The organism is Methylobacterium sp. ME121 (genome assembly GCF_000974725.1).
In the GTDB taxonomy this organism is placed as follows: Bacteria; Pseudomonadota; Alphaproteobacteria; order Rhizobiales; family Beijerinckiaceae; genus Methylobacterium; species Methylobacterium radiotolerans.
Genome location: NZ_BBUX01000020.1, coordinates 1 through 57671, shown reverse-complemented (window position 1 = coordinate 57671; position 57671 = coordinate 1). Strand labels below are relative to the sequence as shown.

The 57671-nt window shown below is 70.4% G+C and carries 41 protein-coding genes and 4 pseudogenes (2 of these 45 only partly in view); 24 read left to right on the top strand and 21 right to left on the bottom strand.

Annotated elements, in window-relative coordinates; translation table 11 throughout:
* On the bottom strand, positions 1 to 18 hold the start of the coding sequence (locus ME121_RS15020; RefSeq protein ID WP_206406690.1) for an RNA-guided endonuclease InsQ/TnpB family protein. The gene continues 1134 nt to the left of window position 1, outside the view; only the first 18 of its 1152 coding nucleotides appear in the window; the start codon lies at positions 16 to 18; its stop codon lies beyond the left edge, outside the window.
* Between ME121_RS15020 and tnpA the strand changes: the two genes are divergently transcribed.
* Positions 1 to 391: the 3' portion of an IS200/IS605 family transposase gene (gene tnpA / locus ME121_RS15015; protein ID WP_059409099.1), read on the top strand. It extends 17 nt beyond the left edge of the window; the window shows 391 of its 408 coding nt (coding positions 18-408); the start codon falls outside the window, past its left edge; the stop codon is at positions 389 to 391. The two genes, ME121_RS15020 and tnpA, sit on opposite strands and share 35 nt — an antisense overlap.
* 929 nt (positions 392 to 1320) lie before the next feature.
* Complete coding sequence (locus tag ME121_RS15010) at positions 1321 to 3432, top strand: carbohydrate porin (protein ID WP_059409098.1); 2112 nt, start codon at positions 1321 to 1323, stop codon at positions 3430 to 3432.
* Positions 3433 to 3531: 99 nt separating this feature from the next.
* Here the strand turns inward: ME121_RS15010 and ME121_RS15005 are convergent, their stop codons facing one another.
* Positions 3532 to 3831 (bottom strand): hypothetical protein, encoded by a 300-nt coding sequence (locus ME121_RS15005; RefSeq protein WP_059409097.1) that lies wholly within the window; start codon positions 3829 to 3831, stop codon positions 3532 to 3534.
* A gap of 181 nt (positions 3832 to 4012) precedes the next feature.
* On the opposite strand from ME121_RS15005, the gene ME121_RS15000 reads away from it, so the two are divergent.
* The gene (locus ME121_RS15000; RefSeq protein ID WP_143739306.1) at positions 4013 to 4693 is read left to right on the top strand and encodes a hypothetical protein; all 681 of its coding nucleotides are present in this window, start codon (positions 4013 to 4015) and stop codon (positions 4691 to 4693) included.
* A gap of 171 nt (positions 4694 to 4864) precedes the next feature.
* Here the strand turns inward: ME121_RS15000 and ME121_RS14995 are convergent, their stop codons facing one another.
* Positions 4865 to 5434, bottom strand: a complete 570-nt coding sequence (locus tag ME121_RS14995; RefSeq protein WP_089231640.1) for a TniQ family protein — start codon at positions 5432 to 5434, stop codon at positions 4865 to 4867.
* 239 nt (positions 5435 to 5673) lie between these two features.
* Here ME121_RS14995 and ME121_RS14990 point away from each other — a divergent pair, with 239 nt between their 5' ends.
* A complete protein-coding gene (locus tag ME121_RS14990) occupies positions 5674 to 8046 on the top strand; it encodes a bifunctional diguanylate cyclase/phosphodiesterase (RefSeq protein WP_059409094.1) in 2373 nt (790 codons plus the stop codon).
* A gap of 319 nt (positions 8047 to 8365) precedes the next feature.
* Here ME121_RS14990 and ME121_RS14985 read toward each other — a convergent pair whose 3' ends face one another.
* Positions 8366 to 9448, bottom strand: coding sequence for a catalase family protein (locus ME121_RS14985; protein ID WP_059409093.1), 1083 nt, complete (start codon positions 9446 to 9448; stop codon positions 8366 to 8368).
* A 517-nt stretch (positions 9449 to 9965) separates the two neighbouring features.
* Here ME121_RS14985 and ME121_RS14980 point away from each other — a divergent pair.
* From ME121_RS14980 to ME121_RS14950, 7 genes and pseudogenes are all read left to right on the top strand, one after another.
* Positions 9966 to 11051: an isocitrate/isopropylmalate dehydrogenase family protein gene (locus ME121_RS14980; protein ID WP_043074874.1), complete on the top strand. Its 1086-nt coding sequence runs from the start codon at positions 9966 to 9968 to the stop codon at positions 11049 to 11051.
* A gap of 432 nt (positions 11052 to 11483) precedes the next feature.
* Positions 11484 to 11693 (top strand): annotated as a pseudogene (locus ME121_RS33650) (peptidoglycan-binding domain-containing protein); the annotation flags it as partial.
* A gap of 930 nt (positions 11694 to 12623) precedes the next feature.
* Positions 12624 to 14765 carry a tellurite resistance TerB family protein gene (locus ME121_RS14970; protein WP_059409120.1) on the top strand — a complete coding sequence of 714 codons (2142 nt, stop codon included), beginning with the start codon at positions 12624 to 12626 and terminating at the stop codon, positions 14763 to 14765.
* A complete protein-coding gene (locus ME121_RS14965) occupies positions 14762 to 16102 on the top strand; it encodes an ATP-binding protein (protein WP_059409091.1) in 1341 nt (446 codons plus the stop codon). The genes ME121_RS14970 and ME121_RS14965 overlap by 4 nt, the downstream gene beginning before the upstream one ends.
* Positions 16099 to 18417 (top strand): DEAD/DEAH box helicase, encoded by a 2319-nt coding sequence (locus ME121_RS14960; RefSeq protein ID WP_059409090.1) that lies wholly within the window; start codon positions 16099 to 16101, stop codon positions 18415 to 18417. The genes ME121_RS14965 and ME121_RS14960 overlap by 4 nt, the downstream gene beginning before the upstream one ends.
* A gap of 130 nt (positions 18418 to 18547) precedes the next feature.
* Positions 18548 to 21196, top strand: coding sequence for a PD-(D/E)XK nuclease family protein (locus ME121_RS14955; protein WP_179240030.1), 2649 nt, complete (start codon positions 18548 to 18550; stop codon positions 21194 to 21196).
* Positions 21196 to 24594: a UvrD-helicase domain-containing protein gene (locus ME121_RS14950; RefSeq protein ID WP_059409088.1), complete on the top strand. Its 3399-nt coding sequence runs from the start codon at positions 21196 to 21198 to the stop codon at positions 24592 to 24594. The genes ME121_RS14955 and ME121_RS14950 overlap by 1 nt, the downstream gene beginning before the upstream one ends.
* 144 nt (positions 24595 to 24738) lie before the next feature.
* Here ME121_RS14950 and ME121_RS14945 read toward each other — a convergent pair whose 3' ends face one another.
* From ME121_RS14945 to ME121_RS14930, 4 genes are read right to left on the bottom strand one after another with little or no spacing between them, the layout of a single operon-like run.
* Positions 24739 to 25224, bottom strand: a complete 486-nt coding sequence (locus ME121_RS14945) for a M67 family metallopeptidase (protein ID WP_059409087.1) — start codon at positions 25222 to 25224, stop codon at positions 24739 to 24741.
* Positions 25221 to 26228, bottom strand: a complete 1008-nt coding sequence (locus ME121_RS14940; RefSeq protein ID WP_059409086.1) for a ThiF family adenylyltransferase — start codon at positions 26226 to 26228, stop codon at positions 25221 to 25223. Before ME121_RS14940 ends, ME121_RS14945 begins: the two co-directional genes overlap by 4 nt.
* Entirely contained in the window at positions 26186 to 26935 is a 750-nt protein-coding gene (locus tag ME121_RS14935) for a ubiquitin-conjugating enzyme E2 variant (RefSeq protein WP_491892839.1), read from the bottom strand. Before ME121_RS14935 ends, ME121_RS14940 begins: the two co-directional genes overlap by 43 nt.
* A 2-nt stretch (positions 26936 to 26937) precedes the next feature.
* Positions 26938 to 27300: a hypothetical protein gene (locus tag ME121_RS14930; protein WP_059409084.1), complete on the bottom strand. Its 363-nt coding sequence runs from the start codon at positions 27298 to 27300 to the stop codon at positions 26938 to 26940.
* Between the two features lie 164 nt (positions 27301 to 27464).
* Between ME121_RS14930 and ME121_RS14925 the strand changes: the two genes are divergently transcribed.
* Positions 27465 to 28412 carry a WYL domain-containing transcriptional regulator gene (locus ME121_RS14925; protein WP_089231645.1) on the top strand — a complete coding sequence of 316 codons (948 nt, stop codon included), beginning with the start codon at positions 27465 to 27467 and terminating at the stop codon, positions 28410 to 28412.
* A 39-nt stretch (positions 28413 to 28451) separates the two neighbouring features.
* Positions 28452 to 28844 (top strand): YnfA family protein, encoded by a 393-nt coding sequence (locus tag ME121_RS14920; RefSeq protein WP_245337865.1) that lies wholly within the window; start codon positions 28452 to 28454, stop codon positions 28842 to 28844.
* A gap of 135 nt (positions 28845 to 28979) precedes the next feature.
* On the opposite strand, the pseudogene ME121_RS14915 reads toward ME121_RS14920, so the two are convergent.
* Positions 28980 to 29469: pseudogene (locus ME121_RS14915) on the bottom strand (HAD-IC family P-type ATPase); the annotation flags it as partial.
* 298 nt (positions 29470 to 29767) lie between these two features.
* Here ME121_RS14915 and ME121_RS14910 point away from each other — a divergent pair.
* From ME121_RS14910 to ME121_RS14900, 3 genes are all read left to right on the top strand, one after another.
* On the top strand, positions 29768 to 30793 hold the full coding sequence (locus ME121_RS14910; RefSeq protein ID WP_059409082.1) for an IS110 family RNA-guided transposase: 1026 nt from the start codon (positions 29768 to 29770) through the stop codon (positions 30791 to 30793).
* Between the two features lie 749 nt (positions 30794 to 31542).
* On the top strand, positions 31543 to 34125 hold the full coding sequence (locus tag ME121_RS14905) for a PAS domain S-box protein (RefSeq protein ID WP_059409081.1): 2583 nt from the start codon (positions 31543 to 31545) through the stop codon (positions 34123 to 34125).
* Positions 34122 to 34505 carry a response regulator gene (locus ME121_RS14900; protein WP_059409080.1) on the top strand — a complete coding sequence of 128 codons (384 nt, stop codon included), beginning with the start codon at positions 34122 to 34124 and terminating at the stop codon, positions 34503 to 34505. Before ME121_RS14905 ends, ME121_RS14900 begins: the two co-directional genes overlap by 4 nt.
* A 43-nt stretch (positions 34506 to 34548) precedes the next feature.
* Here ME121_RS14900 and ME121_RS14895 read toward each other — a convergent pair whose 3' ends face one another.
* Complete coding sequence (locus ME121_RS14895; RefSeq protein ID WP_059409079.1) at positions 34549 to 36999, bottom strand: PAS domain-containing protein; 2451 nt, start codon at positions 36997 to 36999, stop codon at positions 34549 to 34551.
* Positions 37000 to 37719: 720 nt separating this feature from the next.
* The gene (locus ME121_RS14890) at positions 37720 to 38526 is read right to left on the bottom strand and encodes an SDR family NAD(P)-dependent oxidoreductase (protein ID WP_059409078.1); all 807 of its coding nucleotides are present in this window, start codon (positions 38524 to 38526) and stop codon (positions 37720 to 37722) included.
* Between the two features lie 292 nt (positions 38527 to 38818).
* Between ME121_RS14890 and dps the strand changes: the two genes are divergently transcribed.
* From dps to ME121_RS14855, 6 genes and pseudogenes are all read left to right on the top strand, one after another.
* Positions 38819 to 39355 carry a DNA starvation/stationary phase protection protein Dps gene (gene dps / locus ME121_RS14885; RefSeq protein WP_043074865.1) on the top strand — a complete coding sequence of 179 codons (537 nt, stop codon included), beginning with the start codon at positions 38819 to 38821 and terminating at the stop codon, positions 39353 to 39355.
* 594 nt (positions 39356 to 39949) lie between these two features.
* Positions 39950 to 41074 carry a sensor histidine kinase gene (locus ME121_RS14875; protein WP_043074863.1) on the top strand — a complete coding sequence of 375 codons (1125 nt, stop codon included), beginning with the start codon at positions 39950 to 39952 and terminating at the stop codon, positions 41072 to 41074.
* A complete protein-coding gene (locus ME121_RS14870) occupies positions 41058 to 41483 on the top strand; it encodes a response regulator (protein WP_059409076.1) in 426 nt (141 codons plus the stop codon). Before ME121_RS14875 ends, ME121_RS14870 begins: the two co-directional genes overlap by 17 nt.
* 7 nt (positions 41484 to 41490) lie before the next feature.
* On the top strand, positions 41491 to 42663 hold the full coding sequence (locus ME121_RS14865) for a hybrid sensor histidine kinase/response regulator (protein ID WP_059409075.1): 1173 nt from the start codon (positions 41491 to 41493) through the stop codon (positions 42661 to 42663).
* 168 nt (positions 42664 to 42831) lie between these two features.
* Positions 42832 to 43431, top strand: coding sequence for a Crp/Fnr family transcriptional regulator (locus tag ME121_RS14860; protein ID WP_179240032.1), 600 nt, complete (start codon positions 42832 to 42834; stop codon positions 43429 to 43431).
* Positions 43432 to 43520: 89 nt separating this feature from the next.
* A pseudogene (locus tag ME121_RS14855) lies at positions 43521 to 44244 on the top strand (ATP-binding protein); the annotation flags it as partial.
* 39 nt (positions 44245 to 44283) lie between these two features.
* Here ME121_RS14855 and ME121_RS14850 read toward each other — a convergent pair.
* From ME121_RS14850 to ME121_RS14840, 3 genes are all read right to left on the bottom strand, one after another.
* Positions 44284 to 45204, bottom strand: coding sequence for a molybdopterin-binding protein (locus ME121_RS14850; RefSeq protein ID WP_059409074.1), 921 nt, complete (start codon positions 45202 to 45204; stop codon positions 44284 to 44286).
* A complete protein-coding gene (locus ME121_RS14845) occupies positions 45201 to 46085 on the bottom strand; it encodes a cytochrome b/b6 domain-containing protein (protein WP_245337899.1) in 885 nt (294 codons plus the stop codon). Before ME121_RS14845 ends, ME121_RS14850 begins: the two co-directional genes overlap by 4 nt.
* A gap of 76 nt (positions 46086 to 46161) precedes the next feature.
* Complete coding sequence (locus ME121_RS14840; RefSeq protein WP_059409073.1) at positions 46162 to 46395, bottom strand: hypothetical protein; 234 nt, start codon at positions 46393 to 46395, stop codon at positions 46162 to 46164.
* Between the two features lie 560 nt (positions 46396 to 46955).
* Between ME121_RS14840 and ME121_RS14835 the strand changes: the two genes are divergently transcribed.
* Positions 46956 to 49040 carry an ATP-binding protein gene (locus ME121_RS14835; protein WP_059409072.1) on the top strand — a complete coding sequence of 695 codons (2085 nt, stop codon included), beginning with the start codon at positions 46956 to 46958 and terminating at the stop codon, positions 49038 to 49040.
* The gene (locus tag ME121_RS14830) at positions 49037 to 49513 is read left to right on the top strand and encodes a VOC family protein (protein ID WP_059409071.1); all 477 of its coding nucleotides are present in this window, start codon (positions 49037 to 49039) and stop codon (positions 49511 to 49513) included. Before ME121_RS14835 ends, ME121_RS14830 begins: the two co-directional genes overlap by 4 nt.
* A 289-nt stretch (positions 49514 to 49802) precedes the next feature.
* Here the strand turns inward: ME121_RS14830 and ME121_RS14825 are convergent, their stop codons facing one another.
* The 7 genes and pseudogenes from ME121_RS14825 to ME121_RS14795 all read right to left on the bottom strand — a co-directional run.
* Entirely contained in the window at positions 49803 to 51500 is a 1698-nt protein-coding gene (locus tag ME121_RS14825; RefSeq protein ID WP_059409070.1) for a GMC family oxidoreductase, read from the bottom strand.
* A gap of 14 nt (positions 51501 to 51514) precedes the next feature.
* Complete coding sequence (locus ME121_RS14820; protein ID WP_059409069.1) at positions 51515 to 52174, bottom strand: gluconate 2-dehydrogenase subunit 3 family protein; 660 nt, start codon at positions 52172 to 52174, stop codon at positions 51515 to 51517.
* A 14-nt stretch (positions 52175 to 52188) separates the two neighbouring features.
* Positions 52189 to 53175 carry a hypothetical protein gene (locus tag ME121_RS14815; RefSeq protein ID WP_246753125.1) on the bottom strand — a complete coding sequence of 329 codons (987 nt, stop codon included), beginning with the start codon at positions 53173 to 53175 and terminating at the stop codon, positions 52189 to 52191.
* 40 nt (positions 53176 to 53215) lie between these two features.
* The gene (locus tag ME121_RS14810; protein ID WP_059409068.1) at positions 53216 to 54310 is read right to left on the bottom strand and encodes an enolase C-terminal domain-like protein; all 1095 of its coding nucleotides are present in this window, start codon (positions 54308 to 54310) and stop codon (positions 53216 to 53218) included.
* Between the two features lie 15 nt (positions 54311 to 54325).
* Positions 54326 to 56113 (bottom strand): thiamine pyrophosphate-requiring protein, encoded by a 1788-nt coding sequence (locus ME121_RS14805; protein ID WP_059409067.1) that lies wholly within the window; start codon positions 56111 to 56113, stop codon positions 54326 to 54328.
* A gap of 181 nt (positions 56114 to 56294) precedes the next feature.
* Positions 56295 to 57239, bottom strand: coding sequence for an SMP-30/gluconolactonase/LRE family protein (locus tag ME121_RS14800; RefSeq protein ID WP_059409066.1), 945 nt, complete (start codon positions 57237 to 57239; stop codon positions 56295 to 56297).
* Between the two features lie 198 nt (positions 57240 to 57437).
* A pseudogene (locus ME121_RS14795) lies at positions 57438 to 57671 on the bottom strand (IS630 family transposase); the annotation flags it as partial.

Here is a 57671-nt window from a genome sequence, read left to right as displayed (position 1 = left end):
GCGGCATGTCGTCTTCACCCTGCACGCCCACCTCGTGTTCACGACCAAGCGGCGCGGCAAGGTGCTGACGCGAGCGCACCTCGGCCGACTGCAAGAGATCTTCGCCAGCGTGTGCGCGAACTTCGAGGTAGAACTACGCGAGTTCAACGGCGAGGGGGATCACGTCCACCTGCTGGTATTCTATCCGCCGAAGGTTCGGCTCTCGGAACTGGTCAACAGCCTGAAGGGCGTGTCGAGCCGCTTGTTGAAGAAAGAGTTCCCCGAGATCGCTTCGTTCTGGTCCGTCAAGAAGAGCCGGGGCGTTCTCTGGACCCCGAGCTACTTCGCCGGATCGGTCGGCGGCGCGCCGCTCTCGATCCTGAAGCAGTACATCGAGAACCAAGGTCGCTGATCGCGGCTGCCGCCGCGAGCGCGCTTACATCCTCTCCCTGAAGGGAGAGGGATTAGCGCGCGTTCCGCTAACAATCACAGTCCGGCCCAAGAAAATGCGGCCTAACTTGCTCATCCGTCAGTCGGATTCATGATTTTTGGGCTTGACCGCCTCGGCCCTTCGTTTACTGGAATGCCGTCGCCGGCGCGCCTGTGCCGCCCGCGTCGCACACCGGAACCCTCTCCACCCCATGCCCAGCGACAGTCACAGTCGATCGACTGTGCCGCGCGCGCCGGCTAGGTCGCACGGACTCGCCCTGGAAGGGTGAACCCGGGACCTGGCCGCACGCGCGGCCCGTCCCAGGAGACCCTCATGTCCATCGTCCATCTCGCGTGGGCCGCGTCCGCGCCCGCCATTCCCCCTCGCGAAGGAACGGCGCCTCCGCGTCTTTCGGCCCACTGGTCGCTGAATCCCGCCACGGGTCGCCTGGAGTGTGCCTGGGTTCGGGCGCCGGGCCCACTGCAGGCGGCCGCGGTTGCTCAGGATTGCCCTAGACGTCTTGCGTTGCCGGAAGCGGCGTGAGACGGGGGCCCGCAAAGCTGCCCTCCCCCGACCCGCGCGGACAGGCGAGGCGTCCTTCGTTGGCGGATCTGCGCCGCGACGTCAGCCGGCCCGCGCGCGGCGGCCGCGGGCGCAAGACATCCGTACGACGCCAGTGACCGAATCGAGGCTGCGGTGGATTCCGGGGTTGCCCGCCAGCCCATCGCCGTCCACGACGGGCCGGAGGGGGCGCCATGGCGCGATCGGGATCCGGCCGTCATCGAGATGTCTTGCGGGTTTGTGACTGACGCCCATGCCTTCGGGGCGACGTTCGCGGGCCTCGCCCCGTCGGAGCGAAAGCCGCCAATCAGACGATTCATCGCCGGCGTGCGACGTTCGGAAGTTTAGCCATGCGTACCCTAGTCAGGCTTGCGATCGCCGCTCCATGGTGCGTCCCGTTGATCCCGGGGGCGGAAGCCGCGGACCTGGGGATCCCCGCGCCGTCCGCGGCCAGCTTCGTCGATTGGTCGGGGCCGTACCTGGCCGGGCAGGCCAGCGGGGGCGCGTCGTACGGGGGCTTCGACCTCGGCGCGCCGCGCGTCGGCGTCCGGACCGTCCCCGATTTCCGGACAGGCGACGGGGCCGGGCGCAACGACGCCGGCCGGCGGGCGACCTCCGCGGTCGGCGGCCTCGCCCTCGGCTGGGGCTGGCAGGCCGGGCAAACGGTGATCGGGCTGGAGGCGGACCTCTCGGCGGCATCGCTCAAGCGGCCGGTCCTCGGCACGACCCCCGGCTTCGGCTACGAGCGCCGCGACGGGCTGGACGGGCTCGACATCGTGCGGGCCAAGACCGGCGCGTACGGCACGCTCCGCGCGCGGCTGGGCTACAGCTTCGACCGCTACCTCGTGTACGGGAGCTTCGGCCTGGCGGCCGCCGACAGCCACGTGCTGTCGACGTTCCCGGGGCAGGACGGGACCGCCCCCGACCGCAGCCGGCGCGAGTTCGGGTCGGTCGGGTTCACGTTGGGCGCGGGCATCCAGTTCGCCATCCTCCCGAACTTCGCGCTCGGCATCGACTACCGCTACCTGGACCTCGGGCGGACCGACCGCCTCGGGCTCGGCTTCGTGCCCGGCGCCGACGGGGGCCCCTTCTCCGCGCGCGTCGGCGCCGCCTCGAACCAGGTGTTGGCCCGCCTTTACTGGTTCCCGGGGGGCCTCGCCCTGCCGCCCGAACCCGACGACGCGGCCCCGCACGATCCGGACACAGGCAATTCCGACCGCATCTCGGTGCACGGGCAGACGACCCTCGTCGCGCAGGGCGTGCCAAACTTCCGTTCGCCCTACGTCGGCCCTCAGAGCCTGGTCCCGAGCCAGACCCAGCAGACCACGACCGCGACCGTGTTCCTCGGCCTGAGGCTGACCGACAGCACCGAGCTCTACTACAACCCGGAGTTCAGCCAGGGCTTCGGCCTCAGCCGGACCACCGGCGTCGCCGGCTTCCTGAACGGCGAGGCGCAGAAGGCCGGCGCCGCGGCGCCCCGGCTGCGGTCGAACCGCTACTACGTGCGCCAGACCTTCGGGCTCGGCGGCGAGACCGAGACCGTGCCCGACGGGCCCAACCAGTTGGCCGGGACGCGCGACGTCGAGCGGGTCACGGTGGTGGCCGGCAAGTTCGCGCTCGGCGACTTCTTCGACGGCAACGCCTACGCGCACGACCCGCGCGTCGACTACTTCAACTGGTCGCTGTGGGCCTCCGGCGCCTACGACTTCCCGGCCAACCTGCCAGGCTACACGCAGGGCGTCATGGTCGAGTACAACCGGAGCGCTTTCGCCGTCCGCGGTGCCTACACGCAGGTCCCGAAGGAGCCGTCCAGCGACGTCCTGGACCCGAGGGTCCTCCGGCGCGGCGGGGCCACGCTGGAGTTCGAGGAGCGCCATATCCTTCCGCTCCTCCACCAGCCGGGCAAGCTGCGCGTCGGCCTGTTCAGCAACGAGGGCGTGACCGCGAACTATCGCGACGTCGTCGCCCTCACGCAGGCGGGCGCGTTCGCCGACGCCAACGAAGCCGCGGCCGCAACGCGCCGCCCGAGGCGCAAGAGCGGCTTCTACGTCAACCTGGAGCAGGCCCTGACGGCCGACCTCGGCTCGTTCCTCCGGTTCAGCGACGGCGACGGCCGGACGGAGAACCTGTCGTTCGCCGACATCGACCGCTCGCTCTCGGGCGGCCTCTCGCTGAAGGGGGCCGGCTGGGGAAGAGCGCAGGACACCGTCGGCGTCGGGGCCGTGATGAACGCCCTGTCGCCCTCGCACCGGGCATACCTCGCGGCGGGCGGCCTCGGCCTGGTCGTCGGCGACGGGCGGCTTCGGTACGCCGCCGAGCGCGCGTTCGAGGCGTACTACGCCGTCGGCGTCAGCAGGGCCGTGACGGTGACGTTCGACTACCAGCACGTCGACAGCCCGGGATACAACCGCGACCGGGGGCCAGTGGACGCCTTCGCCACGCGCCTGCACGTCGACTTCTGACGGCATCGAGACCAGGGAGACGAGCCGACGGGCTCGACGGCAAGCCGTCGTGGCGGATGCGGCAGCGCCGGATCGGACCTGACGCCAGGGCCGTCTGGGTCAGCGCAGTCGCAGGGGGGATCCCGCGAAGGGCGGGAGTGCGATCCATGCGTCGGTTTCGGTCTGGCCCGATGCTGCATAAGCCTCGGACAGCCTCTCGAAGGCGATCTCGTCCCATGCATAGCAGTCGACTGGCCGAAATCCGATCGGTTGGCTGCGGCCGGTCCTGATCGCGTCGAGAAATCGGGGATTGGCGACGTACAAGACGCCCGGCCCCGTCGCGAGGATGACGCGTTTCAGGGGCTCCCCGTCGTAGGCTCGTACCAGGGCGAGATGCGCGTGATCCATCGAGGCCTCCATGGCCTGTTCGTGCCACCGATCCCCGTTTGATCAACCCTCTGGTTCCGCAGCGATTCGGGTGGTTGACCTTAGCGAAACAATAAGGCGCCTTTGGCGAAACAGAGGGGCTTTGACGATGCCGCGACTTGCTGAGGGGGTGCGAATTCCGCCGGCCCCCGTTTATGTTTCGCTGAGCGCCGTCTTGGCTGTAATCGCTGTCCTGCACGATCACGGCACGCCAAATCCCATCGACGAAGTGGCGTTGCAGCACGTGTCTCAGAGTATGCGACGGCAGGTCCTCTCGGGCCTGAGGTTTCTGCGGCTGATCGATGCCCGTGGCCGTGCGCTGCCGAGGCTGAAATCCCTGGTTGTGGCGTACGAGACTCCGGCATGGCCGACCGTGCTGACGGGCGTGCTCAAGGCGGCTTACGAGCCGCTGTTCCAGCATGAGCTCGGCACGATGTCGCCGACTGTGTTTCAGCGCCTGTTTCGCTCGCAGTATCCCTCGACGGATGGCGTAACGCGGAAGGCCCTGACGTTTTTCATTAGCGCGGCGCGGTCGGCCGAAATCCCGTTGAATGGGGATCTCTTCGAGGGCCGCCGCGTGCGACGGGGTGGGCAGCGGCGGGAGGCTTTGGGCCGCGAGAATGGCGGCCGTGTCGAGCCCATCGACGACGCACAGGATGAGACCCCGAGCCTTGGCGAATCGGGGGGCGAGGAATCCCCAGGAAAGGTGATCGCGGCCGATGACGGGCACGCGGCGCTCGCCTTTCTGACGGACCTTCTCGACGAGGCCCGTATGACGGGGCAGGAGCAGGAGGCCGTGTGGACCCTGGTGAAGTATGTCCGCCGCTGCCGCGACCACGCGCATCGCGCTGCGTGACGACTCTTGATCCGGTTCGTGCCTGACTGCGTCTGGTCTCATGGCGTCGTCAATTTGACCGGTCTCGGCCAGGGGACGCCCCGCGCCGCCGGAGCTTGGGGCCCGTCGCGCGCAGGATCCGCGCCGCACGGATGCGCCGGTAGCGTGGTTTGTCGATCCGCCGCAGGCGCTTCAGGCGTTTGTCTTGAAGGACGGGGAGGAAGATCCGGTCGCGGCAAAAACCTTCGGGCAGGCGGAGGATCTGGCGCGCGAGATCGCCGGGCCGGGCGACTTTTCGGAACATCCGCTGAGTGAGCCCGGCTTCGCCGGCGGCAGTGAAGCGGCAGTGAAGAAGCGGCGCGGCCAGTCTTCGATCCACGTTGCGACGGTCTTGACGATGACGGCACAGTCGCCGGCACTGAGACACCGCGGGCAGATCTGAAGCGCGTGCCGGATCCGTGTGCGGCGATAGATCCCGGCCGACAGGATCAGGGACGCATCGCCCGATCCCCGCCCGAACCGACGGCGAGGGGCATCCAAGGTCATCGCGCGGACCCGGTCGAGCGTCAGGCCGGCGCGACCCGCGAGATCGGCGAGCCATGCAGTGTCCGCGACCTGGTCGAGATCGCGGTTCCACACCGGTCGGTCCGGCCACCACAGTGCGGCGAACGGCTTCACGACCTCCAGGGTGATGCCGTGATCGGCGGCCGCTTCCGCCGCGCGCTCACGTGTAGAGCCGCGCATGTCGGGGCCGGTGAGCACCGTATCGATCTCGCGTCTTGGCCGGCAACGTTGACGAGCCGTGGTCCCATGCCGCGCCCCTCGCCGACACCGTCCCGACGCCACGACGACGACCGGGAGATTCAGCGGAAGGGGAGCCTGGCCGATCCGCGGCACCCATCGGCGATCGCCTGTGGATCCACGACATGGTCGCGCACGCTTAACTCGTCCGACAGGGACTTGTGCAAGCGTCGGGATTCAACGGGTTTCGAGGCCGCGCCATGCTCAACGTCGTCGGATGCCTCGTCGAAACCCATGATCTCCGTCTCGTCGTCCTGGCGGCCGCCACCTGCGGACTGTCGGCGCTGACGACGGTCTGCCTCGTCGACCACGCCCGCCGGACCGCCGCCTGGGTCCAGGTCGGCTGGCTCGCCGTGGCCGCCTTCGCGGGGGGATCCGGCATCTGGGCGACGCACTTCATCGCCATGCTCGCGTTCGCGCCCGGCGTCCCGGGCGGCTACGATCTCGGTCTCACCGCGCTCTCCCTCGTCCTCGCGATCGCGCTGGTCGGCGCCGGCGTGGCCCTCTCGGTCTCCGTCGGGGGGCGTGCGGCCGCATGGGCCGGCGGTGGCGTCGTCGGGCTCGGCATCGCGGCGATGCACTACACCGGCATGGCCGCCTACGACGTCGCCGGGCACAAGGCGTGGGACCCCGCCGCCGTCGCGGCCTCGCTCGCCCTTTCCGTCCTGCTCGGCGGGGCCGCCCTGTCGGCCCGGCCGGGCGGGCGAGGCCTCGCCCGCCAGCTTCCCGCCGCGCTCCTGCTGCTGCTCGCCATCTGCGGGCACCATTTCACCGCGATGGGCGCCGTCACCGTCACCCCGGACCCGACCATGGCCGTCTCCGAGGCCGCGGTCCCGAACGCGTGGCTGGCCGTCGCCGTCGCGCTGGCGAGCTTCACCATCCTCCTCATGGCCGGCGCCGCGCTCGCGCTGGACCTCCGCGACCGCCGGCATGCCCAATTGGAGGCCGACCGCCTGCACAGCCTCGCCAACGCCGCCGTCGAGGGGCTCGTGGTCTGCACGGGCGACACCGTCGTCAGCGCCAACCGCAGCTTCGCCAAGCTCGCCGGCCGGCCCCAGGCCGGCCTCCCGGGCTCGTCCCTGTCCGCCTACCTTCCCGGGGAAGCGACACGCCTCCTCATGGCCGGCCATCCCGAGCGACCGGTGGAGGTCGAGCTTCGGCGCGCGGACGGCACCTTGATCCCGGTCGAGGTGATCATGCAGCCGGTCGAGCATGCCGGGCGGCCCCACTACGCCGTGGCCGTGCGCGACCTGCGTGCCCGTCGCCAGGCCGAAAGCCGTATCGCGTTCCTCGCCCACCACGACGCCCTCACCGGCCTCGCGAACCGCGCCAGCTTCGGCCAGCGGCTCGACCTTGAGATGCGGGCGGCGGACGTGGGGGGACGCAAGCTCGCCGTGCTCTGCCTCGACCTCGACCGCTTCAAGGAGGTCAACGACCTGTTCGGTCACGCCGCCGGCGACGCGATGCTGGAGGCCGTCGCTCGCATCGTCTCCGCGGAGCTCGACGGCACCCAGACCATGGCGCGCCTCGGCGGCGACGAGTTCGCCGTTCTGATGCCGTGCGAGCATGCGACCGCCGCGGGGGGACTCGCGGAGCGCATCCTGGAGGCGCTCCGCGCCGGCCGGGCTGAGGGGGGCGGCCCCAGCATCGCGACCAGCATCGGCGTCGCCCTTTACCCGGACGACACCCGGGAACGCGCGGCGCTCCTCAACTTCGCGGACACCGCCCTGTATCGGGCCAAGTCGGAGGGCCGCGGCACGTACCGCTTCTTCGAGGCTCGGATGGGCGCGGAGGTGCACGAGCGCCGCTCGCTGGAACATGACCTCCGCCATGCCGTCGCCCGCGGCGAGATGGAGCTCGTCTACCAGCCCCAGACCGAGGTCGGCACCGGCGAGGTCATCGGCTTCGAGGCGCTGCTCCGTTGGAGGCACCCCGAGCGGGGCCACGTCTCGCCGTCCGTGTTCATCCCCATCGCGGAGGAGAGCGACATCATCCTTCGGATCGGCGAGTGGGTCCTGCGCGAGGCCTGCCGCGAGGCCGCGGGCTGGCCGAGGCCGCTGTCCATCGCCGTCAACGTCTCGGCGGTGCAGATCCACTCCCCGGACCTCGTCGGGCTGGTGCACGAGGTGCTCCTCGGGACCGGGTTGGCGCCCGGACGGCTGGAGGTCGAGATCACGGAGACGGCGCTGATCAGCGACCCGAACCGGGCGCTCCTCACCCTGCGGCAACTCAAGGCGGTCGGCGTGCGTGTCGCGATGGACGATTTCGGGACGGGCTACTCGTCGCTCTCCAACCTGCGCTCCTTCCCGTTCGACAAGATCAAGATCGACGGCTCGTTCACGCGCGCCGTCGACACCAACGAGCAGACCGCGGCCATCGTGCGCTCGGTGTTGGGCCTCGGCCGGGGCCTCGGGCTGCCGGTCCTGGCCGAGGGGGTCGAGACCGAGGCCGAACTCGGCTTCCTCGCCGCAGAGCGATGCCATGCGGTGCAGGGCTATCTCCTGGGACGCCCGTCGCCCATCGCGGCGTTCTCCCGCCATACCCATGGGATCGTCAGGCAGGATGCCGCGTGACACCCCCGGCGAGCGAGAGGCACGCCATCACCGAACGGTCGCGCGACGGATCGCCCGAATGGCCAAGCGGGCGGAGGACGCGGTCGCCGCCGACCTGAAGCAGGCCTTCGCCGGAGAGGCAGCGGAGCGACCGCGCCCCGCGACTGAGCGGCGTTCGGCCCGATGACCATCATGCTCGCCCCGGCCTCGAACACCGCCTCGCGCGGCCTGGTGAACGCCGGTCCTCCGTGACGCGCGGCGCAATCAGGGTCGCGGGCCGTCTGCCCTCGGGCTCGTCATCGAATCCTCTCTGACCGACCGGTCCCTGGCGTCGCCGTCCTCAGGCCGGGATGCGGTCGATGCCGCCAGTTTCCTCTTCCGCCACGCCGTTCTCGCGATGGCGGAACGCGCTGAGCGCCCTGTACACCTGCAGCCGCGCCCGCATGACGGAGCCAAGCGGCCGGTGCGCCGCGAGGCTATGCGCGGGACGGAAGGTCATCACCTCGTCGAAGTAGTTCACCCGCTCCGGGGAGTAGGCGTCCTGGGGCGGCAGGCGAACCGTCGCCACCGTGCGGTACGGGCTGACCGAGACCGGCCAGTCGACCGAGGCGTCCTCGATGGGCTGCTTGTCGGCGTCGGCCCAAAGCTGGACCCTCAGCTCGTAGACGACGTCGTGCTCCCGAAAGAAGTCGACCGTGGCGTGCCGGAACCCGTTTTCGTCCTGATGGGGGTCGAGCCGCCATTCGGCGAGCGCGCGCTGGGCGTCGGTCACCGGCACGGCCCCGAGCTTGGCCACGTAGTCCCCGAAGCGGACCGGCGCCTGGCTGAAGTAGCTGTCGGCGAGCGGATGGCTGTAGGGGTGGCCGAAGAAATCGGCCATGGCGCTCTCCGTGCCGAAGGCGTGTAGGACACGGTTGAGGTTACGCGCGGTCGAGGAGACTGCGCTCTTCACCCCCTCCGGCATCCCCGTCGACTTGCCGATGACCGTGCCGTCGCGCAGGAACCCCGCCGCCGTGCCGGACGGGAAGGTCGTGCCGGTGGCGAGGACGAAATCCTGGGTGTCGACCGCGTGGCCGGGCAGCTTCTCGCCGGGCACGTCGAAGACCTTGATCGACATGCCGCGGTGGGTCGAGACGCGGTCCCCCAGCGTTTCGCCGGGGCCTTGCGCGAAGCGCACCGCGACCGGATGCGTCCCCGGAGTGGCGAAAAGGCCCTGAGCCAACTCGGGCGGCAGACCCTCTGCGACCACCAGTTCGCCGGTCACGCAGGCCGAGCTCTTGGCGTGGCTCGCGCGCACCGCATGGTGCTCGCGCGCCTCGACGGCCCGTGACTGCCGGGTCATCCCCTCGATGATGCCGTCGATGGTCTTCTGCTCGTCCGGCGCGGGGGTCTCGATCTCGGCTGCGTAGCGCAGGTAGTCCATGGCCGACCTCCTCAAGGATGTGCCCGTATCGGGCGCCACGCTCGACGCGAGACGATGGCTGCACCGGGCGGACGTGCCGGCTCCCGGGTCGCCCCCGGGACTGCCGCGCGCGTGTGCCATGATCGGGGTACCGGTGGCATCGCCAACCGTACCTCGACAAACGCAGCCCAGGCCCTTCGTTCCCCGAAACTCGGCTACGGACGAGCGAGTCATGCCCAATTCGGAGCGCACGTACGCCCTGGCAATTCGATCCCGGGTGTTCCGCCGACTGCGACCAGCGGCGCCGCACAGCGGAGACCGTGTCGTTCGCGCAGGCAGAAGGCCTCCGGCGGTCGAAATCCGACCCCTCGTACCCACCGCCGGAGGCTGAACGGCGCCCGCGGCGGAGCCGGCCCTCGCTGGAGGGCAAGACGTCGATGCGCCCTCGACCGCACCGCAGTCCGAACGCCTTGCGTTCCGGATGTCGAGGGCTGACTCTATGAGCCCAGCGTACCGGCGCGGTCAGGGAGAAGCGCTCATGCACCTCGTCATGCTACCGGGTGATGGCATTGGACCTGAGATCTCACATGCCACCCGCCGCGTGCTGGAAGTCGTCGACCGGGCGCTCGCCCTGGGGCTCACCTTCGAGGAACACGAGATCGGGCTGTCCCGCCTCGCGAGGGATGGCTCGACGTTCCCGGAGGCGGTGTTGGAGCGCTGCCGGGCGTCGGACGGGGTGATCCTTGGGCCGGTCTCGCACTCGGACTATCCGCCCCGCGAGAAGGGTGGGATCAACGGCTCGGCGCTGCTGCGGCGCGAACTCGACCTCTATGCCAACATCCGGCCGTGCCGCTCGCGTGAAGGGCTGGCCTATTACGGCCGCACGCCCATCGACCTCGTGATCGTCCGCGAGAACACGGAAGGGTTCTACGCCGACCGCACGATGCACATGGGCACCGGGGAGTTCATGCCGACACCCGACGTCGCCATCGCCATGCGCAAGGTGACCGCCAAGGGCTCCGAACGGATCGCCCGCGCCGCTTTCGAGATCGCCCGCACCCGGCGTCGGCGGAAGCTGACCTACGTCCACAAGGTCAACGTGTTGAAGATGTCGGACGCCCTGTTCCTGAAGGAAGGCCGCCGCGTGGCGGAGAGCTATCCGGATATCGCCACCGACGACCAGTTGATCGACTCGATGACCGCGATGCTCGTGCGCGATGCCGCCCGCTTCGACGTGATAGTCACCACCAACATGTTCGGGGACATCCTGTCGGATCTCGCCTCCGAGTTGTCGGGCAGCCTCGGTTTGGGCGCCGCGATCAACGCAGGCGACCAGCACTGCGTGGCGCAAGCTCAGCACGGCTCGGCGCCCGACATCCAGGGGCAGGACAAGGCCAACCCGTGCTCGCTGGTGCTGTCGGCCGCGATGCTGCTCGATTGGTTGGCAGATCGGCTCGACCGTCCCGATCTTCGGCGGGGCGCGGCGGCGATTGACGCGGCCGTCGATCACCTGGTCAAGGACCCAGCGACCCGCACACGCGACCTCGGTGGCCTGCTCGGTACCCAGGCTTTTGCGGAGACCCTCTGCAAGGAAGTCGAAAGCCGGCTTCGTCATACGCGGTAGGTCGTCAGCCAACGACGCGACTGGCCCGCCTTCCCCCGGTGCGGACCTCGCGAGTGGGTGCGCGGCTCGCGTCGTCGACCCTGCGACGAGCGCGACGGCACGGTTCGATTCGACCTGCGAGGAAGCGGGCCGGCCTGTGGCCCGTCTCGACGGGCAGGCGCGGCGCGATGCGAGGCCAACGGCCCGAAACCGCGCGCCCTGTCCGGGCCGGATCGGCCACGATCGGACCGCGCGCATCCGTGCGACCCACACGCCCGGCTATCCTCAACCTAGGATAGCGGACCCGGAACGGCGCGTTCGGTCTTGGATTCGCGGACCAAATCAGAATACGGTCGTGGGCCAGGCGGCGACAACGCGCGGCGGCCCGCGGAGCCAGATCACGTGGCAAGGGTAAGCAGAGCCAAGGGGCGTTGGGCCGCCCTGGTCCTGGTGATGGCGTTCGTTTCCGTCCCCCCGTCGGGTGGGGATGCCTCGGCGCAGGGGGACGATCGGGCCACCCGCGCCGCACAGAACGACCTCAGGGACCTTGGCTTCGACCCTGGCACGATCGACGGCAGGTGGGGCCCGCGGTCGTTGGCTGCCCTCAGACGCTTCCAGCGCGGCGAAGGTCTCCCCGAGAGCGGAAGGGCCGATCCAGACACGCTGGCGCGCTTGCGGCAACGATCCAGGCAGCCGTCTGCGGCTTCGCCGATCGCCAAGGCCCCGGAGCCCGACGCGACCGCGCGCTCCCCGCTGCCATCCGTCGGTGTCGCACAAGTCCCGGATCCCGATGCGCGAGCCAAGGAAAGCCCGGCGCCGACGTCGTCGGCCCAGGAGGCCATCGATAGCGACAGCACCGACGGACACACCGGGGGGGCGAAAACCGCCGCGCCTTCGGTCTCCGGTCAAGCGTCGGGAGAGTCCAGGGCCAACGCGCCGAACCCCGCCGCCGAGCCACGATCGCAAGCGCCGGCGACTTCGAGCCAGTCCCCGGCCCCCGCCTTCCCCCTCGCCACGCTCGCGCTGGTCGGCGCCATCGTACCCGGCGCCCTGCTGGCCGCCTGGGGCGTGCGCCGCAGACGCCGCCAATTGGTCCCGTCCACGCCAGAGACCATCGACGCCGGGCTTCGGGACGGCGAGCCGGCTCCATCGACCGGCCTGCCGCGCGAGGCACCCGTGGGTTTGCGCGCTGCACGGCCGGCGGCCTCGAACCACGTCGCCGTCATTCCCGAACCGAGGACGCCGATGGCCGACCCGAGCCCGATGACGGGGCTCGTCGGCTCGACGGAGGTCCCGGCGCCGGACGCCGTCGCCGATCCGCCGGCGGATGATCCCATTGAAGCGACGGATCGATCCGGCGCGATCGATCCCGGACAGGGATCCGGAGAGCCGCCGCGCGCCGGTCCGGCGCCTGCCTCGAACCATTTCGTCGCGCGATCGCCGGAGACGGCCGACGACCGCTCGTGCCACCCGCCGGCCATCGCCCCGCGTTCCCCGGATGCGGCCGCGCCACCCCGGGCATCCGAACCCGCGACGCGTCCATCGAAGCACAGGCTTGCCGGCGACCGGACGTGGGTCCCCGCCGGCGTCGGCGTGGCCGTCGCGGGCCTGACCCTTCCCGGGCTCGTCTACGTCGGCAGGACCTTGCCGCCGGCCAAGGGGGGCGAACAGAACGACAACTGCCTGGTCGACCCCGGGCTCGCCGTCCCCAGGACCACCTCCGACACCGCCGGCCGGCACCTGGAATACTGCCCGTCCTACGGGAGCATGAAGCCTTCGTCCCGTCGGGCCTACCTCGAATGGCTGGCCGGCGACCGGGCCGCTCCGGGGACGCCCATCGGCTACGTGTTCCTGTACCTTTACGGGCTCGAACGGCGCGGGGTGCTCGAAGGATCGGCCGAGGACAGGCCCGCCATCCGAGCGGAAGTCGAGCGGCTCCTCTCGGTCTACGGCGACAACGGCTCGTTCCGCCACTACGCGAGCTGCCTGCTGGCGGCGCTGGACGCCCTGTCGCTCGTGCCCGGGACGGATCCGGCGCCGGTCTTCGAGCCCAGCGGCTACGAGCTGCCGCTGTCGGTGCGCTTCGCCGTCGGCTCCCGCATCCGCGACGGCAAGCCGGTCGAGGGCGTCTGGCTGCTGGCATGGACGATGTCCCACCCCGAGACGCGCGTGCGCACGCCGGCGCGCCGCGCCTTCGACCGCGTCAGGGACGAGTTCGTGGCGGAGTTCGAGCGCCGGCATCCGTCCGGCGGCCTGCCGATCAAGTGGCGCAAGGGCGCGCCGTCCCCGGCCTTGTACCGGGCGGCGAGCCGGACCTTCGAGGTCGACCTCGCGCTCTTCGGGTCCGAGCGGATGCCCGACCTCGCGCGTCACGCGGACGCGCTCGCCCTCGGGCGCGAGCTGCTCGACCTGAGCTCCGACCGGTTGGACGCCTACAGCCGACACCTGGGCAAGGAGGCGGGCCGAGCGTCCCCCTTCTCGCTCCAGGCCCTGGCCCTGTTGCCGGCCGGCCAGCGCGAGCGCGCGGCGGACGCGCCGGCCGCCGCCCACCTCTCGTGGCTGCGCGAGCGGGCGGAGGCGTGCGCCCCGGTGCCGCTGGCCGAGCTGGGCAGGCGCGTGGCCGGGCGGTCCGATGCGGGAGCCACCGCCGCCAAGCCGCGGGAGCTGGCCGACGTCCTGTGCCGCTTCGGGATCGGCCTGATCCCCGACCCCCGCTTCCCTGTCCGAGCCCCGGCGGCGGACGTGACGCTGTTCGCGTTGACCGGGCCTCGGGACGCCGTGGACGCCCCGTCCGCGGCTTACGAGGCTGCGTTCCTCACCCTGTCCGTCGGCATGCTGATGGCCCGCGCGGACGGCGTCGTGACCGAGGACGAACGCGCGGTCCTGCGCGACCTGGCTTCCGATGCGCCGGGCCTCGGCCCGGACGAGCGCTTGCGGCTGGGTGCCGACGCATCGTGGCTCGAAGCCCACCCGACCGAGCTCACCTCGATGCGCGCCCGGCTCGCCGGGCTGGACCCGGAGCGGAAGCGGGCCGTCGCCGACACGCTCGTGCGCGTGGCGTCCAGCGACGGCCGCCACCACCGGGCCGAGATCGCGCTGCTGGAGAAGGCGTTCCGTCAGATGGGCCTGGACCTCAACGGCTTGTACTCGGCGCTGCACGGGGCCGCGCCGGCGGCGGCGCCGGACGGGCCCGTGCTCGTCGCGCGCGGCCCGGCGCGCGAGGCGGCCTTCCTCATCCCCGGCGGTCCCGAGGACGGGCGGGAGCCGTCGGGCCGTGCGGCCGCCGACGCGTCCCGACGGGCGGAACGGGGACCGCCCGCGCCGGCGGGACGCGTCGATGCGGAGCGCCTGGCCGCCATCAGGTCGGAAACCGAGGCGGTGAGCTCCGTCCTCGCCGGGGTGTTCGACCTGGACGCCGACCCGATCCGTGAGGCGCAGGGGGCGCCCCCCGAGGCCGAACCGGCCCCGATGGCCGGCCCCGGGGCCCCCGACGGCGGGTTCGATGGCCTCGACGCCCGGCTCGCCGGCCTGATGCGCGCCCTCGCGGGGCGCCCCGAGTGGCCGAGGGACGCGTTCGACCGCCTGGCCCGCGAGCGCGGGCTGATGCCCGGCGCGGCGATGGAGGACCTCAACGCGTGGTCCTTCGACCGATTCGACGAGCCGCTCGTCGAGGAGGGCGACCCGGTCCTCGTGAACGTCGGCCTGATCCCGGCCCACCTTTTGGAAACAGCATGACCGTCACCGTCACCAAGCCCGCGCCGAACATCAGGCCCCGGGACCGCGACACCATCGTCAACGCACTGCGGGCGGGGGTCGTGCCGCGCCTGGGCCTGCAGCACATCCAGGTGGGGCGCCGAAGGGAGATCGAGGCGCTCCTCGCGGACGTCTCGCGGGTCGCCGACGGCGGCGCGGCGTTGCGTTTCGTCGTCGGCGAGTACGGTGCGGGGAAGACGTTCTTCCTCTTCCTGGTGCGCCAGCTCGCGCTGGCCAAGAACCTGGTGGTGATGCAGGCCGACCTCGCCCCGGACCGCCGGCTCCACGCGACGGGGGGCCAGGCGCGGCTGCTGTACGCGGAGCTCGCCCGGAACCTCGCGACCCGCGCGGCGCCCGACGGCGGGGCCATGCGCAACGTCCTCGAACGTTTCGTCGCCAAGGCCGTCGAGGACGGGAAGCGCACCGGGCGCGCGACCGAGGACGCGATCCGGGCCGGCCTCGCCGAGTTGCAGGAACAGGTGGGAGGCTACGACTTCGCCACCGTGGTCGCCGCCTACGCCGCGGCCCACGAGGACGGCGACGAGGCGCGGCAGGCGAACGCGCTGCGCTGGCTGCGGGGCGAGTACGCGACGCGGACCGAGGCGCGCCAGGATCTCGGCGTCCGCGGCATCATCGACGACGGGAACGTCTACGACAGCCTGAAGCTCCTCGCCCGCTTCGTACGCCTCGCCGGCTATGCCGGGCTGTTCGTCTGCCTCGACGAGCTCGTGAACCTCTACAAGCTCCAGAGCCCCCAGGCCCGCAACCAGAACTACGAGCAGATCCTGCGCGTCCTCAACGACGTCCTCCAGGGCACGGTCGAGGGCCTGGGGTTCGTCCTCGGCGGGACGCCGGAGTTCCTGCTGGACACGCGGCGGGGCCTCTACTCGTACGAGGCGCTCCAGTCCCGGCTCGCGGGCAACAGCTTCGCGACGGACGGCCTCGTGGACCTGTCCGGTCCCGTGGTCCGGCTGCAGAACCTGACCCCCGAGGAGGTGCTGGTCCTGCTCGAACGCCTGCGGGACGTGTTCGCGGGCGGCGACCGGGCCCGCCACCTGGTCCCGGACGAGGCGCTGCACGCGTTCCTCGACCATTGCCGGGCCAGGGTGGGCGACGCCTACTTCCGCACGCCCCGCAACACTGTCAAGGCGTTCGTGGACCTCCTGGCCGTGCTGGACCAGAACCCGGGGGCGGACTGGCGCGAACGGCTCGGCGCCGTGGCCATACCCGAGGACGGCGCCGCCGACGCGTCGGCGCCCGCGGACGACGGCGACGGCGAGGCCGCGGGGACCGACGACCTCGCGCGCCTGCGGCTGTGACAGGCGCGCGGGCGCCGGGCGCCCACGTCGTCCCCGACGCGGCCTCGACGGCCTTCGAAGCCCTGGCCGAGCCGGTGCGCCGCTGGATCTGGCGGCAGGGCTGGACCGCGCTGCGCGAGGTCCAGGAGATGGCCGTCCCGGCGATACTGGCGGGCGGCGACGTGATCCTCTCGGCCCGCACGGCCGCGGGCAAGACGGAGGCGGCGTTCCTGCCGTTGCTGACGCGCGTCCTGCCGCGGCTGGACGGCGGGAGGCCCGGGTTCGCCATCCTCTACGTCTGCCCGCTGAAGGCGCTGATCAACGACCAGCACCGGCGCCTCGAAGGCCTGCTGCAGGCCTGCGACGTCCCCCTGCACCGTTGGCACGGCGACGTCCCGGCCGACGCGAAGCGCAAGGCGCGCGAGCGCCCCCAGGGCGTCGTGCTGATCACGCCGGAATCCCTTGAGGCGACGCTGGTCCGCCGCGGACCCGACGCGGCGCGGCTGTTCGGGGCGCTCGACGCGGTGGTGGTGGACGAGCTGCACGCCTTCGTCGGCACGGAGCGGGGCCGCCAGCTCCAGTCCCTCCTGACGCGCGTCGAGGTGGCCTGCGGGCGCGACCACGTCGACCGCGTCGGGCTGTCGGCCACGTTGGGCGACATGCGCCTCGCCCGGGAGGCGTTGCGGCCGGGCGCCCCGGATTCGGTCCGGCTCGTGGAGAGCCGCGAGGGCGGCGCCGACCTGCTGCTGCAGGTCCGCGGCTACGAGCGCCCGCCGCGCAATGGCACCGGGAGCGAAGCCGCGGACGCGCGTCGCGAAGGCGCCCCCGACGCCGACGGTCCGGAGCGCGCGGAACCCGTGAAGCCGGCCCCGGACGCGAACGGGGCCGACGAGCCGATCGCGTCTCACCTGTTCGAGGTGCTCCGCGGCCGCCGCAACCTCCTGTTCGCCGGATCCCGGCAGCGGGTGGAGGTGTATGCGGACCGCCTGCGCGCCCTCGCCGAGGACGCGCGGCTCCCCAACGAGTTCTTCGCCCACCACGGCAACCTCGCCAGGGCCGAGCGCGAGGCGGTCGAGACCCGCCTGCGCGAGGACGGCCGGCCGACGACCGCGGTGGCGACGACGACCCTGGAGCTCGGCATCGACATCGGCGACGTCGAGAGCGTCGCGCAGATCGGTCCGGGCCCATCCGTGTCGTCGCTCCGCCAGCGGCTCGGGCGGTCCGGCCGGCGGCCCGGCATGCCATCGGTCCTGCGCATCTACGTCGCCGAGGAGGCGGCGGGGCCGACGCTCCATCCGGCGGACCGGCTGCGCCTCGACCTCGTGCAGGCCGTGGCGACCGTCGACCTGCTCCTGGAGCGCTGGTGCGAGCCGCCGCGGGTGGGCGGGCTGCATCTCTCGACGCTCACGCACCAGGTGCTCGCGCTCGTCGCCCAGACGGGGGGCCTGCGGCCGGACGCCGCCTGGAGGACGCTCTGCGGGCGCGGGCCGTTTCGAAACGTCTCGCGCGACCTGTTCGTCGAGCTGCTCAGGGCGATCGCGCGTCCCGAGGCGGCCCTGGTCGAGATGTCGCCGGACGGCTTGCTGATGCTGGGGCCGGCCGGCGAGCGTCTCGCGGAGGGCCATCAGTTCTACGCCGTCTTCCAGACGGACGAAGAGTACCGGGTCATGGTCGTCGGCGGGAAGGTCCTGGGCACGGTGCCGCTCGACCTGACGCTGGCGCCCGGGCAGACGATCATCTTCAACGGCCGCCGATGGCGGATCGAGTCCCTGGACGCACGGGCCAAGGTCGTCGTGGTGGCTCCCACGAAGTCGGCGTTGCCGCCGAGGTTCGGCGGCGGATGGTCGGGCGTGCACGACGCCGTCGCCGCGGCGATGCGGCGATGCCTGTCCGGCACCGGGATGCCCGCCTACCTCGACGCCGGGGCCCGCGCGCTGCTCGACCAAGGCAGGGCGGCCTTCCTGGGGTACGGCCTCGACGGGACCTGCATCGTCGAGGTCGGGCGTGACTGCACGGTCCTGCCGTGGGTCGGCGCGGCCAAGCTTGAGACGTTGGCCTTGACGCTCCTGGCCCGCAACCTGCAGGCCACGCCCTACGGCCACGCCGTCGAGGTGCGGGGTTGCTCCGCGGGCGACCTGCGCGCCGTCCTCACCGACATCGCCGGCTCCCCGCCCCCCGACGCCGGCGCCCTTGCCGCCCTGGCGGCGAAGCCCGTCCGCGAGAAGTACGACGGCTACCTGACCGACGCCCTGCTCGCCCGGTCGCTGGCGGTCGAGCGGCTGGAGGCGGACGCCGTCCCCGACGTCGCGCGCCGCATCCTCGAACCCGGCGCCTGACGCGGTCGGCGCGGCCGACCGCGGCATCCGGGACACGGGACGCCCCCCGCACGCGTCGATCGGCGGCGCAAGCTTGACCATAAGGATCGCGTGCTCCGATAATGCCCGCAATCCGAGGTGGGGGTTGGCGATGGGGTTTCGCCGGACGGTTGTGGTCCACGGTCGCCTGGCCGTGGCGGACGAACGGCTGGCGGCGGCTCGCCGGGGCGAGCACGGCGTGCAGGTGCTGACCGTGGAGGCCCTGGCCGCGCGCCTCGCCGGCGGCTTCGCCCGCCCCATCGACGACGAGTCCCTCAGGGGGGCGCTCAAGGAGGCCCTGGACGAGGTCGAGATCGGCGAGCTCGACCCGATCAAGTCGCTCCCGGGCATGGTCGACGCCGCGGCGGAGACGCTGCGGAAGGCCTGGGCTGCCGGGTTCGCCCTGGACGGCGCGGGCCCCGGCCGCGTCGCGTCCCTCGCCAGGCTGGAGGCGGCCGTCGTCGGGAAGCTGCCGCCCGGTATGATGCGCCCCACCGACCTCGCCGCCGCCGCGACGGCCCGCGCCGCCCACGCCGGGCGCGTGCTCGGGCCGACGACCTTCCAGGGTATGGCGGACCTCGCGCCCTGCTGGCGAGGGGTCGCCGCGGCCCTGGCCCGGCACGTGGCGGTTTGCTGGGCCTCGGGGCCGCGCCCGGTTCCCGAATGGGTGCCGGCGGCGGCCCTGCGCGTCGTCGACGGGCCCCGCTCGGCGCCCGCGGTCGAGGTCTGCACCGCGGCGACGCCCCGCCACGAGGTGCTGGAGGCCTTCCGCTGGGCGAGGTGGCTGATGGCGACCGGCCGGGCCCGGCCGTCCGAGATCGCGGTGTCGTCCTGCAGGACGGAGGATTACGACGACGTCGTCCTCGCGCTCCGCGCGGAGGCGAACCTGGACGTGCGGTTCGTCCACGGGGTCCCTGCGACGGCGGTGCGCGAGGGGCAGGCGGCGGCGGCGCTCGCGGACATCCTGGTGAGGGGCGTCACGCAGGATGGCCTGCGCCGCCTCGCCGCGCTGCTGCGGCACGCCCCCGGGCCGTTCGCCGCCCTGCCGGAGGGATGGACGCGGATCCTGCCCCGCGAGGCCCCGCTTTCCGACCTCCCCGCCTGGGAGCGCCTGCTGGGCGGGGAGGGAGTGACCGGCCACCCGGAGGGTCCCGCGCTGGCCGCCGGGCTTCGCGCGATCCTGGCGCTCCTGGCCGCCGGGACCGCGGGGGCCGCCCGGGCGGGGGAGGCCCTGCTATCCGGGCTCGCGCTCCGGATCTGGCGGAAGGCCTTGCTGGAGGGGGCGCCCGCCGTGGTCGACCTGACGCTGTCACGGCAGCGCATCGACGACGACGCCGACGCCGGCACGTCGGTGGTCTGGGTGCCGGCGTCCTCCCTGGCGAGCGCCCCGCGGCGGTTCGTCCGGCTCCTCGGGCTGAGCTCGCGCGGCTGGCCGCAGGTGGCCACGGAGGACCGGCTGCTGTCGGACCATCTGGTCCCCTCGCACGTCCTGGATCCGCAGCCGCGCTCGGCCGTCGACCGGGGCGACTTCGACGCGATCCTCGCCACGAGCGCGGACGCCGTGGTGCTGTCGCGGGCCCGCCGCGGCGCCGACGGCCGGCTCCTCGGCCGCAGCCCTCTTCTGCGCGACCACCCCGACGGCGCGCACCTCGGGAGGAACCGCGTCCCCGAGCATGCCGCCGGCGAGGTCGACCGGCTCACGGCGCGGCCGGAGGAGTTCGCGTCCACGGCCCAGGCCCGGTCCGCCGCTTCCTGCTGGGCGTCGTGGGCCTCCCACTCCCCGACGCCGCACGACGGCCTGGTCCGGCCCGACCACCCCGTCATCCTGTCGGTGCTGGGCCGGGTGCACTCCGCCAACTCCCTGCGCAAGCTGCTGCGCGACCCCCTCGGTTTCGTGTGGCGCTACGGCCTCGGCCTCCAGGCCGCCGATTCCAGCCAGGAGACGCTGACGCTGGACGATCGCGCGTTCGGCAACCTCATGCACGAGGTGCTGGAGCTGGCGGTCGTCGCCCTTGAGGCGGGGGACGGGGCCGCGTCGTCCGAGGCCGCGCGGCGGGCGGCACTGGAGGGCGCGGTCCGGGCCGTGGCCGACGCGTGGGAGCGCGGGCGGGCGATCCCGCCCGCGGTGGTCTGGCGCCGGGTCCTCGACGACGTGTCGGTCGCGTCGTGGAGCGCGCTCACGCACCCCGACGACGCCTACGAGGGGCAGTCCAGCTGGGTCGAGGTGCCGTTCGGCGGCCGGGGCCCCAAGCGGGCCGGGGGCGCCGTCCCGTGGGATCCGGACCTGCCCGTGGAGATCCCGGGGACGGGCTTCCGCATCTCCGGCTACATCGACCGCCTCGACCTCTCGGGGGACCGCGCCTCGGCCCGCGTCCGCGACTACAAGACCGGCAAGCCCCGCGGGTCCGACGACGTGCTGGCCGGAGGCCGGGAGCTGCAGCGCTGCATCTACGGCTACGCCGCCCGGGTCCTGCTCGGCGGCGACGTGGCCATAGACGCCTCGCTTCACTACCCGCGCGAGCGGACCTGCATCGCCCTCGAACGCCCCGACGCGGCGCTGGCCGACCTGGCCCGGCACCTCGCGGCGGCCGGGCGAAGCCTCGGGGCGGGCAACGCCTTGCCCGGACCCGACACCGAGGCCGGGTGGAACGACCTCGCCTTCGCGCTGCCGGCCAACGCCGGCGAGGTGTACTGCCCGCGCAAGCGGGCGTCGGCGACGGCGGCGCTCGGCGACGCCGCCCTCGTTTGGGAAGCGCCCTGATGACCGTGCACGACAGGGCCTTGGCGGACGCGGGGCAGCGCGCCCTGGCCATCGCGCGGCACGACCGCTCCATGCTCGTCGAGGCCGGCGCCGGCTCCGGGAAGACGGCGGTCCTCTCCGGCCGGATCGCCATGATGCTGGCGTCCGGCGTCCCGCCGCGCGAGATCGCGGCGGTGACGTTCACGGAGCTCGCCGCGAGCGAGCTGCTGGAGCGGATCGGCGACGTCGTCCACCGCCTCCTCGCCGGGGAGGTCCCCGAGGAGTTGCGCTGCGTCCTGCCGCATGGCCTGACGCGGGAGCAGGAGGGGAGCCTGGCCGCCGCGCAGGGCCGGATCGACGAACTGGTGTGCACGACCATCCACGGGTTCTGCCAGCGGCTCGTGAAGCCGTACCCGGTCGAGGCCGACATGGACCCCGGGGCGCGCGTCGCCGACGACGCCGAGGCCGACGGCCTGTTCCGCGACATCCTGGACGGCTGGCTGCGCGAGACGCTCGCGGGCGGCCGATGCCTCGTGGCGGAGATGTTCCTCGCGGATCCCGTCGCCGCCGAGAAGGCGGTCGAGCGCGTCGCCGGCTGCCTGCGCGCGGGCCGCGCCGTGGGCCCGCCGCCCCCGGTGCCGTCGTCCCGCCTCGCCGAAGGCTTCGCCGAAAGCGTCGCGGCCTACGCCGCCTTCGTCGCGGCGTCGCCCGCCGAGGCCGAGACCGCGGCCGCCGCCGCGGCCTTCGGCGCGATGGCGTCCCGGACGCCGGCGCACGGCCCGGTCGGGGACGCGGAGCTCCTGGGCGTCCTGACGGCGAAGCCCGACCCGGCGCTCTGCACGTCGAAGGGCGCGTTCGCGGCCTACAAGGGCGGGAAGGGCAAGTGGCAGGCCGCGGTCCGGAGCGCCGGGCTCCCGAAGGTCGAGGCGGACAGGCTCCATGCCGCGGCCAAGACGCTGCACGGGGATTGCTGCGCCGCGTGGGACGGCATGCGGGCGTCCGCGGCGAGCGAGCTCCTGGCCAGGCTCGTGCCCCGGGTCCGGACGGTCCTCGACCGCTACCGGGAGCGCAAGCGGGCCGGCGGCCTGCTCGACTTCGACGACCTCGTCGAGGCCGCGGTGCGCCTGCTCCGGGACCACGAGCCGGTCCGGCAGGCGCTGGGGCAGCGGCACCGGCACGTGCTGGTGGACGAGTTCCAGGACACCGACCCGCAGCAGGCGATGCTGTTCTGGCTGCTGTGCGGGGAACGGCCGGAGGGGGCGCCCGCCGACGACTGGACGGCGCGCGTGCTGCGGCCCGGCGCCCTGTTCCTCGTCGGCGACCCGAAGCAGGCGATCTACCGCTTCCGCGGCGCCGACGTCTCGACCTACGTCCGCGCCCGCGAGCGGATCCTCGCCCGCTCGCCCGACGACGTCGTGCCGATCTCCACGAACTTCCGGTCCTGCCGGTCGATCCTCGCGTTCGTCGACCGGTGCTTCCAGGACATCCTGGCCAAACCCGGCCAGCCCGGGTTCGCCCCCCTCGCGGCGTTCCACGAGGACCACGACCGCGGCCCCTGCGTCGCCGCCCTCGACGTGCCCGGCCCGACGGACGGGACCAAGCGCAAGGCGGGCGCCCTTCGGGACGCCGAGGCGGAGGCGGTCGCCGAACTCTGCGCCCGCCTGATCGGGACGCAGCTGGTCACGTGCAAGACCCACGGCACGCGGCCCCTCCGGCCCGGCGACATCGCCCTGCTGGCGCCGAGCGGGAGCGACCTGTGGCGCTACGAGGAGGCGCTGGAGGCCCGGGGCGTCCCCGTGTCGACGCAGGCCGGCAAGGGCTTCTTCCGTCGCCAGGAGGTCCAGGACCTCATCGCCCTGACCCGCGTCCTCGCCGATCCGCGCGACACCCTGGCGCTCGGCGCCTTCCTGCGCGGGCCGACCGTAGGCCTGACCGACGAGGAACTGCTGGACCTGGTCCACGGCCTGCCGCGCGACCCGGACCGGCCGGACGCCGTGCCGCCCCTGCGCCTCGGGATGGACGTGGCCGACGTCGCGCACCCGGTCGCGCGCCCCGTCCTCGAACGCCTCCAGGCGTTGGCGCGGCAGGCGCTGGGGACCACGCCGCACGACATCCTCAGCCGGGCGGTCGACGCCGTCATGCTGAGGCCGGTCCTGGGCCGGCGTCACGACGGCCACGCCGAGCGCGCCCTGGCCAACGTCGACCTGTACCTTGAGATGTCCCGCCCGTACGCCGTGCGCGGACTGCGCGCGTTCGCCCGCGCGATGCAGGCCGCCTGGGACGGCCGGACCCGCGCGGTCGAGGGGCGTCCTGACGCCCAGGCCGAGGCCGTCTCCCTGTTCACCATGCACGCGTCGAAGGGCCTCGAATGGCCCGTGGTCATCCCGATCAACACCTCGACGCTCACGATCCCGGTGAGCGGCGCCTTGGTCGACCGCGCCTCGAACTGCCTCTACTGCCCGGTCTTCGGGGTGCGGCCGGCCGGCTACGACGCCGTCCTGGCCGCCGAGGACCGCGAGGTCGGGAACGAGCGCGTGCGGCTCTGGTACGTGGCCGCGACCCGCGCGCGCGAGACCCTGGTGATCCCGCGGTTCCCCGACCCGGCCCACGACGACGCCTGGGCCTCGGTCGTCGGCCTGGGGCTGGACCGGCTGGCCGCCATCGACATGGACCGGCTTCCGCCCCCGGGCGCGAGGACCGGCCCCGCGGGTCGCAACGCCCAGACGCGCGAGAGTTTCGCGGAGGAGGCCGCGCGGGTGGCAGGCCACCGCCGGTTGAGATGGGTCGTGCCGAGCCGCCACGAGGGCGACGAGGCCGCAGCCGGCGCGCCCCCCGACATCGAGGCGCCCGTCGCGCCGCCCGGCCCCGCGGCGGCCATCCGCGGGAGCCGCGATCGCGGGCTGATCCTGCACAAGCTCATCGAGGAGCTGCTGACCGGCGAGACCGACGAGGGCGGCGATCTCGCGCTCCGCGCTTCCCAGCTCGCGATGCAGCTCGCCGTCCGGGACGTGGACCCCGACGAGGTGGCGGCCTGCGCGGCCCGGGCCTTGGCCGTGCCCGCCATCGCGGCCCTGCGCGCACGCCTCGTGCCGGAGCTGCCGGTGTACGCCTTGGAGGAACGCGACGGCGAGGACCACGCGACGGCCGGCATCGTCGACGCGATGGCCTACGACGAGTCCGGGCGGCCGGAGGTCGTCGTGGACTGGAAGAGCGACGTCGCGCCGACGGAGTCCGCGGTCGAGGGGTACCGGGGCCAAGTCCGGCGCTACATGGCCGCGACGGGCGCCGGCATCGGCCTGATCGTGTTCGCCACGGACGGGCGGGTCGTTTCGGTAGCTCCCCCGGCGGGGGCCCTGGCCGGGGCCGTACGCGAGGCGTGCCGCACCGAGACTCGGCCGTCACTCGCCGGCGGCGCATGATCCTCCCCGTCGCCTGACGTCGGGAGCCGGCAGCGGAGCCGGCCCGGCCTGCGCGGCCGGCCGAAGATCCGGGCGGCCAAGGCGGACACGGCGTCCCTCACCGCGACCCCGGCCGGCGCGGAGGACCCGGATCGCCATGGCCCGCTACGGCGTCACCTTGTCGACGACCTCGACCCCGACGGGGGCGACGCCCCTTGGCCGCCCGGCGCCGGGTGCCAGCCGCCAGGCTCCGGCGCGCCAACCGTCCGCCCCGCGGAACAGGATCATCATGGCCGGGTCGGGACAACCCAAGGGGGTGAAGCCAGCCAGCTTCGCCAGGGTCGCGACGTCCAACCGGCTCAACGCGGCGTCCGTGGCGTCCGGATGGGAATGCCAGTCCGCCAGGAACGCCGCGTCGCCGCCACGGTCCGCGAGCTCTCGGATCCGGCGATTCTGCCAGTCGTGGTCGACTTCGAGCCAGGTCCGGGCCCGGCGCGCGCCGGGCCCGGACCCGATGACGTGGCGTACGAACCGGTCGCCGCGGCCGTCCCGCGATCCGAGCAGGATCCCGCCCTCTTCGTGCGGCAGGGACGCGTCGGCCGCCGCGACGCAGAGTTCGAGAAGGCGTCGGGGGATGGCGAGACGGGTCAACCGCAGGCGCAGGCCGGATGGCGGTCGAATGGATCGAAGCGCCAGGCGGGCCTCCGGTCCTCGCCGACGAAGGTCAATGTCTCGACGAACGACGTCGCCGCCGCCGCGCGGAGGGTTCGGACCGCGACGCGCACCGCGTGCATCGACAGCTCGCCCAGGTCGTGCGAGGCTCCGGAGAAGGTCGCGTCGGCGCATCCGGGCAATCGAACCGCGTGCGCGTCCCCCCGCTCGCCGGACGGCCGCGCGATGGCGCCGGACCCGTAGTGGTGGAGCAGGCAGTTCGGGCAGCCACCCCCGGGCGCGAAACATGCCACGACGCCGCCCGTGAAGGCCGCCGTGCCGTAGGCGGAGATCAGCGGCGCACCCATGCTCCCGGCATGTCGGGCGAGCAGCCGCTCGACCTCGAACGAGGTGCTGCAGTCGACGACGAGATCGGCCTGGTTGAGGGCGGCGACGAACTCGCCCCCCTCCCCCTCGGCCGTCCGGAAGTCGAGGTTGCCGATCGGCATTCGAGCGACCGCCGTCCGCGTGGCCGCATGGTTGGCCGCGATGAAGTCGGCGAGGGCGTCGACCTTGAAGCGTCCCCATGCCGACTCGCCGAGCGGCCAGCGCACGGCATTGCCCGGCATGACGATGTCAAAGTCGGCCATCGCGATCGAACGCGCCCCGTTGCGCGCCAGGTCGAGGGCGACCGGGGCGCCGACGGCGCCGAGGCCGACGATCGCGATCCGCTTCCCCGCGATGACGCCCGCGGACGGCGAGCGTGAGCGGCGGTCGTCCAACCCCGCCCGCAACGTGCGGGCCGTGCCGGAATGGATCTGGTCAGCGCGGCCGTGCTCGAACGCCCGCCGGCTGCCCGTGCGGACCAGGAGGATCCAGGATAGGCCGCGCTCGCCGTGCGCGATCTCGGTCCTGCACGCCACGGCCGCGATGCGGGCGCGCAGACTGTCGGCGAGCGGGATCAGCCCTGTCGTGCCGGTGCCGGGCGACACGGCGCCGAACACGCGTTCGTATTCGTCCGGATGGGGTTCCTCGTCGAGCAGTCGCCACGGGACACGGATCGAACGCGCTGCGGAGAACTCCAGGGGAAGCGGACCGGCGTTCCGGGCGATCTCGCCGCCGCCGTCCAGGACCCCTTCCACGAACGCTCGCAGCGCGGGGGGCGGCCGGGCACCACCCCGACCCGCAAGGCCAACGTGCCGCCGGCATGGGTGCCCAATTCCCATCCCGACTCGATCACGAAGGCCGAGCCCGGCACGGCCAGCGCCGCCCACCAATCCTCCATGGGCTCGGCCACCGGCTCGCCGTCGGGGGTGCCGTCCAGGATCATCGGCAGCCGATCCTCGATGTAGGATGCGACTGACGTCTCCGGCTGCCAGGCATGCCGGTCGTGCGCCAGGAAACAGAGGTTGCCGTTCACCGGGTTGCAGTGGTTGCGCGGGCGATCCTCGACCCGCAGCATCCGGATCTCGGGTCGCGTCAGGGGAAAGCCGGGCGGGTAGATGATCGCCAGCGGAAGCGTGCGGCCCCGATGGTCCCACTCGTATCGGACGACCAGGAAGCCGGGCGGCGCGGTCTCGCGGCCGGCGCCGGTCACGCGCCCCCGCTCGCGCAGCCGGGCGAGCTCCCAGGTGAAACGGTCCGGCCAGGCCGCCCCGCACGGCGTGTCGCCGCCGACGGGGCCGCCCGACCGGGCCATGGGAACCGGCACGCTCATCCGACGCGACGCGGGGGGACCACCGGCGGGTTCCCGGGGCCGGGCGCGGGGGGAGTGGCCGGCGGCACGGGCTGACCGCCATGGGTGGGCGGGCAATCGCCGCCGTTCAGGGCATCGCGAATGTCGCGGTCGTCCTCGGCGATCCGCCGCTCGTCGGCGGCGATCGCCGCGTGCGCCTTCGTGGCAGCGTCCTCCTGGATGGAGCGACGGCGCGCGAGCTCGGCCATCTCGGCGTCGATCCGCGCCGTCTCCGAACGGGCGTCCAACTCGATCGCACGCTGCCGCTCGATGTCGGTCGCCGCCTCGACGATGTCCGCCGCATCGTGCTGAATCCGATCCTGCTTGTTTCCGTCCTGCATCGCCGCTCCTTTCGCCTCGCCGCCTATGTCACCTATGTCCGGATGACGCCGCCTCGCGCCGGTCGCCGGCATTCGTCCGTCGGTCGCCGCGCGGGAAACGGCGACCCGTCTAGTCCATAGATGGGTATCGTTGCTATACCCGTCAAGTAAGCGGAGGGGTGGACATGGCCGAGCCGGAGCGGCGCGTCTGGGCGAGGAACGTCCGGTACGAGTTCATGGAATGGAAGCTGTTCTGGGAAGGGCAGCTCAACCGCAGCGACCTGGAGGCGGCCTTCGACATCTCGACGCCGCAGGCCTCGGTCGACCTCAAGAATTACCGCGGCCTGGCGGAGGGCAACGTCGAGTACGACTCCACGGCGAAGTCGTTCGTGCCCGGCGCCGCGATCCGGCCCCGGTTCCTCGTGCCGTCGGCGGACAGGCTCCTGCTGCAGCTCCGGGCGCTGATGTCCGGGGCCCTCCCCCGGGACGTCGTGTGGTTCAAGACCTTGCCGGCGATCGACATGGCGCCGGACGTCGCGAGGCACGTCGATCCGGAGTGCCTCAGGCTGATCCTCGGCGCGATGCGGTCGCGCAGCGCCCTGCGGGTCCGCTACCAGTCGCTGACGAACTCGCGTTGGCGGGTCATCGCGCCGCACGCGCTCGCCTTCGACGGCGCGCGGTGGCACGTGCGCGCCTGGGCTTGCGACCACAAGGATTTCCGGGACTTCGTCCTGAGCCGGATCGACGAGTTCGGGGGGGCGGAGGCCGCCAGCTACGAGCCCGCCGACGACGTCGAGTGGCACACGACGATCACCTTGAGGGTTCTGCCGCATCCCGGCCTGACGGACGACCAGCGCCGGGCGATCGAGCGCGACTACGGGATGGTCGACGGCGCCAGGGAGGTGGAGGTGCGTCTGTCGATGGCCTTCTACTTCATCAAGCGCCACAACCTGGACCTGATCGACCTGCCGCCGGAGCGGGTCCAGTTGCGCCTGGAAAACCTCGCCGAGGTCGGCCTGCGGGTCGCCGCGGCAAAGGAGGAGACCCGCAGGCGGGTCATCCCGTCCGGCGGCGGCAGTCCCGCAGACGGTTTGAGCCATGTCGCGGACCCGCGGGATTCAAGCCCGGCATGAACCTTCCGAATGCGTCATGCACTGGGACGCGTCGATTCCGTGGATCCTGCCAACGCCCACGGGCCCCGGGATATGCTTTCGCGCGAAAAATTCCGCGCCACTATGCCAAGAGTTTCCCCAAGCAAGATTTTTGCCTTCAAGCCCTTCCGAGGGTTCGTGTTATCGAGCAAGTCTAAGGCTTCGGCTCGACAAAGCGCCATCGCGGCTCGCGCCCGGGTGATCTCGCTGGCGCTGTTGGCCTACTTGCTCACGCTCGTGGAAGGCGAGGCCGCCGGCCGCGCCGACGCGGCCTACGGCGGCATCTGCATCGTCGCGGCCATCCTCCGGCTCCGGGTCTTCGAGGGCCATCGCCGAGACCGGTGTGACGTTACCCGCGGCTTGGTATGCCTGCCCGGCGGTGCCCTCATCCTGTTCGCTCCGCGCGGTTCGTAGGCCGCCGGGCCGCCGACTCGAAGCGCCGCGGCGGGCGCGACCATGGACAGTCCCCGCCGTTGATGCCGGCGCCTCGTCAGCGAGGCACCATGGTCGCATGAGGGCCATGGATGGCAGCCCCCGGTGGGCCGCCGGTCAGATTCGTGCACGCCGAAGCCGCAGAGCGTTGCCCGTCACAGGAACGGTCGCCCCGGTGTCGGCCAGGATCGCCGGCCGCAGGCCGGTGATGCCGGCGATGGCCGGCACCGGGACAACCAGCTTCAGGCCGATGGCGATGCCCGCCCGGATGTTGCCGAGCGTGGAACGGGCGAGCGCGACCATGCGGGCCACGTCCGCGGCCCGCCCGTGCAGGATCGCGGCATCAGCGGACTCCAACGCGACGTCCGTGCCGCCGCCCATCGCGATCCCGACATCGGCGGCCGCCGGCGCCGGGGCGTCGTTGATGTCATCGCCGACCTTCGCCACGACGGCGCCCGCGCCCTGCAGCTCGCGCACGATGCGCAGCTCGTCCTCCGGCAGGAGCTCGGCCCGGGCCCCGATGCCGGAGCGCGCTGGCGACGGCCTGGGCCGTGCGGGCATTATCGCCGGTCAGCATGATGGCGCCTGCGCCCGCGGCCGCGGCCGCGACGCTGTCGGCTGCATCGACGGCATGAACCTGAAAGATGCTCTTGGCCAGATGGATGCCGACAGTGGTGATCTCCATGGGGATGGCTCCTGCACCTGCGTGGCTGCGGATTCGGTAGCAACCACATCTTGGCACCGACATGCCGTCAGTCGGAGCGGGAGCCATCCACATGGGGTAATCGCGGGAGCGAGTCGCCCTGATGCAGTCACGCTATGGAAGCTGGTGGCTGTTCCCCGATTTGATGGAAGTACGGGCTCACGACCGAACGCCGGGCCCAAGCATCTGACGGAGAACAGCCATGGACGAGTATATCGGCCTCGACGTGTCGATGAAAGAGACGGCGGTTTCCATTCGGCGGAATGGCAAGCGCATCTGGCGCGGCAAGTGCACGTCCGATCCCGCCAGTATTGGCGCCTTGCTGCGCAAGCATGCGCCGTCTACCAAACGCGTGATCTTCGAAACCGGGCCTCTGTCTGTGTGGTTCTATCACGCGCTCTGCGCACAGGGTCTTCCGGCCATTTGCATCGATGCCCGCCATGCCAAGGCCGCGCTCGACATGGCGGCAAACAAGACGGACGCCAATGACGCGGACGGCTTAGCGCATCTGGCGGAGGTCGGCTTCTATCGTGAGGTCCGCGTCAAAGGCTTCGACAGCATGTTGACCCGGACGCTGGTCGCAGCGCGAACCAGGTTGGTCCGGATCTTGACCGAGCTTTCCAATCAGATCCGGGGATTGATGAAAACCTTCGGCCTGGTCGTCCCCGCGGGCAAAGGAAGCCGGTTCGAAGAGCATGTCCGTGAGTTGCTGGTCGATCAGGTGGGCCTCGCTGCCATCGTCCTGCCTGTCCTGGAGGCCTGGAGCAGTATCCGCCTGCGTGCATCTGAGCTCGGACGTCAACTGATCGCCCGGGCACGCCACAGCGAGGCATGCCGGCTTCTGATGTCGATCCCCAGCGTCGGGACGATGACAGCGACCGCCTTCACAACTGCGATTGAGGAGCCGAGCAACTTCAGGAAATCCCGCTCTGTGGGCGCCTGGCTCGGTCTCACGACCCGACGTTACCAGTCAGGTCAGGTCGACTATGATGGCCATATCTCCAGGCGCGGCGATCGCCACGTGCGCAGCCTGCTCTATGAAGCGGCAACGGTGATCCTCACCCGCAGCTCAGCCGAAAGCGGGCTACGGACTTGGGGGCTCGCTCTCAAGGCACGGGTTGGCTTCAAGCGTGCTGCTGTCGCCGTCGCCCGCAAGTTGGCGGTAACGATGCACGCCATGCTGAAGTCTGGCGAGCGATTCGACCCCACCGCCGGAGTGATCGCCTGATCTGACGAGCGGATCGCGTTCGCGCGGCGAGCACACAGGTCTGTCCTTGCCGGGACGTGGGCAGAGCCATTCCGCCTGATGGGGTGCACCCGCTGCCTCAGCGAAGTGCGGCATCCACATTGGAAGGCTCCTCCCGCGAAGCTCCAGCATGCGGCGGCTCCTGCCGACCGCGAAGACGACCCTGCACCCGGCATACGGTCACGATCACCGCAGAAAAAGCTTGCGTTCCGCCCCGCGATTAAACGACTCCATCTGCTTCCGGGAGGCTGCCGGCTTCATCTGACTTCCGGCACTCGGCGCAAAGCCGAACGACAGGTTTCGCGCGCCCGGCGATCCGCTATGGCGTAGTCTCGCCAAAAGCCGTCGGTCTGCTTCGGAGAGGCCACGCCGGACAAGCGGACCGACCTCTATCGACCCAACACGGTGGTGCGGGTGTCCACCGGAGCATCCCAAAAGCAGCCATCCGCGGGCCACATGGCAACTCCGACGTGGATCAGAGAGCCATCGTAAAGCGCTGAACCGAACGCCGCAGTGACGTTGCGATGGCCCTTCGCTATCAGCGCGCTCAAAGGACGACATTATTCGCCGGGGGGCGGGCGTAGTTTCAAATGAACAACGATCTGCATGGCCTCTCGCGCGAGGAACTTGAGGCAGAGGTCCTGCGCCTTCGGGCGGAGCGAGGCGAGCGGACCGCTCACGGCGCAGAAGCGTTCAGCCGGCGTGACCACTCTCCTGTATCTGATGCCGACGTGCTGTTCTCCGCCGTCGACAAGACCGGCCTGCCGATGATCCTCACGGATCCCAACCAGGACGACGACCCCATCGTCTTCACCAACCGCGCCTTCCTCGACCTCACGGGTTACGGGATCGACGAGGTCGTCGGTCGCAACTGCCGGTTCCTCCAGGGTCCGGCCACCGAGCCCAACCACGTCGACGAGATCCGCGCGGCGTTGCGCGACAACCGCGACCTCACCATCGAGATCACCAACCATCGCCGGGACGGCACGCCCTTCGTCAACGCCCTGTTCATCGGACCCGTCTTCGACGGCGAGGGCCGCCTGCGCTACCGCTTCGGCAGCCAGATCGACGTCACCGAGGCGCACCGCAACCGGCGCCGTCTCGCCGAGAGCGAGGCGCGCCAGCGCGCGATCTTCGACAGCGCGAGCGAGATGGCCATCGTCGTCACGGACACCGCGGGCAAGGTGACCGACTGGAACGTCGGGGCCGAGCGCATCCTGGGCTGGTCGGCCGAGGAAATGCGCGGGCAGACCGTCGAGCGGATCTTCACGCCCGAGGACCGGGCCGCCGGCCGCGCGCGGCAAGAGATGGCGCTCGTCCTCGACGAGGGGCATGCCAAGGACGTGCGCTGGCATCTGCGCAAGGACGGCGGCCGGTTCTACGCGGTCGGCGACATGACCTCGTTACGGGGGCTCGACGGGACGCACCAGGGTTTCGTCAAGGCGTTCAGCGACCGCACGCAGGAGCGCAACGCCGCCACGAAGGAACAGGCCGACGCCGAGTTCATGCGCAGCGTCCTGGCATCCTCCGCCGACTGCATCAAGGTGCTCGACCTCGACGGCGGACTGACCTTCATGAGCGAGGGCGGCCAGAAGGTGATGGAGGTCAGCGACTTTAATCACATTAAGGGCTGCCCATGGCCGAGCTTCTGGCAGGGCCAGGGGAATGCCGATGCGCTCGCGGCCCTGGCCACGGCCCGGGACGGCGGGATCGGCCACTTCCAGGGGGGCGCGGACACCTTCCTCGGCAACGCCAAATGGTGGGACGTCCAGGTGACGCCGATCTTCGGCGCCGACGGGCGGCCGGAGCGGATCCTGTCCGTCTCGCGCGACATCACCGAGCGGAAGACGTTCGAGGAACGCCTCGCGGCGAGCGAGGCGCATTGGCGCGACCTGTTCGAGCGCCTGAGCGAGGGCTTCATCGTCGGTGAGGTCGTGCGCGATCCCGCCGGTCGCGTCGCGGATTGGCGCTACGTCGACGTCAACTCCGCCTGGGGCCGGCTCGTCGGCATGGCGTCGGACAGTGTGGTGGGGCGTACGATCCGCGAGGTATTCCCGGGCATCGAGGACGCCTGGGTCGATGAGTTCGCCGACGTGGTCGAGACTGGGGAGCCGGTGACGTTCGTCCGGCAGGTCGGCACTCTGGCGCGGTGGTACGAGGGCCGGGCCTTCCCGCTCGGGAGCGAGCGCTTCGCCGTGATCTTCCTGGAGGTGACGGAGCGGATGCAGGCCGATGCCCGGCGCAGCGGCCTCCTGGAGTTCGGGGAGCGGCTGCGGAGCGCCATCGGCACCGACGCGATCGCGATGGCGGCCGCCGCCATACTCGGGCGCGTGCTCGGCGTTGGCCGGGTGGGCTACGGCACCGTTGGCTCGGACGGCGAGAGCTTCGTGGTCGAGGAGGACTGGACCGCGGCGGGTTTCCCGACGCTGGCCGGCCGCTACCGCATGGACGATTACGGCCTCTACGCCGAGGACCTCCGGCAAGGACGGACGGTCGTCATCGGCGACGTGCGCGAGGACCCGCGTACCGCCGCCTCCGCCGTGACCTTGGAGGCGGTCTACGCGCGCACGCTGGTCAACGTGCCCATCGTCGAGAAGTGTAGGACGGTGGCGGTGCTGTACGTGAACGACGACCGCCCGCGTTCCTGGGGCGAACCGGAGGTCGCGTTCATCCGCCAGATCGCCGAGCTTACTCGCCAGGCCGTCGAGCGGCGGCGCGCGGAGGAGCGCCAGGACCTGCTGAACCACGAACTCTCCCACCGCCTCAAGAACACGATGGCGATGGTCGTGAGCATCGCGCACCAGACGCTGCGCTCCGTGTCGGAACGCGGACCGGTCGAGGCGTTCGAGAAGCGCATCCAGGCGCTGGCCTCGGCCCACGACCTCCTGCTGCGCAAGGACTGGACGGCCGCCGACCTGCGGAGCGTCTGCCGGGAGGTTCTGGGCAACGCGGCCGAGGCGCGGCGCTTCACGCTCGATGGCCCCGACGTGGCGCTCGGCCCCAGTGCCGCGCTGTCGGCGTCGCTGCTGCTCCATGAACTGGCGACCAACGCGGCCAAGTACGGCAGCCTGTCCGGCGAGGAGGGCGAGGTCGAGGTGCGGTGGTGGATCGACGGCGATGCGGGAGAGCCGGGGTTGGTGCTGCGGTGGCGCGAGCACGGCGGCCCTCCCGTGGTGGCCCCGACGCGGCGCGGCTTCGGATCGCGCCTGATCCGGACCGGCCTGGTGGGAACGGGCGAGGTCGACGTGACCTATCATACCGCGGGGCTCGTGGCGGCGATGCGTGCGCCGCTGGTCGAGGTGCAGCGTCTATGACAGCGAGACAGCCGGACGGAGCGAACCCGAAGCCGGTCGTGCTGGTGCTCCAGGACGAGCCGATCCTGGCGGGGATCATGCGGGATTTCGTCGAGGAGGCGGGATGCGACGCGGTCGTGGTGCGCACCGCCGAGGCGGCGGTCCGCACCCTGGAGGGGCGCACGGACATCCGGGTCGTGTTCGCGGACCTCGACGTTCGCGGCTCGACCACGGGGCTGAAGCTGGTGGCGATGATCCGCGACCGGTGGCCCCCCATCGAGCTGGTCCTGACGGGCGCCCTGGCGCCGGACATCGACGCCATCCCGGCGCGGGGCGTGTTCTGCGACAAGCCCTTCCGGGAGAACAAGGTCACCTCCGCCATCCGCGGCTTCGCCGCCTGAGCGCGTAAACCGCGCCCTCCCGGGGTCGTCGCCTCGCCCGGGCCTAGCGCGGGCCGGTCGCCGACCGGCCCGGCACCGCGCGGAAGGCCTCCGCGACCTGCGCGGCCGAGTAGGGCTTACGCACGAGGTCGAAGCCGTGCGTGCCCTCCCGGGCCATCACGTCGCTGTAGCCGGACGTGAGGATGATGGGCAGGTCCGAGAGCATCGCCCTGATGCGGTGGGCCATCGCGATGCCGCCCATTCCCGGCATCACCACGTCGGAGAACACCGCGTCGAACCGGTCCGGGTCGCGCTCGATCTCGGAGAGGCCCTCCTCGCCGTTCCTTGCCCAGACCGTGGAATGCCCGAGCTCCTCCAGGATCTGCGTGCAGGTCCGCCCGACATCGAGGTTGTCCTCGACGACGAGGATACGCAGCGCCCGGCCGTCGGACGCCGCCGTCCCTCCGTGCGGCGCCTCCGCTGCGGGGGCGTCGACCTGGGGAAGGTACAGGGTGAAGGCCGTCCCCCGGCCGGGTTCGCTCGCGACGTCGACGTCGCCGCCGGACTGCTTGGCGAAGCCGATGACCTGGCTGAGTCCGAGGCCGGTCCCCTTGCCGATGCCCTTGGTCGTGAAGAACGGCTCGAAGATGTGGGGGAGCGTCGCCAGGGGAATGCCCGTACCCTGGTCGATGACGGAGACCGCGACGAACGGCCCGCGCGTGCCGGCGTGCCCGCGGATCTCGGGCAGGCCACGGCGGCATTCGAGGCGCAGCGTCAGCGTGCCCTCGCCGTCCATCGCGTCCCGGGCGTTGACCGCCATGTTGATCAGCGCCGTGTCGAACTGGGTCGGGTCGGCGAAGACGTGGCAGGCCGCCGTCGGGACCTCGACGACGACCCGGATGCGGGCGCCCGTGACCGAAGACAGCATGTCCGCGGTCGAGGCGATGCGCGCGCCGACGTCGAACGTCTCGGGCATCAGCGACTGGCGGCGGGCGAAGGCGAGGAGTTGGCCCGTGAGCTTGGCGGCCCGGTCGACCGTATCGGAGACCGCGTCGATGTACCGTCGCCGCCGCTCCTCCGGCAGGTCGGGCTTGCGCAGCAGGTCCATCGACGAGCGGATGATCGTCAGCAGGTTGTTGAAGTCGTGGGCGACGCCGCCGGTCAACTGCCCGACGGCCTCCATCTTCTGGGCTTGGCGCAGGGCTTCCTCCGCCTTGGCGAGCTGCTCCAGGTCGCGCAGCCGCTGGGTCACGTCGGTCGCGTACTGGAAGGCGCCGATGCGTCGGCCGTCCGCATCGCGCAGCGGGGTGAAGGCGAGTTCGTAGTAGGGCCGCTTGCGGTCGGGGTCGCCGAACTCCTCGACCAGCGTGAAGGCATCGTCCGTCAGCGCCCGGGACCAGACGGCCCGCGCCTGGGCCTGCTGGTCGGGGGCGTGCGAGAGCAGGCCGATCAGGTCGTCGCCGACCTGGGGCCGGATGCCGTAGATGGCCTCGAACTCGTCGGCGTAGGCCCGGTTGAGGGCGAGCAGCCGGAACTCCGGGTCGAGGGCGCAGACGAGGGCGTCGGTGATCTCGAATACGTCCGCCCAGAGCTTGCGCTGGGCGAGCGCCTCCTCGATGCGGCGCTCCAGGTGCGCGTTGAGCTCGCGCAGGTCGCGCTCGGCGAGCTTGCGGTCGTGGATGTCCTCTACGACGCCGTACCAGGAGACGATGTTACCGGTCCCGTCCCGGCGCGGCTGGGCGCGGGCGCGCATCCAGCGGTACTCGCCTGTCGAGCCCATGCGCAGGCGGTAATCGACGTCGACCGTGTCGCCCGAGGCGAGGCAGGCCGTGAAGACCGTGACCGTCGACGGGATGTCTTCGGGATGGACCGCCTTGATCCAGCCGGACCCGTAGGGCTCGCGCGGCCCCTGGCCGGTCAGCGTCAGCCACCGGTTCGAGAACGAGGTGACGTTCCCTTCCGGGTCGCAGGTCCAGGGCACCTGCGGGTTCAGCTCGACCGTGTGCCGGTAGTGGTCCTCGCTCTCCCGGAGCGCCGCCTCGCCGACGACGCGGGCGGTCGTCTCCGCGGTGACGCAGAACAGGCCGGCGACCTCTCCGGCCTCGTCGAAGGCGGGCGAGTAGGTGAAGGACCACCAACCCCGCTCCGGCCTGCCGTCGCGCGAGAGGTCGAGCGGCATGTCGGTGACGGTGGTGCCCTCGCCGGCCAGCGTCGTGGCGACGAGCGGGCCGATCTCGTCCCAGATGCTGGCCCAGACCTCCCGGAAAGGACGTCCCAGCGCCGTGTCCCCGCGGTAGCCGAGGATCGGCCGGTACGCGTCGTTGAAGAAGCACAGGAGATCGGGCCCCCAAGCGAGAAACATCGCCGTGGGGCACGCGAGCATCTGCGCCAGCGTGCCCTTGAGCGCCGGCGACCAGGTCCCGGGCAGTCCGAGCGGAGTGCTCGACCAGTCGCGCTTACGGATCTCGGCGCCGGTGACACCGCCGGAGGGGAGGAACTGGAACGGATCGATCACGCCGGGTCGGACCCCGCTATCGCGGCGCGGCGGGCATTCCGGCAAGGGCTCGTTCCTCGGCGGCGGAAGTCGCCGCCGGGAGCGGGCGAGCGGAAGATCGATAGGAGTAGCCACATGCGGCGGCTATCGCCCGTGATGGTGGGCCGGGCAATCGGACGGCCTGTCACGCCTTGCCACCGGCAGTTGGTGCGGGTTCGTCGCCTTCTTGACCCCTCCCGCCCTGGTTCGGATCGGGCGGAGGCAGGTGCGGCGGGGGCAACCGACCGGGGCTGGGAGGCGTCGGCAGGCCGATGTCCTCGGTCACCGGCGGGACTTCGCCGGATTCAATGTCGTTTCCCATCGCCTTGCCCTACGCTCGACAGCGAGGGACAACGCGGAAGTATCCGGAAGGTCGCTGGCCCAATCCTAAACCGAGAAGTCGAGACCGGAACGGCAAACGGCCAGACCGTTCGCACCGGAGAGGTCGTCCGTGCTGCCGCCGGCTGCACAACACCTCGCCGGTGCCGCAGCTTGCCTTCCATACGGACAGGGGCATGTGAAGCAGGTGCTTGCTCTGAGACCAGCCCCAGCCCACCGCACGACGCGTGGGACCTGACTCTACCAGCCGCTTCCCGTAGCCGGCCGCAGGATCGCCGAAAGGCAGTCCTAACCGGGCTGACGGCTCAGGTCGTCTCAGAGCTGCAGCGACTTCGTCCGGTCCGAGACAGGCTTATCAGCGCCTCAAGCTCCCATGGTCATGACCGAGCCACCGTCGACCCGCAGGAACTCACCGGTGATGAAACTGGCGTGTTCCGAACAGAGGAACGTGACTGCGGCGGCGACTTCCTCCGCGCGTCCGCGGCGCTTGGCGACGATGCCGGGGCGCTCCTCGTCCAGCGTCACCTGGACCGCCTCGTCAAAGGAGATGCCCTTCTCCCTCGCCTTCTTCTCCATCTGGGCGTCGGTCATCGGCGTGGCGATGAAGGCCGGCCCGACCGCGTTCACGAGTACGCCGTCAGGCCCGTAGGCCTTGGACAGTCCCTTAGCGAGGTTCAGGACGCCCGCTTTGGCCGCGGCATACGGCAGTTCCTCGACGTAGGGCTGCACGGCGTCCTCGGAGGAGAACAGCACGACCCGGCCCCAGCCGGCCTTGCGCATGTGTGGGATGAACGCCCTGGTCGCGCGCACTCCGGCCATGAGATCAGTTTGAATTGCCTCAAGCCAGTCGTCGTCGGTCAATTCGAGGAAGTCCCCCGACGCCCCGGTGATGCCTGCGGCGCAGACGAGGATGGTGGGCTTGTCGTCGAAGGCCATGTTGGCGAAGGCGGCGAGCACGTCGATCCCCTTGGCCGTGCTCAGGTCGGCCTCGACAGCGCGAACCTGGCCCAACACCACAAGTTCGTTGGCCGTGGCCTGCAGCTCGGGGCCTTCCTTGTCGGTCAGGACGACGTGGGCGCCCTCGCGCAAGAGATGCTCGGCGGTCGAGCGGCCCATGCCCGACTTGGCCCCCGTCACGACCGCGACCCGCCCCCTGATGCCAAGATCCATCTGTTCCCTTCCGTCATCTTTCGAGAGGCCCACCCTGTGTCACGGCGGGACCGATAGTTGGGAAGCCTGCCTTTCGACGTGAGTTCCGTGTCCTGGGTCCTCCCCCGGAGGAGTACAAGCTCGATGTCTGCGAAACCCTGGACCGAACAACCACCTCAACCGGTGCAACGAGCCCGCGTTGGACCAATGCATCCTGGACGATGCGGGCCCGCGAACCCGGCAGGGCTGGCTCCGACCGAGGGAACCTCCTCCACGCCCCGCTATTGCCGCCTCGACACAGTGGAGCACAGGCATGGCCACGAGCAGCACCCCGCGTACTCACCAGACCCGCAACAACACCAATTCCAACGCCAAAAGGGTTTCCATCGAGGCGCTGAACGCACGGCTGGCCGACGGCATCGACCTCGCCCTCGCGATCAAGCAGGCCCATTGGAACCTGAAGGGACCGCAGTTCATCGGCATCCACCTGATGCTGGACGGCTTCCGTGCCGAGATCAGCGACCTCAACGACAAGGTAGCGGAGCGGGCGGTTCAGCTCGGCGGTACGGCCCTGGGAACGGCGCAGGTCGTGGCGGGATCGACCAAGCTCCCCGCCTACCCGACCGGCATCTATGCCATCGCTGACCATATCGCCGCGCTGATAGACAGCTATGCCGTGTACGCCAACGCCGTGCGCGAGAACATCGACGAGACCGATGAGGCGGGAGACCCCGACACCGCCGACCTGTTCACGGAAGTGTCCCGCGCCGTCGACAAGCAACTGTGGTTCCTCGAAGCCCACGTCCAGGAGCCGACAGGCCAGATGCGGGACGGCGACGCCCGCAGCTGAGTTGTGTGCCGCCTCTCCGTGACCGACCGAACGGGGGGCGGCTACGGTGCTCATCGACGAGCGATGCGCTCGGCAGGTCGGTCATCCCCGACACCCAAGCCGCGACCTGCCGAGGCTGCGCGGGAGCTGACCCAGCGTTGCCTGCCCCGCGAGCGACGGGCGTCCCTCAGCCATGACCGGGACTCCGCCGACGCCTCGCGGTCGAAGCAGGGCGGCCGCATTACCGCGCAACTCCATGGCGCGGATGCGCTGGCTGCGAACCAGTACGCACAAGGTTGGAACGTGGATGTCCCCGGGCCTGCATACCGCCAGGTCCACCAGGGCGTCGGCATGAAACTCACGCCCGACGGCCTCGTCCAGCAAGCGGCGCATCAAACCGTATTCCCCGTCGTGCATCCCGATCCACGTCGCTTCGCGGTCCAAGTGAGCCGGGCCCGCTGCCGCGGAGATGTCGACGCGACCACGGCTAGTCAATTCAATCACGCTACGACAGGCCTTGCCGCCACCGCTTTGTCACGGCATGGGGCGTCACGCCTATACCGAAGTGGGCGGGCGTCATCTTCCCCGCCAATCTATCGACCAAGGAGAGCTTGCGTGGAGCGAGCCGCGAACCTGACGGCGGACGACTTCCGCGCGCTCGCCGACGCGCTGCCGCAGATGGCCTGGGTCGCCGAGCCGAACGGCGACATCATCTGGTACAACCGGCGCTGGTACGACTACACCGGCACCACCATCGAGCAGATGCGCGGCTGGGGCTGGCGCGACGTCCACCATCCCGACCATGTCGAGCGCGTCGTTGCACTCATCAGCGAGGCGTTCCGCACCGGCGAGCCGTGGAAGGACACTTTCCCGCTGCGCGGCACCGACGGCGAGTACCGTTGGTTCCTGTCGCTGGCCGCACCCTACCGCGGTCCGGACGGCGCCATCCTGCGCTGGTTCGGCACCAACACCGACATCACCGAGCGCAAGGGCTTGGAGCGCCGCCTCGCCCGTCACGCCATCGACCTGCGCCGCTCGAACGAGGAACTGGAGCAGTTCGCCTACGTCGCCTCCCACGACCTGAAGGCGCCCCTGCGCGGCATCGAGAACCTTGTCGGGTGGATCGAGGAGGACCTGGAAGGCTCGCTGACCGGCGACGTCCAGACAAACATGGAGTTGCTGAAAAGCCGTGTGCGCCGGCTGGACAGCCTGCTTGACGACCTGCTGGCCTACTCACGGGCCGGGCGGGCTGATGCGACGATGGACACGGTGGACACGAAGTCCCTCGTCGATGAGCTCGCCGTGCTGGTAAGCCCTCCAGAAGGCTTCGCCATCACGGCAGATGCGTCCCTCCCGACGTTACAGGCGGCGCGTGCACCGCTGACCCAGGCCTTGCAGAACCTCATCGGCAACGCCATCAAGCACCACGACCGGCCGGCCGAGGGGCACATCCGGGTCGAGGCGAGGCCGGCAGGGGACGTGGTCGAGTTCGTCGTGACAGACGACGGCCCCGGCATTCCCGAACAGTTCCGCGAGCGCGTGTTCGGCATGTTCCAGACGCTCAAGCCCCGCGACGAGGTCGAGGGCAGCGGCATGGGGCTCGCCATCGTGCGCAAGCTGGTAGACCGTCAGGGCGGGAAGGTCTGGCTCGCCGACGGGCCGGACGGGCGCGGGCTGGCGGTGCATTTCACGTGGCCGCTCGACGGCCGGAAGGGACGGGCGGATGGGATCGACGGTTAACATCCTGCTGGTCGACGACGACGAGGTCGACGTGCAGGGGCTGAAGCGGGCGTTCAAAAAGAGTAAGATCGGCAACCCGATCACGGTCGCCCGCGACGGCATCGAGGCGCTGGAGATCCTGCGCGGCCAGAACGGGCGCGAGCGTCTGCCCAAGCCCCACCTGATCCTGCTCGACCTGAACATGCCACGCATGAATGGCATCGAGTTCCTGGAGGCGGTGCGCGCCGACGAGGACCTGCGCTCGGCGGTGGTGTTCATGATCACCACGTCGAAGGCCGACGAGGACCGGATGCGTGCCTACGGCCACAACGTCGCCGGCTACATCGTGAAGCGGGACCCGGCCAACACCTTCATGGAGGCGGTGGCGCTGCTGGAGCACTACTGGAAGGTCGTCGAGTTTCCTGCATAGTCGACCCGTGACGAATCCGACCCGCATCCTGCTGATCGACGACGATGCGGTCGACCGTGCGGCCGTGCGCCGGGCGCTGCGCAAGTCCGGGCTCATGCATACGCTGACCGAGGCGTCGGGTGGCGAGGAAGGCCAGCGCCTCGCCGCCGAGATGGCCTTCGACTGCGTCCTGCTCGACTACCGCCTTCCGGGTATTGATACCTTCGCACTGCTCAAGACCCTGCTCGCGGCGGAAGGCGATGCGCGGGCGGTGCTGATGCTGACCGGCGAGGCCGACCCGGAGCTCGCGACACGGCTGATGCGGGCCGGCGCGCTGGATTACCTCGACAAGGCCGAGGTCACGCCGTCCGGCCTAGCCAGGGCTATCCGCTACGCCGAAGCGAGGCGGGCCTTTCAGGCGGAGCTTGCCGCCGCGCGGCGGGAGGCCGAGGCGAAATCCCTCGAACTCGACACGCTGAACCGGCAGAAGTCCCTCTTGTTCTCGATCATCGCCCACGACCTGCGCAACCCGTTCCAGGCCCTCCTCGGGCTGTCGGAGGTGCTGGGCAAGGCTGTCGCGGCCCGCGACCCCGCCTCCATCGAACGGCGAGCGAAGGGCATCCACGAGGCGGCGACGCAAGCCTACGCCCTTCTGGAAAGCCTGTTCTCCTGGGCGAGCCTGCAGATGGACACGATGGCGGTCACCCTGACCGACGTCGACCTCGACGCCGTGACCAGTGAGGTGGTGCGCGGCGCGGCGGAGGCCGCCTCGGACAAGGGTTTGAAGATCGAGGTTTCCTGTGGCGGGATCATCGTTCGCGCACAGCGGGACATGCTGACCACGGTGTTGCGCAATCTCGTCGGCAATGCCGTCAAGTTCACGCTGCCCGGCGGGACCATTTCCGTCACGGGCCGCCAGGATTGGGACGACGTCGAGATCTCCGTTACGGACACCGGGGTCGGCATGCCGCCAGGCAAGGTCGACGACCTGTTCCGGCTGGACAGGCGGACCACCACGAACGGCACGGCTGGCGAGCGGGGAAGCGGGCTCGGCCTGCTGCTGTGTCGGGACCTGGTCGAGCGACAGGGCGCCGTGCTGACCGTGACGAGCGCCGTCGACCGTGGCACGACCTTCCGGTTCCGTCTGCCTGCACCGCTCATGGCCAGACAGGTCCCCGCCTCCGCCGCATCGACTTCCTGAACTCCTCCAACGCCCCTGGCCTTTCGGAGGTGACGAAACGTCCGTCGCCCCGGGAAAAAGTCGCGCCTCCTTGGACGACTTTGGCTCCACTCGTCAGGTATCGGACTTCTTCGCGCCAGGAAATCCGCTAGTGCGCAACCCAACGACCAGCGCTGCGACCATCCCCCCGTGAACATCCGCCCTTCATCGACCATCGACGGCAACTTGCTGCTCGAAGCCCTCGATGCCGACGACCGCAACCTGCTGGCTCTGCACGCCGAGCGGCGCGAGGTCGAACGGGGCGACGTCCTGTTCCGTGCCGGCGACGACGTCAGCCACGTCGCCTTTCCGGCTCACGGCTGCGTCGTCATCCTGGTTGTGCCGCTCATGGACGGAAAGTCCGTCGAGACCGCCACAGTCGGTCGCGAAGGCGTCATGCGCGGCGTCGTCAGCCATGGATACCTGCCGGCGTTCGGGCAGGCGGTCCAGGTCGGCGGCCCGGTCGTCCGGATCGACGCCGCGCGCCTGTCCGAGGCCAAGCAGGCCTCGAAGGCCATCCGCGACCTGTTCGTGCGCTACGCCGACTGCCTGCTGGCGCAGGTGCTGCAGTCGGTCGCCTGCAACGCCGCCCATACCATCGAGCGACGCTGCCTGCGCTGGCTCCTGACCCGGCAGGACCGCCTCGGCACGCCCGACTTACCGGTGTCCCGTGAGATCCTAGCCGACATGCTCGGGTGCGCCGCGCCTACCTTACGGAAGTGCTCGGGCGCATACATCGGGAGGGTTTGATCGAGATCGGCCACCGGCGCCTGACGCTGCCGGACCGTGCACGCGCGGAAGCCGCGTCCTGCGAGTGCCATGCCGCCGTCCGACATCACCGCATCACCATCGAGACCGCCAACCGTTGGATCGACGAGGCCGGCGGCCGCCAGCACGACCTCGCGCCCGGCCAGTACCTGGGCGTCTGCGTGACCGACACCGGCACCGGCATGGCCCCGGACCTGATCGGCAAGGTGTTCGAGCCGTTCTTCACGACGAAGCCCACCGGCGAGGGCACGGGCCTCGGCCTGTCCATGGTCTACGGCTTCGCCAAGCAGTCCGGCGGGCAGGTGCGCATCTACTCCGAGGTCGGCGAGGGCTCGACCGTCTGCCTGTACCTGCCGCGGCACTACGGCGAGGCCGACGAGGACGAGGTCGCGCGCAGGCTCGCCGAGGTGGAACAGGCGGGCCAGGGCGAGACGGTGCTCATCGTCGACGACGAGCCCTCGGTGCGGATGCTGGTTACCGAGGTGCTGGAGGATCTCGGCTATACCGCCATCGAGGCGGCCGACAGCGTCGCCGGCCTCAAGGTGCTGCAGTCGGACGTGCGCATCGACCTGCTGGTCACCGAGGTCGGTCTGCCAGGGGGTATGAACGGGCGCCAGATGGCCGATGCCGGCTGCGAGCGTCGCCCAGATCTCAAGGTGCTGTTCATCACCGGCTACGCAAAAAAATGCCATGCTCGGGAACGGTTACCTGCGCCCCGGCATGCAGGTCCTGACCAAGCCGTCCGTGCTGGAAACCCTTGCCACCCGCATCAAGGATCTCATCGCCGAGAGTTAGTCTCCCGCGCATGCGCCGACCCCTGATCGCCGCAGCGGGTCAGATTCCCGCGTACCAAGCGTAGCCCTGGTCTTCCCAGTATCCGCCCTTGCCCTCGCCGATGTCGGCGAAGCTTTCCACCACCTCGATGCGCATCACGTACTTGGCTTGCTTGTAGCCGAGGTTGCGTTCGAGGCGCAGCCGCAGGGGAGCGCCGTTCGCCACGGGCAGGGTCTTCCCGTTCAGCTCGTAGGCGAGGATGGTCTGGGGATGGAAGGCGTCCACGAGGTCGATGCTCTCGTAGTAGCGAATGGGCGCGTCATTGCCAGTGGAGCTTCCCTCGGCGGCCTGCTGGCCTCCGGAATCCCGCTTGTCCTCACCCCCGCCCGATTGCTTCGTCATCGCGGGGTTGGCGTTGCCGCCGGACGAGGCGTCCTCCGTCCCGTCCTCCACGACGCCATCGTCCTCGCCCTGGTCCATCGTGTCGGCGCAACGGAACACGACGTAGCGCGCCTGCGGTTTCAGCCGTGCCCGGTCCAGGATCTCGGACAGTGGCACGCCGGTCCACTTGCCGATGCAGCTCCATCCCTCGACGCAGTCATGCCGGGTGATCTGCGTCCGGGAAGGGAGCTTGCGCAACTCGGCCAGGGAAAGCTTCAGCGGGATCTCGACGAGGCCGCCCACCTCCAGCCGGTAGTCCGCGAACTTGCGCCGCTCCAGCGCCTTGTAGGCCCGGTCCGGCGGATCCTCGGTGCCGTTCGGCTTGAACCACGGCGAGATGTCGGCCTCGGCGTACTCGGGCGCGAGCGTTCGCTCCGTGAGGAGCAGCCGCTGCACGAACAGGTTCGCGTCCTCGCCGGTCTTGAGCGTGCGCCGGAACCAGTCGGCCTCGCCGAGGCGGTCGCAGCCTCCGAGCATCGCTGCTCCGGCCGCGGCGGTGGCGCCGAGCAGGAGGGAGCGTCGGCTGGGCTTCCGGGTCACGCCCGGTCTCCCGCGCGGTCCGCCGATGCGGGCTCGACCTTGCGCTCAATCACGAACCAGCCGGTGAGCATGCCGCGCATGTTGTTCCAGAACCCCGAGAGCACGACCAAGGCAACGTGGACGACCACGAACAGAACCAGCAGGGCCGCCACGACGAAATGGACCGTGCGGGCCGACTGCCGCCCGTCGAACAGGGTCAGGAGGAACGGGAACGCCACGTCCATGGCTGGAGACATCGCCAGCCCGGCCAGCACCTGCATCGGCAAGAGCACGAACAGCACGATGGCGTAGGTTAGCTTCTGGATGACGTTGTAGCGCTTGGCCTCGTCGCCTTGCGGGAAACGCAGGGTCACGTGCTCCCACACCGAGGCGGCGAAATGCCGGACCTGGTCGCGCTGCGGGACGACGCGAAAGCGAAGCTGGCCGCTCAGCAGCCCGTACAGGAGGTACAGGGCGCCGTTCAGGACGAAGGCCCAGGCGAAGAAGAGGTGCCAGGAGCGCCCTCCCGTGAGGTCCTGATCGCTGGGAAGCGTCAGCCAGGAGGGGAAGCCGCGGTCGGCCGGCTCGCCATCAGCGCCGGGCGAGGAGCCTAGCCAGCCGGTGGTGTCGAGGCTGTGGCCTAGCAAGGTCGTGACGCCCTTGGGCGGGTCGTCGTCAGTCGAGGTCATCGACAGCAGCGGGTGATCGAAGGTCGAGACCTTGCCCCAGTACAGGGCCGGGTGGGCGTTGAAGATCTGCAGGCCGCTCATCAGCAAGACGAGCAGGCACAGGGCGTTGACCCAGTGGGTGATCCGGATGACGGCGGGGTGCCTGAACATCCAGCGCCGATGCTCGACCTCTCCGGTGTCGGGGGCGGAGCGCGTCAGGTAGGTGCTGGGCACAAGGGCGGCTCGTCCCGAGGACCGAGGGGCGCGGCGACCGGACCGAGGGTCGGGCCGCCGCGTTCGTGATGGCCGCTTACATGCGGTTCATCATCATCTTCCGCTTCATCATCCGGCGCTTCATCATCTTCTTATGCATCATGCGCTTCTTCATCATCATGCGCTCGCTGTGCGTCATGCGGACCTGCGTGATGCCTGCCGGGCCGGCCTGAAGGCCGTTCGGGCCCATCGGGGCGGCCGAGGCGGCGCCAGTTCCGAGCGCGAGGCTTCCGAGGACCGCGGCGGCGAGCGCGAGGGTGGTGATCTTCATTCGGTATCTCCTTTACAGGGTAAAATTCTTCTTCCGCACAGTGGGGCAAGAAGGGAAATACGTCACAAGTTCCTGATTTATCGAATTAATTTCTTTGATTGGTGGCCTATGGGCGCAACTCTCCGGGCGCCGGGGCGAGACCCCGCGCCACGCCCTGGCCGGGCGTACCCCGACCTGTACGGAGGCTCGCCGCGGAAGGTTTCAGGGGGCGGGAATAATCTGGTCCCGGGCATGAATGGGGTTGTTGGCGTTCCACACCCTGTTGGCATCACGGACGGGAGCGGACCGGAAGCTGAGCAGCTTGACCTGCACTGGCCTGTTACTGAATGGAGCGGACTAACCTTCCTTCTGTTGCCTCGCCACCGACAAGGGGACGGCTTCCTCCCCGGCCGGATCTGGGGGATTCGGGCAACCGCGGCACCAAGAAGGCGCGACCGCGAACGTCGCGTGGGCCGGTGCGTTCTCCCAAGGCCAGGCTACGGACGGGAATAGAGTTGGCACAGGGTCCTCGACGAGCGGACGACACGGCTGCGGCGGGTCCCGCGGCAAGGGCAAGGGCCATGTCCCGGGCGCTTGCCTACTTTGGGATTGCGGTCTCGATCACTGTCGCCTCGGGCTGGGCGTTCCGATTGCCTCTCCTGACGACGATCCTACCGGGCGAGGCGCCGATGGTGGCGCTGACCGCCCTCGCGGTGCTGATCCTGTCGGTCTCATTGCTGCTCTCGGCCCAGCCCGAGGGGCGAGAGGTCGACAGGTCTGTGGGCCGCTGGCTCGCCGTCGTCGCCGTCGCGGTGGCCGGCGGCGGAGGCATCCAGTACGCCAGTCCGCACGGTTTCCGGCTCGACGACTGGCTGCAGCGGCTCGTGTCAGGCCCGCTCGGGCCGGACAACGGGATGTCGCTCGCGACCGTGGCCTGCGTCCTGGGGGCCGCGGCCGGTATCATCCTCGGCGACGCGCGAGGCCGGACATTCACCCGCCTCGGCGTGGCGGCGGCTGCCTTCGCCTTCGTCGCCGCCGCCGTCGGCGGCCTGGGCTACGTCTACGGGGTCGGCGCCCTCCACCAGGGCGGCCCGTTCTCGCGCATGTCGCTGCTCAGCGCCCTGGCCCTGGGCCTGCTGTCGGCCGGGGTGTTGCTCTCCAGGCCGCACGGGCCGTGGGTCGCGACCGTACTCCGCGGCGGCGAGGTCGCGCGTGTCCTCCTGCCGGCCGTCGTGGTCGCACCGCTGCTGCTCGGGGCGCTGGAGATCTACGCCGTCCGTTCGAACCTGCTGGAGCCCGAGACCGGGACCGCTCTCCTCGTCACGGTGCTCGCGATCTGCCTCGCCGCGCTCGCCCTCCGCCTCGCGCGTGACGTCGAGCGGCGCATCGTCGGAGAGAGACGGCTCAGGGATGCTCTCCAGGCCATGAACGAGGCGCTTGAACGGCGGGTGGAGGAGCGGACCCGCGACCTCGCCCAGGCGCAGGACGCCCTGATCCAGGCCCAGAAGATGGAGGCCATCGGGCAGCTTACCGGCGGCGTGGCCCACGACTTCAACAACCTCCTGACCATCATCCGGTCGTCGGTCGAGTTCCTCCGCCGGCCGAACCTGCCGGAGGAACGGCGTGTTCGGTACATGGACGCCGTGTCCGACACCGTGGACCGGGCGGCGAAGCTCACCGGGCAGCTCCTCGCCTTCGCCCGGCGGCAGCCGCTGAGGCCCGAGACCTTCGACGTCGGCTCCCGCCTCGTCGGTCTGGCCACGATGCTGGACACCCTGACGGGGGCCCGCATCCGCGTCGTGACGACCAAGCCCGAGTGCCCCTGCTTCGTGCACGCCGACGCCAGCCAGTTCGACACCGCCATCGTCAACCTCGCAGTGAACGCCCGCGACGCGATGGACGGCGAGGGCACGCTGACCCTCACCCTGTCCTGCGGCAGGGAGAAGCCGGCGATCCGCGGCCACGCTGGCCTGTCGACGCCGTTCGTGACGCTCGGCGTCGGCGATACCGGCTCGGGAATCGCGGCGGAGAACGTGGCCCGCATCTTCGAGCCGTTCTTCACCACCAAGGAGGTCGGCAAGGGCACGGGCCTCGGCCTCTCCCAGGTCATCGGCTTCGCGAAGCAGTCCGGCGGCGATGTCGACGTCGCGAGCGTCGTCGGTCATGGGACCACGTTCACGCTGTACCTGCCGCAGGGCCAAGAGGCGGTCATGGACGTCGTCGAGGACGCCGTCCATGACGACGCACAGGCCGACGACGAGGCCCGGTGTATCCTGGTGGTCGAGGACAACGTGGAGATCGGGCGCTTCTGCGCGCAGATCCTGCACGACCTGGGTTACGGCGCGATCCTGACGGAGACCGCGGAGGCGGCGCTCGCGGAGATCGAGGCGGTGCCGTCCCGCTACGACGCGGTGTTCTCGGACGTCGTCATGCCGGGAATGGGCGGCTTCGAGCTGGCGAAGCGGCTGCGGGAGACTCACCCCGGCCTGCCGGTGGTCCTGACGTCCGGCTACAGCCACGTGCTGGCGCAGGACGACGCCCACGGCTTCGACTTGGTGCGGAAGCCCTATTCCGCCGCCCAGGTCGACGGTGCCCTACGTTCGGCGACGCGCCGTCGACGACGCGCGCGCGCGCACTCGGCATCCATGCGGGAGATGAGCTCATGACCACCTCGAAGCCTCGCCTCGTCGGGCTGAACCACGTCGCGCTTGAGGTCGGAGATATCGGGGAGGCACTCAGGTTCTACCGGGCCGTGTTCTCGTTCGAGCTCCGGGGCACCCATGAGGATGAGGCAGGCCGCACGGTCATGGCCTTCCTCGACATGGGCGACCAGTTCCTCGTCCTGTCGGCCGGTCGGGAACAGCCGGCCGACACGGAGCGGCATTTCGGACTCGTCGTCGACGATCGGACCGGCGTCATGGAACTCGCCGAGAAAGCGGGTGCGAAGGTCCTGGACCGCCCATTCAACTTCCTCGACCCCTGGGGCAACCGCCTGGAGATCGTCGCCTACCCAGATGTCCAGTTTACGAAGGCGGGCGAGATTCTCAGAGGCATGGGCCTGAATCTCGGGAAAGGCGATGAGGCGTTGGGGGAGTTGCGGCGCAAGCTGTCTTCGCCTCCGGCACGCGCCGAAGATTGAAGGCGTGTTTTTCGGGAAAGGCGGGCATCGGATCACCCGCATAAGCGATGGACGGTCGCAGGTCTCCTGGCGCGAACTACAAGAACGATGGCCCCATCCACATACGGAAAATGGCGACCGAGGGGCTGTCAGTCGCCCCTTTCGTTTCCATCCTGACGATTTGGCCTCAAACCTCCGATGACTCCGCAATGCCTCAGTAACCGTAGCCGTAGGCCCGGCAACCGTACCTATAGTTCGGCGCGTAGCCATCACCGGCGTATGAATTTGCGTCATCGACACGCGAAGCCGGTCACCGCCTCCTCGCGAGTATCCGGTCCGCCGTACGCAACGCGACCGCTTGGATCGTGAGCGAGGGATTGACCCCCCCAACCGTCGGGAAGACCGAACCGTCGCAGACGTACAGGTTCGGGATGTCCCAGGACCGGCAATCGGCGTCCACCACCGAGGTCCGCGGGCCGGACCCCATCCGGGCGGTGCCGTTCAGGTGGCAGGTGTCATCACCCTGGTCCCAAACCTCGCGCCCGCCCGCGACTGACAGGGCCTCGCGCATGAACTTGAGCGCGTGCCGGTTCAACGCCTTGTCGTTGTCGCACCAGGAGTAGGTGATGCGCGCCACCGGTAACCCGTACTGATCCTTCACGTCCGCGAGGGTCACCCGGTTGCGCTCCTGCGGCATGTACTCGGAGACGACCTTGAGCCCGGCGACGTGGTTGTAGCGCTGCATCTCCGAGACGAGCGCCTCCCCCCACAGGCCGTGCGCCGAGGCCTGTGTGTTTGCCCAGAGCTGCGGCAGCGGCCCCTGGCTCATGTAGGAATAGCCACCGAAGAAGTCCTTCACGAAGGGGCCGTGACCCTTGTCGTCGTAGTTCCAGTGCTCGCTGATCGCCAGTGATGGCGGGCCCTTGTAGCTACGGATCTCCTCGTCGAAGACGCCCCAGACCGCTTGGTTGCCCTGGACCATCAGGTTCTTGCCGACGAGGCCCGACGAGTTGGCGAGGCCGTCCGGGAACTCCTGGTTCGCCGAGTTCAAGAGGAGCCGCGGCGTCTCGATGGCGTAGCCCGCCACCACGACGTTCCTGGCCCGCTGGAAGCGCCAGCGCCCCTCGCGGAAGTAGTGGACGCCTATGGCGCGCCCATTCCTCGTCTCGATCCGCCCGACCATGGCGAGGTCGCGGATCTCGGCGCCCGCCTTCAGGGCGCGCGGCAGGTAGCTCACGAGCACGCTCTGCTTGGCGTTGGTCGAGCAGCCCAGCGTGCAGAAGCCCCGGTAGACGCAAGGCGGTGCGTCGCCGTGCGGCGCCGAGACTGTGGCCAGCGGCGTCGGCGTCCAGTCGATGCCCATCGCCTCCGCGCCCCGGGCCAGCACCTTGGCGGCGGCGTTGATCTCGTGCGCGCGGCGGTGATAGCGCCGCCGGTGCGGACCCCAGGGATAGGAGACCGGACCGGAGATCTTCAGGTCATCCTCGACCTGATCGTAGTAGCGCCACATCTCCCGCCAATCGAGCGGCCAATCGGCGCCGTAGCCCATCAGGGTGCGGGTCTTGAACCATTCCGGTCGGAAACGCAGGGCGACCATGGCGTAGTGGACGGTCGAGCCACCCACCGCCTTGCCGGAATTGTTCGAGCCCATCTGCAGCGGGTTCTCGCCGTCGACGATGCGCTCGTCCGTCCAGTAGAGCTTGGACTGATGGCTCTCGTCCGAGGCGAAATCCTCCAGCGGCCGGAAATACGGTCCGGCGTCGAAGGCCACCACCGACACGCCACCCTCCGCGAGCCGGCAGGCCAGGGTGCCGCCGCCCGCGCCGGTGCCGACGATGGCGAAGTCGACCTCCTCCTCGTCCCGGTGCTGGCGCATCGGCACCCATTCGCCGATCCGCATGACGTTGGGCGCGCGGCCGTCGCGGGCGCGGGGATAGTGCTCCGGGTCGTCGCCGGGCGTGATGTGCTTGGGGTTGTCGGCGGCGTTGCCGAGGCCGGGGATGCGCATCGACGAGGGTATCCTTATCGGCCAACCTGGAGGTTCTCTTGGTAAGCCTCGTCCTCGCGGCCGGGCTTGGCCTCGGCGGCCTCCCAGGGGTCGCGACGGTCGAAATCCATGCGCACGTAGCCGCGCGGGCTCGCCGGGCCGCCCCAGCCGATCTCGTTCCAGGCCGTGGGGTGGGCGTAGTACGCCTTGACCACATCGGCGAGGACGCGCTGGTGGAAGAACAGCTTCGAGGGCATGCCCTCCCAGACCGCACCGGTCAGGTCACCCTTCTCGGCGAGCTTCAGAAGCTCGTCCTGCGCCCAGGCGCCGAGTTCGTGGAAGCGTGCCCCGAACCGTGCCCGTGCCTCGGCATCGAGGGCGCGCAGTCCCAGGCGCCATGCCTCGCGCTCCCCGGGCATTTCGGCGTTGCGGTAGCCGTCGCGGGTATCGGTCGCGAGCTTGTGGTCCACGAGGGCGGCCACCGGAACCGGATCCCCCCGGTCGGCGGGTTGCGGGACGATCCGCTCGGCCAGCGACTTCATCGTCGACCATTCGGCCTCGTCGAAGAAGCGGCGCGTCTCCGGCCCGATGGCGAGCCGTTCCTCCAAAACCTCGCGGGTCTTGGCGTTCCAGGACGGGCCGTCGCGCTTCGCGAGCACGTCGTAGCCCGGATAAAGGTCCAGTCTCGGACGCATGATGTTCTTTCGGGTCAGAAGCGGAAGCGGCTGCGTTCGATGAGTTCGAGGGCCGCGAGCCCCCCGAGCGCCACCCCCGAGAAGGAGGGCGGGGCCGGCAGAGGCGGCCCGTCGATGAGGTTCTGGCGCCAGTTGGACCAGCCGCCCATCATCCGGGCGACGCCGTAGCCGTGGAACGCGACGCCACCGACGCCCATCGCCGAGACCGCCCACATCCCCCACTTGGCGCCCGATTGACTCGCTCCCTCCGGTTTGGTCGCGGCGCGGACGAGAAGGGCGGCGGCAAGCGGCGGCAGGGTGACGGGAACGAACATCGCCGGGTTCTGGAAAGCACCCCGGAAGTGAAGCAGCCCGGCCTCCAGGGTCGTGCCGGCGAGCATGCCCGCCGTGGCGACTGCAAGGGAGCGCCCCGCCGGCAAGCCACCGAGCCGCGGCTCGTCGGGGTCGGCGTCGCGCACGCGCTCGGCGATGACCCCGAGGACGCCGGCCAGCGTCAGCGCCATCGGCGCGCCGATGGGGGCGGAATAGAACAGGTTCTGGAAGGAATACCCACCCTCGCGCTTGCCGACGTTGTAGGCGTGGAAGCCGAAGCCGATCAGCCCTGTCAGGCCGGCGAGCGCCTGCACCCCGTGCCGGACGCGGGAGCTGCCGGGGTCGGTGTCGCCGGCCCCGTGCAGGGACGCCGCCAGGGTGACGCTGGACACGACGATGGGCGTGTACATCGCCCGGTTGAAGAACTGGCCGCGGTAGTGCTCCAGGCCGGAATCGAACAGGACCGAGGCGGCGAGCATCGTCGAGGCGTGGTTCAGGCGCTGTGCCGCGCTCGCGGTGACCTCGCGCCCCCGCGGGCTGTAGCTGCGGCCGCCGGCGGCGTGACCTAGGGGCTTGGAACGCCCGGCGGCGAACCAAGTCAGCAAACCGGCCCCCGCCGCCACCGCGGCGAGGACCACCACCGGGTGGACGGCCGCCTCAACTCTCACAGGTGCGACGCGCCGCTTCATGCCTGGCGCATGTTGACGTTTCGGCGGGGGTGGGCCGCGATCAGACGGCATAGGCATCGGCATCCCGGGTCTTGAGGGTGAGGCCGTGTCCCGGCCGGGTCAGATCGGGGGTGATCACGCTATCGCGCGGTGCGGGCGCCCCGTCGAACAGCATCCGCTCGATGCGGACGTGGTCGTGGAACCATTCGAGGTGTCGGAAGCGGGGAGCCGCAACCGCCACCGGGAGGTGCAAGGCGGGGGCGCAGTGGCCGGACAGGTCCAAATGCGCCGCTTCGCATAAGGCCGCTATTTTCAGGAACCCGCTGTAACCGCCGCAGCGGGTTACGTCCGCTTGGGCCACGTCGACCGCCCCCACGTCGAGCAGCCCACGCAAGTCGTCCAGTGTATAGACGTACTCGCCCGCGGCGATTTCCATGCCGGCAGGCGCCGAGGCGCGGACGGAAGCCATCCCCGCGGGATCGTCACTGGACACGGGCTCCTCGAACCACGCGACGCCGAACCGCTCCGCAACCTGCGCGGCGCCGATGGCGTGCTTTGGGGTGAAAGCGCCGTTGGCGTCGATGAACAGGCTCGCATCGCCGATGGCCGCCTTCGCGACCGCCATGCGGGCTGGGTCACGCTCGGGAGCGCTGCCGACCTTCATCTTCACCGATCGGCAGCCATCCCGCTCGATCCACCCGGCAAGCTGCTCGCGCAACTGCCGGTCGTCGTAGCTCGTGAAGCCGCCGCTTCCGTAGATCTCCGCGTGTTCCCGCGCCTGCCCGAACAGGCTCGCCAGGGATACGTCGAGGAGGCGTGCCTTGAGGTCCCACAGGGCGGTGTCCAATGCCGAGATCGCCGTGGCGGCGAGCCCGGAGCGCCCGAGGTTCCGCACGGCGCCCCACAGCACGGCATTGGCCCGCGGGATGTCGAAGGCGGGCAACCCGGTAAGGCGCGATGCGAGCGTGCCTACAATCAAGCGCGCGACACTGGCGTCGGTGTAGCTGTAGCCGAGGCCGGTCTCACCACCGGCCTCGACGTGGACGACGATGATGGTCGTCTTGTCCCAGGCGAAGGTACCGTCCGCCTCCGGCGCGTCGGTGGGAACGGTGTAGGCTCGCGCCCGCACCGTTCCGATCCTCGGATCGTCACGCATGCCGTGGAAGCCGTCCTACTTGCTGCCGGGCAGGACGGAACTCAGCACCTGACGCGCGGTGTCGACGAGGAGGTGGCGCTCCTTCGGGTCGCCCTTGCCGAGCATCGACATGAAGTTCTGCACCTGCTGGAAGGTGAAGAACGGCGGCAGCGGCGGCACCTCGGGGTCGGTCTTCACCTCCAGCACCACCGGCACGGGGCTCGCCAGCGCCTCTTCCCAGGCCGCCCCCATGCGCTCCGGATCGTCGACGTAGATGCCCTTCAGGCCGATCAGCTCTGCAAACTTGTGGTAGGGCACGTTCGGGATGGTCTGGCTCGCCTCGAACTTCGGGTTGCCCTCCATCACCCGTTGCTCCCAGGTGACTTGGTTCAGATCCTCGTTGTTGAACACACAGCAGATCCAGGTCTTGTTCGACCAGCGGTGCATGTACTTCGAGACCGTGATCAGTTCGGCCATGTTGTTCATCTGCATGGCGCCGTCGCCGACCAGCGCGATCACCGGCCGGTCGGGATGCGCGACCTTGGCGGCGATGGCGTAGGGGACCGCCGCGCCCATGGAGGCGAGGCCGCCGGAGAGCGAGCACATCTGGCCGCGGCGCATCCTGAGGTCACGGGCGAACCAGTTGGCGCAGGACCCGGAATCCGAGGTGATGATCGCCCGCTCGGGCATGCGCGGCGACAGCTCCCAGGTCACCCGCTGCGGGTTGACCAGGCTGGCCTTGGCCATCGCCCGGTCCTCGGCCTCCTTCCACCATGAGACCATCCCCTTCTCGATGCCGGTGCGCCAGGAGCCGCCCTCCTTCTTCTGGTCGAGCAGCGGCAGCAGCGCGCGCAAGGTCTCGGCGGACTCGCCGCATAGCGGCACCTCCATCGGGTACCGCAGCGACAGCATCTCCGGCGAGATGTCGATCTGTACCCCCCGGGCCTGCCCCTCCTTCGGCAGAAACTCGGCCCAGGGGAAGCCGGATCCGATCATCAGCAGCGTGTCACAATCCTCCATCATATCCGACGAGGGCTTGGACCCGAGCAGGCCGATGGTGCCGGTGACGAAGGGCAGGTCGTCGGGCAGGGCTGCCTTGCCGAGCAGCGCCTTGGCGACGCCGGCCTGCAGCTTGTTCGCCACCGCGATCACCTCGTCGGTCGCGTGCAAGGCGCCTGCGCCGACCAGGATCGCGACCTTCTTGCCGGCGTTCAACACGTCGGCGGCGCGGCGCAGATCGGCGTCGAACGGCACGACCTTCGGGGCGGTGTAGCCCACCCCGGAGAAGGTGTTGCCGTGCTTGCGTACCGGCTCCTCGTAGGGAACGTCCTGCAGGTCGTTCGGTAGAATGATGGCCGAGACCTTCCGTTCGGCCTTGGCGATCCGCATGGCGCGGTCGACGATGTGGCGGACCTGCGCGGGCGAGGACGCCTGCTGCACGTAGGCTGAGACGTCCTTGAAGACGCTCGTGAGGTCGAATTCCTGCTGGTAGTGGGCGCCGTTGACGTTGCGCGCCTGCTGCCCGCAGATGGCGAGAAGCGGCACGTGGTCGAGATGGGCGTCGTACATCCCGGTGAGCAGGTGCGTCGCGCCGGGACCGGAGGTCGCCATGCAGACGCCGACCTCGCCAGTGAACTTGGCGTAGGCCGCGGCCATGAACGCCGCCATCTCCTCGTGGCGGACCTGGATGAACTCGAACGGCAGGTCGTTGCGCTGGAGGGCGCCGAGCAGGCCGTTGATGCCGTCGCCGGGATAGCCGAAGATCTTCTTCACCCCCCACTCGGCCAGGCGCTTCCAGAAAAAGTCGGCGACGGCTTCGGCCATGGCGGATCCTCGGAAATAGGTATCGGTGCCGCCCGCTTGGCGAACGTGGTCGGGGGCGGCATGGGATGGAGCCTGCGTGTACCGGCACACGGCTTCCTTAGTCCGAGGCCAACCTCGCATGGGAAGGCCGGTTCCTGCGAGTTTCCGAAGCATTCTGACGATGCCGTGATCTCTCCCCGATCTACTGGGCGGCGAGGTCCAGGGCGTAGAGGTGCTGTTTGGACGTGATGAACAGCCGTTGCTGCTCCGGGGAAAAGCAGAGATTGGAGCACACCTGAGGCGTCGGGATCAGTCCGAGCCGGTGCCCCTCCGCAGAGAGGACCTGGACCCCTGCCTCCGAGCTCGTCCAGATCCAGCCGCGATGGTCCACGCGGACGCCGTCCGGCACGCCGGGCTCGACCTCGGCAAAGACCCGCGGTTCGCCCAGGGTTCGGTCATCCACGACCGCGTAGGCGTGGATCGTGTGCCCGTCGCCGCCCTCGGTCCGTGAAGTGTCGCTGACGTACAGGGTGCGCCCGTCCGGCGAGAAGGCCAGCCCGTTCGGCTGGCCGAGGTCGGCCACGCGCCTGACGGAGCCGTCCGCCGGGTCAAATCTGTAGACGCTGTGATGGCCCAGGTCGGACGCGGCCAGCACCCCCTGCCTGGGTAGCCGTAGCCCATAGGCTGGATCGGTGAACCAGAGGGCGCCGTCGGCGCCGCAGACCACGTCGTTCGGAGCGTTGAACCGGCGGCCCTCGTAGGTCTCGACCAGGGCCTCGTAGTGTCCGTCCGGGGATGTGCGTGACAGGCGGCGGTTGCCGTGCTCGCAGTGGACTAGGTTGCCGTCCCGGTCGACCGTGTTGCCATTGATGAACGGGGTTGCGTCGATGACGACCCGCACGCAGCCGTCGGCGTGCCAGCCGAGCACCCGGCGCCCCTCAACGTCCGACCACACCAGAATGTCGCGGGCGGGCCACCAGGTCGGCCCCTCGCTGAAGACGGCCTGATCGTAGAGCGAGACGAGACGGGCGTGGTAGGGCACTACCTCGGTGAAGCGCGGGTCGGACGCCCGGGGTGGATCGACGTGGTGGACGGGCTCGGGCGGACCGGGTCGCCGCAGCAGATTCGACGCGGGTTCAGCGTTCATGATCCCTCCCTGATCGAAGTTTTAGGGCACCTCAGTGGGTGCATGTCTCGAACGGTTAATCCCTCCGGGTTGATGTCGTTCTCCCGCCACCCCCGGCTGACTTGTCGGGTACGACCTAAAGAATGCGGGATCGTCGAAGATCATGAATCAAGAAAAACGCCGATCTTTTCGATGACGACTGCAGCCGGCACCTTGGGGCTAGTGGTCTGAGTTGGAAATTCTTTGGCAGAAGCGTTTGACGCTGGCGAGGATGGCATCGGCTGATTTGGTCCAGACGAACGGCTTTGGCTCGGCGTTGGTCTGATCGATGTAGGCGTGGATGGCGGTCTCCAGATCGCCCGTGGTCTCGAACACGCCGCGTTGAAGCTGGCGCCGCGTCAGCAGCGCGAACCGGCCCTCGACGAGGTTGAGCCATGAGGCCGAGGTCGGGGT

Bases quoted from the DNA above. Each gene is read 5' to 3' on its own strand.
- ME121_RS14950 (WP_059409088.1), top strand. From the start codon at position 21,196: ATGACCGTGCACGACAGGGCCTTGGCGGACGCGGGGCAGCGCGCCCTG.
- ME121_RS14870 (WP_059409076.1), top strand. From the start codon at position 41,058: ATGGGATCGACGGTTAACATCCTGCTGGTCGACGACGACGAGGTCGAC.
- ME121_RS14825 (WP_059409070.1), bottom strand. From the start codon at position 51,500: ATGCGCATCCCCGGCCTCGGCAACGCCGCCGACAACCCCAAGCACATC.
- ME121_RS14805 (WP_059409067.1), bottom strand. From the start codon at position 56,113: ATGGCCGAAGCCGTCGCCGACTTTTTCTGGAAGCGCCTGGCCGAGTGG.
- ME121_RS14890 (WP_059409078.1), bottom strand. From the start codon at position 38,526: ATGGATCTTGGCATCAGGGGGCGGGTCGCGGTCGTGACGGGGGCCAAG.
- ME121_RS14965 (WP_059409091.1), top strand. From the start codon at position 14,762: ATGACCGTCACCGTCACCAAGCCCGCGCCGAACATCAGGCCCCGGGAC.
- ME121_RS14900 (WP_059409080.1), top strand. From the start codon at position 34,122: ATGACAGCGAGACAGCCGGACGGAGCGAACCCGAAGCCGGTCGTGCTG.
- dps (WP_043074865.1), top strand. From the start codon at position 38,819: ATGGCCACGAGCAGCACCCCGCGTACTCACCAGACCCGCAACAACACC.
- ME121_RS14830 (WP_059409071.1), top strand. From the start codon at position 49,037: ATGACCACCTCGAAGCCTCGCCTCGTCGGGCTGAACCACGTCGCGCTT.
- ME121_RS14930 (WP_059409084.1), bottom strand. From the start codon at position 27,300: ATGCAGGACGGAAACAAGCAGGATCGGATTCAGCACGATGCGGCGGAC.
- ME121_RS14810 (WP_059409068.1), bottom strand. From the start codon at position 54,310: ATGCGTGACGATCCGAGGATCGGAACGGTGCGGGCGCGAGCCTACACC.
- ME121_RS14985 (WP_059409093.1), bottom strand. From the start codon at position 9,448: ATGGACTACCTGCGCTACGCAGCCGAGATCGAGACCCCCGCGCCGGAC.
- ME121_RS14835 (WP_059409072.1), top strand. From the start codon at position 46,956: ATGTCCCGGGCGCTTGCCTACTTTGGGATTGCGGTCTCGATCACTGTC.
- ME121_RS14820 (WP_059409069.1), bottom strand. From the start codon at position 52,174: ATGCGTCCGAGACTGGACCTTTATCCGGGCTACGACGTGCTCGCGAAG.
- ME121_RS15010 (WP_059409098.1), top strand. From the start codon at position 1,321: ATGCGTACCCTAGTCAGGCTTGCGATCGCCGCTCCATGGTGCGTCCCG.
- ME121_RS14800 (WP_059409066.1), bottom strand. From the start codon at position 57,239: ATGAACGCTGAACCCGCGTCGAATCTGCTGCGGCGACCCGGTCCGCCC.
- ME121_RS14955 (WP_179240030.1), top strand. From the start codon at position 18,548: ATGGGGTTTCGCCGGACGGTTGTGGTCCACGGTCGCCTGGCCGTGGCG.
- ME121_RS15005 (WP_059409097.1), bottom strand. From the start codon at position 3,831: ATGGAGGCCTCGATGGATCACGCGCATCTCGCCCTGGTACGAGCCTAC.
- ME121_RS14815 (WP_246753125.1), bottom strand. From the start codon at position 53,175: ATGAAGCGGCGCGTCGCACCTGTGAGAGTTGAGGCGGCCGTCCACCCG.
- ME121_RS14910 (WP_059409082.1), top strand. From the start codon at position 29,768: ATGGACGAGTATATCGGCCTCGACGTGTCGATGAAAGAGACGGCGGTT.
- ME121_RS14990 (WP_059409094.1), top strand. From the start codon at position 5,674: ATGCTCAACGTCGTCGGATGCCTCGTCGAAACCCATGATCTCCGTCTC.
- ME121_RS14925 (WP_089231645.1), top strand. From the start codon at position 27,465: ATGGCCGAGCCGGAGCGGCGCGTCTGGGCGAGGAACGTCCGGTACGAG.
- ME121_RS14840 (WP_059409073.1), bottom strand. From the start codon at position 46,395: ATGAAGATCACCACCCTCGCGCTCGCCGCCGCGGTCCTCGGAAGCCTC.
- ME121_RS14980 (WP_043074874.1), top strand. From the start codon at position 9,966: ATGCACCTCGTCATGCTACCGGGTGATGGCATTGGACCTGAGATCTCA.